Origin of the sequence: Curtobacterium aurantiacum, from assembly GCF_018598555.1 — a bacterium.
In the GTDB taxonomy this organism is placed as follows: domain Bacteria; phylum Actinomycetota; class Actinomycetes; order Actinomycetales; family Microbacteriaceae; genus Curtobacterium; species Curtobacterium aurantiacum.
On record NZ_JAHEWN010000023.1, the window covers coordinates 1 to 41,581 of the forward strand.

General features: G+C 72.2%; 39 protein-coding genes and 1 pseudogene. 25 read left to right on the forward strand and 15 right to left on the reverse strand.

Going from position 1 to position 41,581, the window contains the following annotated elements; genetic code table 11:
* Positions 1-128: 128 nt before the first annotated feature.
* The 5 genes from KK087_RS15595 to KK087_RS15615 all read left to right on the forward strand — a co-directional run bounded on the left by KK087_RS15595 (position 129) and on the right by KK087_RS15615 (position 4,618).
* Positions 129-644, forward strand: a complete 516-nt coding sequence (locus KK087_RS15595; protein ID WP_214531294.1) for a GNAT family N-acetyltransferase — start codon at positions 129-131, stop codon at positions 642-644.
* 32 nt (positions 645-676) lie between these two features.
* A complete protein-coding gene (locus tag KK087_RS15600) occupies positions 677-1,303 on the forward strand; it encodes an HAD family hydrolase (protein ID WP_307860105.1) in 627 nt (208 codons plus the stop codon).
* Complete coding sequence (locus KK087_RS15605) at positions 1,300-1,950, forward strand: HAD family hydrolase (RefSeq protein WP_214544567.1); 651 nt, start codon at positions 1,300-1,302, stop codon at positions 1,948-1,950. The genes KK087_RS15600 and KK087_RS15605 overlap by 4 nt, the downstream gene beginning before the upstream one ends.
* 51 nt (positions 1,951-2,001) lie before the next feature.
* Positions 2,002-3,753, forward strand: a complete 1,752-nt coding sequence (locus KK087_RS15610; RefSeq protein WP_214566519.1) for an AMP-binding protein — start codon at positions 2,002-2,004, stop codon at positions 3,751-3,753.
* Between the two features lie 676 nt (positions 3,754-4,429).
* Positions 4,430-4,618, forward strand: coding sequence for a hypothetical protein (locus tag KK087_RS15615; RefSeq protein WP_214566520.1), 189 nt, complete (start codon positions 4,430-4,432; stop codon positions 4,616-4,618).
* On the opposite strand, the gene KK087_RS15620 is transcribed toward KK087_RS15615, so the two are convergent.
* Together KK087_RS15620 and KK087_RS15625 are read right to left on the reverse strand one after the other, a co-directional pair.
* Entirely contained in the window at positions 4,619-5,848 is a 1,230-nt protein-coding gene (locus tag KK087_RS15620) for an MFS transporter (protein ID WP_214566522.1), read from the reverse strand. It abuts the gene before it with no gap.
* Positions 5,845-6,393, reverse strand: a complete 549-nt coding sequence (locus KK087_RS15625; RefSeq protein WP_214531288.1) for an ArsR/SmtB family transcription factor — start codon at positions 6,391-6,393, stop codon at positions 5,845-5,847. The genes KK087_RS15620 and KK087_RS15625 overlap by 4 nt, the downstream gene beginning before the upstream one ends.
* Before the next feature lie 265 nt (positions 6,394-6,658).
* Between KK087_RS15625 and KK087_RS15630 the strand changes: the two genes are divergently transcribed.
* The 3 genes from KK087_RS15630 (at position 6,659) to KK087_RS15640 (ending at position 9,035) form a co-directional block, all read left to right on the forward strand.
* On the forward strand, positions 6,659-7,591 hold the full coding sequence (locus tag KK087_RS15630; RefSeq protein WP_128781766.1) for an ABC transporter ATP-binding protein: 933 nt from the start codon (positions 6,659-6,661) through the stop codon (positions 7,589-7,591).
* Entirely contained in the window at positions 7,588-8,451 is an 864-nt protein-coding gene (locus KK087_RS15635) for an ABC transporter permease (RefSeq protein WP_214566524.1), read from the forward strand. Before KK087_RS15630 ends, KK087_RS15635 begins: the two co-directional genes overlap by 4 nt.
* Before the next feature lie 95 nt (positions 8,452-8,546).
* Positions 8,547-9,035 carry a hypothetical protein gene (locus KK087_RS15640; protein WP_214566526.1) on the forward strand — a complete coding sequence of 163 codons (489 nt, stop codon included), beginning with the start codon at positions 8,547-8,549 and terminating at the stop codon, positions 9,033-9,035.
* A 12-nt stretch (positions 9,036-9,047) separates the two neighbouring features.
* Here KK087_RS15640 and KK087_RS15645 read toward each other — a convergent pair whose 3' ends face one another.
* Positions 9,048-9,653 (reverse strand): dihydrofolate reductase family protein, encoded by a 606-nt coding sequence (locus KK087_RS15645; protein WP_214566528.1) that lies wholly within the window; start codon positions 9,651-9,653, stop codon positions 9,048-9,050.
* A gap of 138 nt (positions 9,654-9,791) precedes the next feature.
* On the opposite strand from KK087_RS15645, the gene KK087_RS15650 reads away from it, so the two are divergent.
* Positions 9,792-11,711, forward strand: a complete 1,920-nt coding sequence (locus KK087_RS15650; protein WP_214566530.1) for a glycoside hydrolase family 43 protein — start codon at positions 9,792-9,794, stop codon at positions 11,709-11,711.
* Positions 11,712-11,820: 109 nt separating this feature from the next.
* Here the strand turns inward: KK087_RS15650 and KK087_RS15655 are convergent, their stop codons facing one another.
* Positions 11,821-12,240 (reverse strand): CBS domain-containing protein, encoded by a 420-nt coding sequence (locus tag KK087_RS15655; RefSeq protein WP_214566532.1) that lies wholly within the window; start codon positions 12,238-12,240, stop codon positions 11,821-11,823.
* A 199-nt stretch (positions 12,241-12,439) separates the two neighbouring features.
* Between KK087_RS15655 and KK087_RS15660 the strand changes: the two genes are divergently transcribed.
* Positions 12,440-13,852 carry a protein kinase domain-containing protein gene (locus tag KK087_RS15660; RefSeq protein WP_214531282.1) on the forward strand — a complete coding sequence of 471 codons (1,413 nt, stop codon included), beginning with the start codon at positions 12,440-12,442 and terminating at the stop codon, positions 13,850-13,852.
* A 265-nt stretch (positions 13,853-14,117) separates the two neighbouring features.
* On the opposite strand, the gene KK087_RS15665 is transcribed toward KK087_RS15660, so the two are convergent.
* The gene (locus KK087_RS15665; RefSeq protein ID WP_214566534.1) at positions 14,118-14,915 is read right to left on the reverse strand and encodes an SDR family NAD(P)-dependent oxidoreductase; all 798 of its coding nucleotides are present in this window, start codon (positions 14,913-14,915) and stop codon (positions 14,118-14,120) included.
* A 110-nt stretch (positions 14,916-15,025) separates the two neighbouring features.
* Between KK087_RS15665 and KK087_RS15670 the strand changes: the two genes are divergently transcribed.
* On the forward strand, positions 15,026-15,931 hold the full coding sequence (locus KK087_RS15670) for an AraC family transcriptional regulator (protein ID WP_214566536.1): 906 nt from the start codon (positions 15,026-15,028) through the stop codon (positions 15,929-15,931).
* Positions 15,932-15,937: 6 nt separating this feature from the next.
* On the opposite strand, the pseudogene KK087_RS15675 reads toward KK087_RS15670, so the two are convergent.
* The 7 genes and pseudogenes from KK087_RS15675 to KK087_RS15705 all read right to left on the reverse strand — a co-directional run.
* Positions 15,938-16,219, reverse strand: a pseudogene (locus KK087_RS15675) (tetratricopeptide repeat protein); the annotation flags it as partial.
* An 18-nt stretch (positions 16,220-16,237) separates the two neighbouring features.
* Positions 16,238-16,423, reverse strand: a complete 186-nt coding sequence (locus tag KK087_RS15680) for a hypothetical protein (RefSeq protein ID WP_214566538.1) — start codon at positions 16,421-16,423, stop codon at positions 16,238-16,240.
* Positions 16,420-18,303 carry a DUF6807 family protein gene (locus tag KK087_RS15685; RefSeq protein WP_307860108.1) on the reverse strand — a complete coding sequence of 628 codons (1,884 nt, stop codon included), beginning with the start codon at positions 18,301-18,303 and terminating at the stop codon, positions 16,420-16,422. Before KK087_RS15685 ends, KK087_RS15680 begins: the two co-directional genes overlap by 4 nt.
* Positions 18,304-18,314: 11 nt before the next feature.
* Positions 18,315-19,994 (reverse strand): hypothetical protein, encoded by a 1,680-nt coding sequence (locus KK087_RS15690; protein WP_214566542.1) that lies wholly within the window; start codon positions 19,992-19,994, stop codon positions 18,315-18,317.
* Complete coding sequence (locus KK087_RS15695; protein ID WP_250896832.1) at positions 19,994-20,878, reverse strand: carbohydrate ABC transporter permease; 885 nt, start codon at positions 20,876-20,878, stop codon at positions 19,994-19,996. The genes KK087_RS15690 and KK087_RS15695 overlap by 1 nt, the downstream gene beginning before the upstream one ends.
* Positions 20,875-21,849, reverse strand: coding sequence for a carbohydrate ABC transporter permease (locus KK087_RS15700; RefSeq protein ID WP_214545428.1), 975 nt, complete (start codon positions 21,847-21,849; stop codon positions 20,875-20,877). The genes KK087_RS15695 and KK087_RS15700 overlap by 4 nt, the downstream gene beginning before the upstream one ends.
* Positions 21,850-21,986: 137 nt before the next feature.
* Complete coding sequence (locus KK087_RS15705) at positions 21,987-23,267, reverse strand: extracellular solute-binding protein (protein ID WP_250901190.1); 1,281 nt, start codon at positions 23,265-23,267, stop codon at positions 21,987-21,989.
* Between the two features lie 246 nt (positions 23,268-23,513).
* On the opposite strand from KK087_RS15705, the gene KK087_RS15710 reads away from it, so the two are divergent.
* The 4 genes from KK087_RS15710 to KK087_RS15725 all read left to right on the forward strand — a co-directional run bounded on the left by KK087_RS15710 (position 23,514) and on the right by KK087_RS15725 (position 28,023).
* Positions 23,514-24,581, forward strand: coding sequence for a LacI family DNA-binding transcriptional regulator (locus KK087_RS15710; RefSeq protein WP_214566544.1), 1,068 nt, complete (start codon positions 23,514-23,516; stop codon positions 24,579-24,581).
* Positions 24,582-24,710: 129 nt separating this feature from the next.
* Positions 24,711-25,913 (forward strand): Gfo/Idh/MocA family protein, encoded by a 1,203-nt coding sequence (locus KK087_RS15715; RefSeq protein WP_214566571.1) that lies wholly within the window; start codon positions 24,711-24,713, stop codon positions 25,911-25,913.
* The gene (locus KK087_RS15720; RefSeq protein WP_214566546.1) at positions 25,910-27,121 is read left to right on the forward strand and encodes a DUF993 family protein; all 1,212 of its coding nucleotides are present in this window, start codon (positions 25,910-25,912) and stop codon (positions 27,119-27,121) included. Before KK087_RS15715 ends, KK087_RS15720 begins: the two co-directional genes overlap by 4 nt.
* Entirely contained in the window at positions 27,118-28,023 is a 906-nt protein-coding gene (locus KK087_RS15725; protein ID WP_214566548.1) for a sugar phosphate isomerase/epimerase family protein, read from the forward strand. The genes KK087_RS15720 and KK087_RS15725 overlap by 4 nt, the downstream gene beginning before the upstream one ends.
* A gap of 32 nt (positions 28,024-28,055) precedes the next feature.
* On the opposite strand, the gene KK087_RS15730 is transcribed toward KK087_RS15725, so the two are convergent.
* Together KK087_RS15730 and KK087_RS15735 are read right to left on the reverse strand one after the other, a co-directional pair.
* Complete coding sequence (locus KK087_RS15730) at positions 28,056-28,727, reverse strand: class I SAM-dependent methyltransferase (RefSeq protein ID WP_214566550.1); 672 nt, start codon at positions 28,725-28,727, stop codon at positions 28,056-28,058.
* Between the two features lie 176 nt (positions 28,728-28,903).
* Entirely contained in the window at positions 28,904-29,653 is a 750-nt protein-coding gene (locus KK087_RS15735) for a FadR/GntR family transcriptional regulator (protein ID WP_214545432.1), read from the reverse strand.
* A gap of 225 nt (positions 29,654-29,878) precedes the next feature.
* Here KK087_RS15735 and KK087_RS15740 point away from each other — a divergent pair, with 225 nt between their 5' ends.
* The 7 genes from KK087_RS15740 to KK087_RS15770 all read left to right on the forward strand — a co-directional run bounded on the left by KK087_RS15740 (position 29,879) and on the right by KK087_RS15770 (position 36,452).
* The gene (locus KK087_RS15740) at positions 29,879-31,297 is read left to right on the forward strand and encodes an MFS transporter (RefSeq protein WP_214545433.1); all 1,419 of its coding nucleotides are present in this window, start codon (positions 29,879-29,881) and stop codon (positions 31,295-31,297) included.
* Complete coding sequence (locus KK087_RS15745) at positions 31,294-33,024, forward strand: dihydroxyacetone kinase family protein (protein ID WP_214566552.1); 1,731 nt, start codon at positions 31,294-31,296, stop codon at positions 33,022-33,024. The genes KK087_RS15740 and KK087_RS15745 overlap by 4 nt, the downstream gene beginning before the upstream one ends.
* Positions 33,025-33,048: 24 nt before the next feature.
* Positions 33,049-33,534, forward strand: a complete 486-nt coding sequence (locus KK087_RS15750; RefSeq protein WP_214566555.1) for a ribose-5-phosphate isomerase — start codon at positions 33,049-33,051, stop codon at positions 33,532-33,534.
* Complete coding sequence (locus KK087_RS15755) at positions 33,534-34,340, forward strand: triose-phosphate isomerase family protein (RefSeq protein ID WP_214566557.1); 807 nt, start codon at positions 33,534-33,536, stop codon at positions 34,338-34,340. The genes KK087_RS15750 and KK087_RS15755 overlap by 1 nt, the downstream gene beginning before the upstream one ends.
* Positions 34,337-35,182: a sugar phosphate isomerase/epimerase family protein gene (locus KK087_RS15760; RefSeq protein WP_214566559.1), complete on the forward strand. Its 846-nt coding sequence runs from the start codon at positions 34,337-34,339 to the stop codon at positions 35,180-35,182. The genes KK087_RS15755 and KK087_RS15760 overlap by 4 nt, the downstream gene beginning before the upstream one ends.
* Positions 35,179-36,096 (forward strand): phosphogluconate dehydrogenase C-terminal domain-containing protein, encoded by a 918-nt coding sequence (locus KK087_RS15765; protein ID WP_214566561.1) that lies wholly within the window; start codon positions 35,179-35,181, stop codon positions 36,094-36,096. Before KK087_RS15760 ends, KK087_RS15765 begins: the two co-directional genes overlap by 4 nt.
* Before the next feature lie 161 nt (positions 36,097-36,257).
* Complete coding sequence (locus KK087_RS15770; RefSeq protein WP_214566563.1) at positions 36,258-36,452, forward strand: hypothetical protein; 195 nt, start codon at positions 36,258-36,260, stop codon at positions 36,450-36,452.
* Between the two features lie 22 nt (positions 36,453-36,474).
* On the opposite strand, the gene pdxR is transcribed toward KK087_RS15770, so the two are convergent.
* Positions 36,475-37,953, reverse strand: coding sequence for a MocR-like pyridoxine biosynthesis transcription factor PdxR (gene pdxR / locus KK087_RS15775; protein WP_214566565.1), 1,479 nt, complete (start codon positions 37,951-37,953; stop codon positions 36,475-36,477).
* 21 nt (positions 37,954-37,974) lie between these two features.
* On the opposite strand from pdxR, the gene KK087_RS15780 reads away from it, so the two are divergent.
* From KK087_RS15780 to rlmN, 3 genes are all read left to right on the forward strand, one after another.
* Complete coding sequence (locus tag KK087_RS15780; protein ID WP_214566567.1) at positions 37,975-38,733, forward strand: pyridoxamine 5'-phosphate oxidase family protein; 759 nt, start codon at positions 37,975-37,977, stop codon at positions 38,731-38,733.
* A 182-nt stretch (positions 38,734-38,915) separates the two neighbouring features.
* A complete protein-coding gene (locus KK087_RS15785) occupies positions 38,916-39,869 on the forward strand; it encodes a C40 family peptidase (protein ID WP_214545442.1) in 954 nt (317 codons plus the stop codon).
* 92 nt (positions 39,870-39,961) lie between these two features.
* Positions 39,962-41,194, forward strand: a complete 1,233-nt coding sequence (rlmN, locus tag KK087_RS15790; RefSeq protein ID WP_110862858.1) for a dual-specificity RNA methyltransferase RlmN — start codon at positions 39,962-39,964, stop codon at positions 41,192-41,194.
* Positions 41,195-41,581 lie beyond the last annotated feature (387 nt).

The following is a 41,581-nucleotide window of genomic DNA, read 5'->3' on the forward strand; positions in this document are numbered from 1 at the left end:
GGTGGAGAACCAGCGGTGTGCGGCTGGTGAGCGCTCCGGGTGGTTCCCGGTCGTTGCAGGTGATTCGGCACCCTCCGCGAGTCGGATTGGGAGGAGTTCTCCGACCCCGTCGCCTCTAGGCTCGGGCCATGCGGGGAACGACGATCCGACCGACCACCGAGGACGACTGGGAGTCTGTCCGGGCACTGCGGCTCGAGATGCTCCGGGACACCCCGAAGGCGTACGGCGAGCGGCTCGCCGACGCGGAGCGGATGCAGGAGCGTGAGTGGCGTCGACGCGGCCGCCGAGAGCACGACGTCGGCGGGACGACCCTCGCCGCGATCGACGCCGACGGCCGGTGGCTCGGGACGATGGGCGTGTTCGTACCCGGTCCCCGGGTCGGGCCACTCCTGGTCGGCGTCTACGTCACGCCCTCGCACCGGGGTCGTCGTGCCGGCGTCACCGATGCGCTGCTCGACGAGATCGAGGAGTGGGCGGCCGCGCACGGGTCGGCCCTGCGGCTGCACGTGCACGAGGGGAACGCCCGTGCGCAGGCCTTCTACGCCCGGCGTGGCTACGAGCCGACGGGGGCGACCGAGGCGTACGTGCTCGACCCGAGCGAACGGGAGATCGAGATGATCCGGCAGCTGCGGGGATCGCTGTGACCGGCGGGACGCCCGGGGCTGCAGGGCCCGCCGTGCGGTGGCTGCTGTCCGACGTGGGCGGAGTCCTCGAACTCGTCGACGACGCCGCCTGGCCCGGACACTTCCGGGCGCGGTGGGCCGAGCGTCTCGGGATGACGACGGACGACTTCTCCGCACGCCTCGTCGCGGCCGACCTGCCCGACACCTCGCGTCGGACGGGCGTCGTCGACCGGTACTGGGCCGGGATCGACGCGGCACTCGGGCTGACGGCCGACCAGCTCGCCGTCATGCGTGCCGACTTCTGGGATGCGTACTGCGGAACGCTGAACCAGCCGTTGTACGACTTCCTCGCCGGACTCCGCGGCACGATCGGCCTCGCGATCCTGTCGAACTCGGGCGATGGTGCCCGAGAAGAAGAGGAGCGACGCTTCGGGTTCTCGGCGGTGTTCGACCCGATCTGTTACTCCCACGAGATCGGTGTGAACAAGCCCGATGCCGAGGCGTTCCGCATCACGCTCGAGCGCTTGGGGGCGGACCCGGACGAGGTGTTCTTCGTGGACGACGTGCCCGAGAACATCGAGGCCGCACGTACGCTCGGCATCGGGGCACACCTGCACGTCGATACTGACGAGACGATCCGGGTGCTCGGTGCGGTCGTGCGGGGGAGCGCGCGGGAATGACCGTCGGCATCGTGTTCTTCGACGTCGACGGAACCATCGTCACCCCCGGTTCCAGCAGCAGTTTCCTGGCCGCCCGGTTCGGGCACCAGGACGCGCTCGACGACGCAGAAGCCAGCTACGCCGACGGTGCGCTCACCAATCAGCAGGTGAGCGAGATCGACGCCCTCGCGTGGCGAGGCACGACCACCGCGGCGATCGACCGGTGGCTCGACGATCTGCCGGTTCTGCCCGGAACCGAGACCGTCGTCGAGTGGTGTCGCGCCCACGGCGTCGAACCCGTGCTCGCGTCGCTCGCGTGGCAGCCCGTGACCCGTTCCCTCGCGCGGCGGTTCGGATTCGTCCCGAACGGCGGGCCGCGCGTGGGGGAGCGCAGCGGCGTCCACGACGGCACCGTCGCCGAGCACTTCGACGAGTTCGACAAACGGGACCGGGCGCTCGCGCTCGCTCGCGACATCCGTGTGCCGATCGAACACTGCTGCGCCATCGGCGACAGCCGATCGGACATCCCGCTCTTCCAGGCGCTCCCCAGTTCGCTGGCGCTCAACGCGAGTCCGGCGGCACGTGCCGCCGCGAGTGACTCGGTCGACGCGGACGATCTCGCACTCGTGATCCCGTGGCTCGAGCACTGGATCCAAGAACTCATCTGATCGAGCTGCGCCGCGAGCAGGACAGCTGCTCCCGCGCCGGCTCCGAGCCGGATGCGGCATGATCGATCCGTGTCTTCTGCTGTGAACCCGACCGACGCGTACCGTGCAGCCCGCGACCAGCTCCTCGCCGCGGACTCTCCCGAAGCGGCACGTGCCGGATTCCGGTGGCCGGACGTCGGCGAGACGTTCAACTGGGCGACCGACTGGTTCGACGTGATCGCCCGCGACAACAGCCGGACCGCGCTGTGGATCGTCGAGGAGGACGGTCAGGAGCAGCGACTGAGCTACGCCGAGATGGCCGCACGGTCGGATCGGCTCGCCGCGCGCCTGGACGGCTTCGGTGTGCAACAGGGCGACCACGTCCTCGTCATGCTCGGCAACCAGGTCGAGCTGTGGGAGACCATGCTCGCCGTGATCAAGCTCGGTGCGGTCATCCTGCCGACGTCGACGATGCTGGACACCGCCGACCTGCAGGACCGCGTCGACCGGGGCTCGGTGGCGCACGTCGTCACGAACAAGAGCGAGACGCACAAGTACGACGACGTCCACGGTGCCTTCACACGCATCGTGATCGGCGGTCCCGCCGAGGGGTGGACTGAGTACCCGGGTGACCTGGGCGAGCCCGCACCCGCCGACGAGGTCCGTCCCCACGTCGTCACCCGCACGACCGACCCGTGCCTGGTGTACTTCACGTCCGGCACGACGTCGAAGCCGAAGATGGTCGTGCACACCCAGACGTCGTACCCGGTCGGACACCTCAGCACCATGTACTGGCTCGGCGTCCGCCCCGGTGACGTGCACCTGACGATCAGCTCGCCCGGGTGGGGCAAGCACGCCTGGAGCTGCTTCTTCGCCCCGTGGATCGCCGAGGCCACCGTGTTCATCCACAACACCGCGCGGTTCGACCCCGTCGCGCTCCTCGCGCAGCTCGAACGAGCCGAGGTCAACACGTTCTGCGCGCCGCCCACCGCGTGGCGGATGATGCTGCAGTCCGACCTCGGCGCCAAGCCCCGGGCGCTCCGCGAAGTCATCTCGGCCGGGGAACCGCTCAATCCCGAGGTCATCGGCCGCGTCGAGGCGGCGTGGGGCCTCACCATCCGCGACGGCTACGGGCAGACCGAGACCACCGCGATCATCGGCAACGCCCCGGGCGCCCCCGTGACGCCCGGTGCGATGGGCAAGCCGCTCCCCGGCGTCACCGTCACGCTGATCGACCCGCTCACCGGCGAACCGGGCGACGAGGGCGAGGTCTGCCTGGACCTCACCGAACGGCCCGTCAACCTGATGGCCGAGTACCTCGGCGACCCCGACCGCACGGCGTCGTCGATGCGTGACGGCTTCTTCCACACCGGCGACATCGCCGTCCGCGACGCCGACGGCGAGCTGACGTTCATCGGCCGCACCGACGACGTGTTCAAGTCCTCCGACTACAAGGTGTCACCGTTCGAGGTGGAGAGCGCCCTGCTGCAGCACCCGGCCGTGGCCGAGAGCGCGGTCGTCCCGGCTCCCGACGACGCCCGTCTCAACGTCGTCAAGGCGTACGTCACGCTGGCCACCGGATGGGAGGCGTCGGCCGACACCGCCAGGCAGGTCCTGGAGTACGCGCGCACGGCCCTCCCCGCCTACGCGCGCGTCCGTCGGGTCGAGTTCGCGGCACTCCCGAAGACCATCTCGGGCAAGATCCGCCGCGTGGAGCTGCGGGAGCGCGAGGAGCAGTCGGTGACGAACGGCACGCGCGCCGAGGGAGAGTGGCGCGACGACGAGTTCCCCGGCCTCCGCGCACCCCGCCCACAGGCGAGCTGAACCGCACGGGCACCCAGGGCTCGACACATGGAACTGATCGGGGACGTCTCGCGCGGCGACTGGTTGCTGGCCCGGGCCGGCGTGTTCGCCACGTTCGGCGGCGTCGCGGGCACCGGCTTCGAGGCGTACGTCCGGATCCTGCATCCGCTCCGAGCGGATCGCGAAGACCGTACGAGCACGACGAGCACGACGAGCACCCGGTCCTCGAGTCGGCCGAGTGGCGCTGGGCCGACGTCGCCGCGCGCACCCGTCGGGCGATCGACCCGCTCGTGTCGTGGCAGACGCTCAGCGGTCGGGACGACGAGTCGGACCTGCCCTTCGAGGACGGCTGGGTCGTCCATCCACCCGAAGCGGGCTGGTACGAGCCGAAGCAACTCGCCGCGCTCACCGGGCTCCTCGCCGACGCGACGTCGACGCCGGACGACCTGATCGGGGCGATCTGGGACGGGTGGGGCGACCTGAACGGGACGTCGACCCTGGCGTTCGGGTGGCAGGGGAGCGGCGAGCCGACCGCAACCGAGCGCGCGGAGATGCAGGCGCACATTGCCCGGAGGCAGGCGCAGCACCGGCGGGAGCAGGCTGCCCTCCGGCAGTCGCTCGCGGGTCCGCGGTTCGCCCGGCCCGACCGGGAGTGCATCCTCTTCTCGACGTCCCTGCCGGAGCTCAGCGATCAGTCGTGGACGGAGGACGCCCGCGTCGGGACACCCCGCAGATGCTCTGGCCCGAGGGGCACGAGTGGGTGCTCGCCACCGAGATCGACTGGGACTCGACGATCGTCGCCGGCCCTCGGTCGCTCGTCGACGCGATCCTCGGCGACGACCGGTTCGAAGCGTTCGAGGTCGACGCGGAAGCGTCCCCGGGCTGATCACGCCGGCACGGTCGCCTCCGTGGTCACCCGGCGGACACTCCGGGTCGACGCGGCGGCCACGGTGGCGACGACGATGACGACGGCACACCCGATCAGGGTCGTGGTCGTCCCGGCGGCGTGCGCCAACGGTCCCACCAGGGCCTCGCCGAGCGGGACGGCGACGAACGACCCGACCATGTCGTACGAGTAGACCCGCGACAGCACAGCCCGGGGCACGTTCGACTGCAGCGCGTGGTCCCAGGCGATCGCGAACAGTTCGATGGCCACCCCGCCCAGGGCGAACGCGACGAGCAGGGTCGGCAGGGCCGGTGCGATGCCGAGCGCCAGGACGGGGATCGCGGTCACGGCCATCAGGGCGACGCCGATGCCGAGGGCGTGCCGTGGCCGCCACCGCAGCGCGATCAGCGCTCCGAGCGCCAGACCGACGGTCTGCGCGGCGACGACGAGCCCCCAACCCGCCCTGCCGAACGAACCGTCCGCGACCACCGGACCCAGCACGGTCGTCGCACCGACGAAGGCGGCGTTGAGCACCGCGAACTGGGCGACCACGGTCCAGACCCAGCGTCGTCCCGAGAACTCAGCCCATCCCTCCCGGATGTCCGCGATCACCGACGGACGGTCAGCCGGCGCGACGGACGGGCGACGTGGCAGTCGGATCCTCGCGTACAGGGCTGCAGCGACGGCGAAGCCGGCGGCGTCCGCCGCCAACCCCCACCCGGCGCCGACGAGTGCGACCATGCCGGCGCCGGCGGAGGCCCCGACGATGGTGCCGGCGTTGATGCTCAACCGGATCACGGCGTTCGCCGGGCGGAGCAGCGCCTCGGGCACGGTCTCGGGGACCATGGCAGCGGTCGTCGGCAGGCTCACCGCGGCGACCGCACCGTTCAGGACGCTCAGGACGACGAGGAGCGGGACGGTCGCGGTGCCCGTCAGGACCAGCCCGGCGACGGCGCCCTGCGTCAGGGCAGCTCCGAGTGACGTGGCGACGAGCACGACGTCACGGGGGAGGCGGTCCGCGATGACCCCGCCGAACAGCAGGACGGCGACGTTCGCGACCGATCGCGCGGCGACCACCAGCCCGAGGTCGACGGGGGACCCGGTGAGGTCGAGGACGGCGAACGCCAGGGCGATCGGGGCGACTGCGTTCCCGACGATGCTCACCGTCCGGGCGGCGAGCAGCCAGCGGAACGGTGCGTGGCCGAGTGCGCCTCGTGTCGACGCGCTCACGGTCGCCGCATCGGGAACATCGAGACGGTCATCGACACCGGAACCGTGCCCGGGGTGCGGGGCCGCTGCGCCGCGGCGTGGAGCAGAGCGGACGTCTGGCCGACGTGGTGCACCACGCGGCGCCACGTCTCCGGGCTGACCCACAGTTCGGCATCGGTGGAGACGCCGGGCCCCGTGGTCCGCTGCTGCACCCGTCGCCGGAGCTCGTCGACCTGCGCCTCGATGTACACGAGCTGGTCCTCGACCGAGACGTCGTCCGCGCCACCGTCGTCGCCACCGCCGCCGGATCGGCCGTCGGGGTCGAACGGCTGGGCCGACGACTCGTGCCGGTAACGCTTCGCCTCGCCGCCACGGAGCCGGACGACCTCGACGACGGTGACCAGTCCCGCCCGCTCAAGCACGCGCAGGTGGTAGCTCGCTGTGGCCTGCGAGAGCCCGAGCTCCCGGGCGGCCTCGGCGGCGCTCATCGCGGTGCTCGTCACGAGCGAGAGCAGGCGGAGCCGGATCGGGTGGGCGGTCGCCCGGAGGGACTGGAGGCTCGACATGCGGCAATGCTCTCCTGACTCGGAGACACCGTCAAACGGCCCTTTGGGGGTTGTCGGGAGCCGGCTGCGCACCGATCTTTCGCGTCCAGCGACAGTTCACGGCCCGCCGCACGCGTGAGCTGTCGCCCAGCGCGAAAACCCGCGCGACCCGCGCGACCCGCGCGACCGCCCGCGCCCGCCCGCGAGCCACCTCACCCTGTGGGTGCCCACATCTCCCCCCAACGGCGGACGCGGCGCCGACGCCGCCTCCCGTAGCGTCGAGGCCGTGATCGAAGTCAGCCACCTCACCAAACAGTACGGTCCGAAGACCGCCGTGGACGACGTCTCGTTCGTCGTGCGTCCCGGCAGCGTGACGGGCTTCCTCGGGCCCAACGGCGCCGGGAAGTCCACCACGATGCGCATGATCATGGGGCTGGACCGGCCCACGTCGGGCACGGCCACCGTGAACGGTCAGCCCTACACGAGCTTCCGCGACCCGCTCCGGCAGGTCGGCGCCCTGCTCGAGGCGAAGGCGGTGCACTCCGGCCGGAGCGCCTACAACCACCTGCTCTCCCTCGCGGCGACCCACGGCATCCCGAAGTCCCGCGTGCACGAGGTCATCGACATGACCGGCCTCGACTCGGTCGCGAAGAAGCGCGTCGGCGGGTTCTCGCTCGGCATGGGGCAGCGCCTGGGAATCGCTGCCGCACTGCTCGGTGACCCGAAGACCCTGATCCTCGACGAGCCGGTCAACGGCCTCGACCCCGACGGTGTCGTGTGGGTCCGTCAGCTCGCCCGCCGGATGGCCGCAGACGGTCGCACGGTGTTCCTGTCGAGCCACCTGATGAGCGAGATGGCGCAGACCGCCGACCGCGTGGTCGTCCTCGGCCGGGGCAAGGTCCTCGCCGACGCCCCGATCGCCGAGTTCGTCGCCGGTGGTGGAGCCGCTGCCGGCACCGAGGCCGCCGTCAGCCGCGTCATCGTCCGCACCCCGGACCCGAACGGCCTGTTCACCGCGATCGGCCCGAACGCCGCGGTCACCCAGCGTGAGGACGGCTCGTTCCTCGTCGTCGGGCCCGACGCGCCGACGGTCGGCAACATCGCCGCGCAGGCCGGCGTCCCCCTGCATGAACTCACCCCGACCGGCGCGAGCCTGGAGGAGGCCTACATGGCCCTCACCCGCGACGACGTCGAGTACCGATCGGAGGGCACCCGATGAGCGCCACCACCTCGCCCACCACGCCGTCGACCCGGATGTCCGGCTCGACCCGCCTGTCGTTCCCGCACCTGGTGCGGAGCGAGTGGATCAAGCTGCGGAGCATCCGTTCGACCTTCTGGTGCTACGCGATCCTGGTCGTCCTCACGATCGGCATGGCAGCGCTGGTCGGTGCGGTCGCGAGCGACAACGGGCAGGACGTCACCACGGACGTCGCCAACGGCACCTTCGTGAGCCTCAACGCCGTGGGCGTCCTGCTCTCGGCCCTCGTCATCGGGGTGCTCGGCGTCCTCATCATCACCGGTGAGTACGGCACGGGCCAGGTCCGCTCGACCTTCACCGCCGACCCGCGACGCACCGGCGTGATCCTGGCGAAGGCCACCGTCCTCGCCGTCACGACCTTCGTGGTCAGCGCCGTCGCCACCTGGATCGGCGTCCTCGTCTCGCTGCCGCTGCTGGCCGGCAACGGCATCGAGCCGGAGATCGGCGACCCGTCGGTGTTCCTGCCGATCCTCGGTTCGTCGGTCTTCCTGACCATGCTGGCGCTCCTCGCCTTCGGCATCGGTCTGCTCGTCCGGTCGAGCGCCGGTGGCATTGCGATCACGCTCGGCCTCCTGCTGGTCGTCCCGGGGGTGCTCGCACTCATGAGTGGACTGATGAAGGTCGACTGGCCGATGGACATCGCGGCGTTCCTGCCCGACTCGGCCGGCGGCCAGCTCTACGCCTACTCGTACGACGGCGCGAGCACGGTCGACAACAGTGGAGTCGTGCTGAACGGCTGGGGCGGCTTCGGCGTCCTCGCCGCCGAGGTGCTCGTCGTCGGTGGCATCGCCCTGACGCTCGCGCGCCGTCGCGACGTCTGACGCGACCACCCCCACGGACGGGAGGCGCGGTGCCAGCTGGCACCGCGCCTCCCGTCGTCCGCGGTGCGGGTCCAGAGCCTCGCTAGGCTCACAGGGTGCGCTCCGTCCCCGCCCTGCTCCTGCCCGCGATCGCGGGCGTGCTGCTGCTCGCCGGCTGCTCCGGGCCGCCGCCAGTCGACGAGGCGGCGCTGCATGCCTGGGAGAAGCGGCAGATGGCCACCGAGTCAGACCGAGATCGCGGTGCGATGTTCGCCCAGGCGTCCGCCGGACAGGGGGCGACGGGGGACGACGACGAAGCCGACCGGGGCATCACGATCAGCTTCGCGCACCCGGAGACGCTCGACCACCTCGAGTTCTCGTGCTTCGGGGACGGACACATGAGCGGTTCCCTCAGGGTCGTGTCCGGGTCCATGTCGCGGGTGCGCTTCGTCGACGAGCTGTCGTGCAGCGACGGGGAGCAGCACATCGACCTGCAGCGGAGTGAGCGCGCCGACGTGGACAGCATCTCCTTCAACGGGTTCGACAGCGACCGGGACAGCGCCTGGTACGTCCGGGTCATCGGCTCCGAGCCGGCGCAGGACTGACCCGCCGAGCGCTCAGGACCGCCGGACGTCGTAGCGGTGCAGGGTGACGCCGTTGTCGTAGCGCTGCTGCTCGAGCAGGTCGAGCTGCACGAGCGGACGGTGCCCCGACACCGGCGCATCGAACAGCGGCCGACCGGCACGGAGCACCGACGGGTGTGTGAAGAGCATGACCTCGTCGAGCAGCCCGGCGTCGAGCAGCTGACTCGCGATGCTCGGCCCACCCACGCCGATGTCGCCGTCGCCGGAGGCACGGATCGCGGCCAGCTCGGCGATCGCTTCGCCGCCGCCACCGATGACACGGGTGTCGTGGTCGGCGGTGGTCCGGGTACGGGACACGAGGATCTTCGGCTGTGCGGTCCAGATCTCGCCGTACTCGCGCAGGTACTGCGGCATCGACTCGTCGTGCCGGGCGTCCGGCCAGAACGGGTCCATCATGTCGCGCACGATCCGGCCCTCGACGGACAGGGTCATCGCGGCGGCACGGGCGTTGAACTCGCGGTGCAGCGGCTCGTCGATCCGGATCCAGTCGGGTCCGTCCAGGCCGTCGTGCTCGCCGGGGGCCCGTTCGACGAACCCGTCGACGGAGACGTTGATCCAGTAGACGAACCTCGCGGGCATGGCATGACTCCTTCGTCGCACCGATCGGGGCGGAACCGTGGCGGTCGCCCGCGGCCGAGCGTACGCTCGCGGACGTCGCCCGTCGACACCCGCAGTCCCTCCAGCAGCACCTCCCTCAACGACGAGAGCAGGTCCGGCATGCGCCGATCGTCCACCGCACTCCTCGCCGTCGTGACGTTCCTCGGCGTCGCGGCCACGGGCCTCCAGGCCGGACCAGCGGATGCGTCCGCGGTCACCGGCCGCACGGCCGAGGCGACGACCACCACGACCGTGGCGTCCGACGCTGCGAGCCGGCACGGCCGCGCAGCACCCAGCCACCGGAACCCGATGGCGCTCAGCCTGCCGGACGGACAGACCGCCGCGAGCTGCGCGGACCCGACCGTGATCCACGGTGCCGGACGCGACCGGAACTGGTACCTGTACTGCACGACCGACGCACTCACCGCGACGGAGCAGAACCCGGACGGGTCCCTCGTGCAGCACGCGGTGCCGACGTACCGGTCGACGGACCTGACGAACTGGACCTACGTCAACGACGCGTTCCCGACGAAGCCCGCCTGGGTGGGCGACGCGAACGGGGTCTGGGCGCCGGACATCGTGTACCGCGCGGGCGAACGCGGCCGGGCCGGCACCTGGTACCTGTACTACGCCGCCTCGGACACCCCGTCGGCGACGGGTCCGACCGGTGGCGGTTCCGCGGTGGGCGTGGCGACGAGCTCGAGCCCGACCGGCCCGTGGAAGGACTCCGGTGGCCCGGTCGTGGCACCGCAGACCGCACCGAACGGCGACGGCGCGCGGTGGGCGTTCGACCCCGAGGTCATCACGGACAAGGGCAGGACCTACCTGTACTTCGGCAGCTACTTCGGCGGGGTGAACGTCCGTCGGCTCAGCGCCGACGGGCTGCGCTCCGACCCGTCGTCCGAGCGGCAGATCGCGATCGACAACCGCTACGAGGGCGCGTACCTGATGCGGCACGGCGGCTGGTGGTACTTCATGGGCTCCGCCACGAACTGCTGCAACGGTGCCCTGACCGGCTACGGCGTCTTCGTCGCCCGCTCGCGCAGCCCGCTCGGACCGTTCACGGACCGTGACGGGGTGGCGATCACGAGCACCCGGGTCGGCGGCACGCCCCTGCTCGCGCAGAACGGCAACCGCTGGGTGGGGACGGGGCACAACACGGTCATCACCGACTTCGCCGGGCAGGACTGGATCATCTACCACGCGGCGGACCGGAACGACCCGTACTACGCGGGCCAGCCGACCTACACGAAGCGTCCGGCGCTGATCGACCCGCTCGACTGGCGGCGCGGCTGGCCGGTCGTCCGCGGTGGGGCCGGCCCCTCGGACTCGGTGCAGCCGGGGCCGGTCGCCCAGCCGGGGCAACGGCCGACGTACCGGGCGTCCAGCGCGCCCGTCGACGTGCCGGGCCGGACGATCCGGGCGCTGTCGGCCTCGTTCGACGGCACCACGTTGCCGCCCGCTCTCACCTGGACGCGTGAGCCCGACCCGTCGACGTGGACCGTCGCCGACGGCACGTTCCGCTGGCAGACGCAGGACGCCGACATCCACCCGCCGCAGACGCCGCTGGCCTCGGTGCTGTCCGAACCGGCACCCCGTGGCGACTACGTGCTCCAGACCACGGTCGGGGTGGACACCCCGGCCACCGGCGACGGGCTGAACTACGTGCAAGGCGGCCTGATCGTGTGGGGTGACGACGGGAACTACGTCCGGCTGACGTCGAACTCGATCTTCAACACCCGCCAGACCGAGTTCGGTAAGCAGGTGTCCGGGCAACCGGCCGGCGCGCCGAGCTACGGCAACATGGTCGTCGGTCCGGTGGGGGACACCACCACGCTCCGGATCGTGCACCGCGAGGTCCGGGGTGAGCACCGGTACACGGCGTACACGAGCCTCGACGGCCGGCACTTCGTCCGGGGCGGGACGTGGACGGCGGACCTCGGCAGCACGCCGCGGGTCGGACTCATCTCGCTCGGCGGCTCCGGGTTCACCAGCACCTTCGAGGACCTCCGCGTCAGCACGGTCGCCACGAACCGCTGACCGCGGCGGGGCGTGGAAGCCGCAAGACACCGGTGTTCGCAGGCTGAACCGCGGTCTGCGCGTGTTCGACCCGCGAACACCGGTGTCTTGCGTCACCGCCCCGTCGCTGTCAGGACTCCTCGGAGATCGCCCCGACGGTCTCGCCGGTCTGCCCGGCCTCGAGCTTCCGGGCGACGTCGGCCTGGCTGATCATCCCGACCAGTCGTTGGCCGTCGATCACGGGGAGACGCCGGACCTGGTGCTGCTCCATCGTGGTCAGCGCGTCACGGATGTCGTCGTCGGCACCGATCGTGACGACCTCGCTGAAGCCCAGGTCCTTCGCCGTGTAGTCGCCGGGGGTCCCGCCCTTGGCGACGCACTTCACGACGATGTCGCGGTCCGTCAACACGCCCTTGAGCTTGTCGTCCTCGCCGCAGATCGGCAGGGCACCCACGTCCAGGTCTGCCATCTTCTTCGCCGCGTCGACCAGCGTGTCGTTCTCGCCGACACACTCGGCGCCCTCGGTCATGATCTCGCGTGCAGTGGTCATGGTGCGTCCTTCCATCGGTTCTGGGAGTCCCCGTGTACGCGTGGCCGCATCCCCGTCGACGCAGATCGCCGTGCGGCCCGCGTCGACCGGACAGGCAGCGGACCACTGCGCGTTCAGCCGCAGAACGTCGTCGGTGAACCGGATACCCGTCGGGATGCGAAGATGCATCGTTGGTGCCGGAGCCGAGAACGAGGGTTGGATGATCCCGACGCAGGAACACGACGCGAGCGCGCCGCTGCTCGACGGTCGGTACCGCTTGGAGCAAGCGATCGGTCAGGGCGGCATGTCCGTCGTCTACCGGGGTGTGGACGAGAGTCTGCACCGCCCGGTCGCGATCAAGCTGTTCCACGCGGGCATCGTCGACATCGCCCGCCAGGAGGCCGAACTCGGCGTCCTGGCATCGCTCGAGCACCACAACCTCGTCAGCCTGCTCGACGCCGGGGTCCTCACTGGCCAGGACGGCACGCAGCAGCGCTACATCGTGATGTCGCTCGTCGTCGGGCAGGACCTCGAGGAGCGCCTCGCCGTCGGCCCGCTCGCGTCGCGCCACATCGCCGAGATCGGCTACGACATGGCCGAGGCCCTCGACTACATCCACGCCCACGGTGTCGTGCACCGCGACATCAAGCCGTCGAACATCCTGCTCGTCGACTACGGCAACGGCTCCGACCGCGCCCGCGCACGCCTGACCGACTTCGGCATCGCGCTCGCCGCCGGGGTCGAACGCCTGACCGCCGACGGCGTCACCACCGGCACCGCCGCCTACCTCAGCCCGGAGCAGGCCCGCGGTGGCGAGGTCGGCCCGCCGAGCGACGTCTACTCGCTCGGACTCGTGCTGCTGCAGTGCTTCACCCGCCGCCGCGAGTTCCCCGGCTCGCTCGTCGAGTCCGCCGTCGCACGGCTGTCCCGCGACCCCGTGGTCCCCGAGCCCCTGCCCGAGCACTGGAAGCACCTGCTCCGCGCCATGACCGCGCAGGACCCCGCGGCCCGTCCGCTCGGGGCCGAGCTGGTCACCATGCTCCGCGACGTCGTGATCGCCGAGACCGCCGCACCGGACCACGTGGTCGAACCGGCGGACGAGACGGCGCCGGTGCCGACGCGCGCCGACACGGATCGCCCCGCGACCCTCGACACCCTGCCCGACGAGTCGCTGCAGCGCACGACGGCGATGGCCGCCCGGCTGTTCGACGCGCCGATCGCCCTGGTCGAGGTGCTCGACGAGGACCGCGAGTGGTCCCAGTCCTACATCGCCGAGGGCGTCGACGAGGCGGCGCGGAGCATCAGCTTCCGCAACGGCTTCGCGCCGGTCCCCGTCCCCGTCGTGATCCCGGACGGCTCCGCGCACCCCGAGATGCGCAACAGCCCCCTGGTGACCGGCCCGCTCGGCATCCGCTTCTACGTCAGCGTCCCCCTCGTCAAGCACGACGGTGCGACCATCGGCACGCTCGCGGTGCTCGACACCCGCCCGCGTCAGGCCACCGAGGACGACCTCGCGAACCTCCGCGACCTGGCGGCGCTCGCCGTCACCCAGCTCGAGATCCGCCAGGAGTCCCTGCGGACGACCAGCGACTCGCTGCCGGTCCCGCGGGTGGTCGGCGACCAGACCGCCTGACGGGAGGCCCGGTGCCAGCCGGCACCGCGCCTCCCGCCCGTGTCGAGGTCGCGACCACCGCCGCGCTGACGCCGTCCGCCGAGCGCTCACGATCCATCGCCTGACGCGCTCCCGCGCGACGGTCCGTGGCCGCTCGACCACCGGGCGGTGGTGTGTCCTGACCGCTCACGGACCCGGTACCCGGCTGACCCCTGCCGAGCGGGCGGAATGCCGGGGTGCCTCCGCGTGCCGACCCGGGTGTTCCGCCCGCTCGTGCGGGGCCCGCTCAGCCGAGGCGGGTCGCGGAGAGGCCGCCGTCCACGTCGATGGTGGCGCCGTGCACGAAGGTCGCCTCGTCGGAGGCCAGCCAGCGCACGGCGAACGCGACGTCTGCCGGTCGGACGGGTGCGCCGGCCGGGGTGCCCGCCGTCATCTGCGCGAGGACGTCGTGCGAGTCCGCGTTGCCCGGCGTCGCGGTGGCACCGGGCGACACCGTCGACACCCGCACGCCGTGCGGCCCGAACTCAGCTGCCCAGGCTCGGGTCAGCTGCTCGACGGCGGCCTTCGTCGCCGGGTAGAGCGCCGTGAACGGGACGCCGACGCGGGACATCCACGAGCCGATGTTCACGATGACGCCCGAGCCACGTTCGACCATGGCGGGGGCCAGCGCTCCGACCAGCACGTGGGGTGCGCGGACGTTCGTGGCCCAGAGCGCCTCGGCGTCGTCGTCGGCGAGCAGCGCGGTGGGCCCGACCGGGTAGACGCCGGCGTTGTTCACGAGGACGTCGACCCGGCCACCGAGGGCTTGGGCAGCGCTGGCAGCGAGGTCGCGGACCGCGTCGGGGTGCGTGTTCAGGTCGCCGATCACGGCGACGGCGGTGCCTCCGGAGGCGGTGATGGTGTCCACCACGGCCCGCGTACGCTCCGGGTCGCGGCCCGCCACCGCGACGGTGGCGCCGGAGGCGGCGAGGACACGGGCGACGGCTTCGCCGATGCCGCTCGATGCGCCGGTCACCAGCGCGGTGCGGCCGGCCAGTCGGTCGTCGAGGGTCAGGGAGTCGAGGAGTGCTTCGTTGGTGTGCATGCTCCGATGCTCGGTCCGATGAGCCGGTCGGCGGTTGCCCAGGACTCCGGAGTGCTTGCCGGATCCTGCACGGGCAGGGCAAGCGTCGGATGCCTCGACAGAATGGGCACATGGACGACGTCACCTCGGACCGGCTGGACCGTGCGCTGCAGAGCGTCCTCGCCCACCTCGACGACACGGAGCGCGCCGCACGGCTCGGCCTCCGCCTGGCCCGGGTCGACCGTCCGACCGACCTCGGGTACCAGCGCTACACGCCGTCGGTGTCGGTGGTGCTCGCCGGACGGAAACGCTCCGTCGTCGGGGACGACGACCAGCTCTGGGGTCGCGAGCGCTACATCATCACGCCCGTCGACCTGCCCGTGATCGCCGGGGTGGTCGAGGTCGAAGCACCCGCAGGGTTCGTCGCGGTCGTCTGGCAGCTCGACCCCGCGGTGGTGGCCGAGGTCGCGACGGCGATGTCCCGTCCGCACCAGGACGAGGCGCCGCCGACACGACTCGGCAGCTGGACCCCGGCCCTGGCGGACGCGTTCGCCCGGCTCGTCGGACTGCTCGATGCTCCGGAGGACATGGCCGTCCTCGCCCCGCTCGTCACCCGCGAGGTCGTGCTCCGTCTGCTGCAGACCGACCAGGCGCCGCGCATCCTGGCAGCGATCGGCAACCGGGACGGAGACGTCGTCGCTGCGGCCACGGCGCTGCTCACCGACCGGTTGGCGGACCCGTGGTCGGTGGCCGGCCTGGCCGCGGCGGTCCGGACGAGTGAGTCGACCCTGTTCGCGCGCTTCCGGCAGGTCACCGGGATGAGTCCCGTGCAGTACCTGCGGCGGTTGCGGCTCGGCGAGGCCCGGCGGCGGATGATCGTGCTCGGTGACACCGCCGCGCAGGCTGCGGTGGCGGTGGGGTACCGGAGCGCTTCACACTTCTCGCGCGACTACCGCGCCCTGCACGGCCGGCCACCGGCTGCCGACGCCGGTCGGGCCCGTGAACTGCTCGCACGGGGTGAGGTCGCGATCGCCTGACGCGCGTCAGTCCTCGGTGAGGGCCGCCGCGTAGGCGCGGACGGAGCGGTGGTACCGGGGCAGCGTCGGCTCGACGGCCTCGATCGCGACGCGCAGCGCCTCGGCGGAGCGTCCCGCGCTGTGCAGGGCGAGCGCGAGGAACACCGGGGGCGCCGCTCCGGTGGCGGGGTGCTCCGGAGCGTCGCGGAGCATCGCGATGGCAGCGTCGATCCGGCCGAGGTTCCGCAAGGTCGAGGCGTGCTGGACGACCATCCGCGCGGCGCGGACCGGGTCGACGCTGTCCAGACCGGCCGCGGTCGCGGCGGCCTACTGCACGTCGGCGTCGGCCTCGCGTCCGCCCGAGTCGAAGGCGCCGCCCAGCTCGAACGCGCCGAGTGCGGGATGCGGGGCGTCGGCGGCGAGGTCACGCATCCGCTCGATCCGCTGCTGATCGTCGATCGTCTCGTCGTCCCACAGTGCCGCGACGCGCGACTCCCAGTCCCCGGTGCTCATCCGGCGAGCGTACCGCCGTCGGTGATCGTCGCGCGGAACGAGCGGACCAGCGGCGCACCGGGCTGCACGACGGCGGGGGTGTCCCACGCCAGTGCCGACCCGATCGCGGGGTACTCCTCGGCGCGGACGAACCAGGGGTCGTGGTGGTCGACGGCCTCGATCCGGATCGTCGCCGGGCCGCCGTCGAACACAGCGGACCACGTGATCCAGGGCGCCACCGAGCCGTGCACTGCGGCCTCGCCCTCGGCGTCGGCTGTCCGGACGATGATCCCGGTGCACTCGGGGAACCGCCAGAAGAAGCCGCCGTAGCCCGCCCCGACCCGACCGTTGCTGCCCGGACCCCCGAGGCGCACCGGGGCGTCGCCGGGGGTGCGGAACGACGACGACCAGGACAGCTCCCACCCGCTGGTGACCGCGCGCCACCGCAGGGTGCGGTCCTCGCGCAGGGCCACCGTGCGGTCCGGGCCCCGCCAGACGAGCGCCTCGGTGGACGTCGTGTCGTGCTGCTCGGCGTGCTCGACCTCGACCGAGCCGTGGTCGTCGCGCCAGACGTAGCCGGCGCCGCGCACGGAGGTCCGTCCGCCCCAGCAGTTCACGCCGTCGACGTCGGGGATCGCGACACCGACACCGCAGTGCCAGTCGTGGTCGCCGGGGTGGTGCGCGCTGACCACGGTGCCGCCGAGGGTCCGGACCGGGTGCAGGTACGGCCGAGGGGACGACGTGGCGATCGTGCCGGCCCCGTCGCGTTCAAGGGCGACCGTGACGTCGTCCACGCTGAGCACCTGCAGTGTCTCGTCCCGGGCCGCGTGCGCCCACGGTGCCCCCACCTCCGAGAACAGTGCGCGGGCGTCGGCGGCACGGTCGATCGTGGCCTCGACGTCGGTCAGGACGGGGCGACGAGTCGATCCCTCGCCCTGCCACGTCACCCAGGGGTGGTCGAGCTGCACGGGTTCGGTGGCACGGACCGCCTCGAGCACCTCGACGAACGCGCCGGTGGAGACCAGCGGTACCAGGAGCGCGTCGCCGCGTGACCGGTGCGCGAGCAGGTTCTCGAGCAGGTCGGTGCGCTCCAGGTGCGTGGTCGTGCCGTCGATCGTGACGTCGTCCGTCGTGTACCGCAGCACGCCGCGCCCGGTCGTGCCCCGCACCCGTACGGACGGCGGGACCTCGGTGGTGGCGCAGAGTGTGAGGGCCGCAGTGGCCTCGAGACCGGTGGTCGTGGTGACCCGGACGGCCGAGGTGTCGTCGCCCTCGATCGCGTTCGCACGGTACAGCTCGACCTCGACCCGGGCGACGTCGTCGGCTCGGCGGCACCCGACGAGCGCCAGGGCGGTCGCCACGGCGTGCGCGAGCGGGTTGGTGACCACGCCGTCGAGCACGTCGACCCCGTCGACCCGGCGCCGTCCAGCCCAGGGGGAGCGGTCCCAGTACGCCTGGTCACGGGTCCAGGTGCCGACCGCTGCCGCTGACCGGACGGCACCGACGAGCGACCCGTCACGGAACGCCGGAAGGGCGGCGGAACCGAGGCTCTGGAAGCCCACCTGGACGACCCGGCCGGTCCGACGTTCGGCCTCGAGCAGCAGGCCGAGGGCCTCGCGTGTGGCGACCGGCGGCTTCTCGAGCAGCACGTCCGCACCGGCTTCGAGCGCGTCGAGGGTGAGCGGCAGGTGCGCCGGGATCGGAGCCGCCACGACGACCACGTCCACCCGACCGAGCCGCCGGGCAGCGGCCACGTCGGGCACCACGGGAGCACCCGCGTCGGTCATCGTGCCGAGCGCGGGATCGACGACGGCGGTCAGCGTGCAGTCGCGGGCGGCCACGAGTCGGTCGATGTTCGCACGGTGGTGCAAGCCGTAGCCCCGGGCCCCGACGAGCACCACGCCCGGCAGGGTCACCGCCCGGTCCCGATGACGATGCGTGTGGCGCCGGGGGCTCGGCCGGTGACGTGGACGTGCTCGCCCCGCGGTCGGTCGGTCCCGCCGAGGAACGCGTAGTCCTGCCCGGGCGCGTAGAACGCCGGCTGACCCGGGCCGCTGCCGTTGCCCGGGCCGAACGTCACGACGTCGGTGCCGACGCGGTAGCTGCCGGTTCCCTCGGCGAGGACGCGCTCCCCGGTGACGGTGTCGGTCTGCGTGCCCACGACGGTGCCCCCGGGGCGGAACGTGAGCTGCAGTGACCACGGCACGTCGGCCCCCGCGGTCGTGACGTCGAGCACGACGGCATCCGAGGTGACCGCCACGTCGACGGTCGTCGTCATGGTCACCGCGTCGACGGGGCGCTCGCCGAAGGCCATCGCGGCGGAGAACCGCCCTTCGTCGGCGAGCGGGTAGCGGCCGTCCGACCGGCGCCGGACGCCGGGCAACGGCTGGTGGTAGCCGGCGGACACGGTCTCGACGAGCCGGAACCGCCCGTCGCCGAGCGACTCGAGCGCGGTGGGTCGGAACGGACCGAGGCCGAAGAACTCCCGGGAGAGCCGCACGTCGGACAGCACGACCGACCCGGTGACGACCCGCAGGAAGGTGGGGCTGTTCGCCAGCCCCGAGCGCACGTGACCCTGGGCGGGGACGTCCGACCCGGCGAAGAGCACGACACTGCGGTCGGGCTCACGCACGTGCACGAGCCGCGCGTCGGCGAAGGAGTGCACGGCGGGGGCGAGCGGGACGGGTTCCGGAAGTGGCTGCCCGAGCAGGGGATCGGTCATCGCCCGTGCCGCGACGGTGGCCGGCTGCCACATCTCGGCCACGGCCGCGCGTGCTGCGACCGCGGCGAGGTCGCCCCGGCCGTCGCGCACCGCGACGTGCCAGAGCAGCGGCGCGAACGCCCCGATCCCGAACGGCTGTGACTGGTCCTGCCGGCGGGACTGGACGGTCTCGACGGTGTCGTCGGGCAGCAGGAGTGCGAGCGTGGCATCGAGCGAGCTGCGCACCGGGTCGAGCAGAGCGGGGCGGTCGAGCACGGAAGCGAGCACCAGGAACGACGGCCCGGACACGGCGGACGCGTAGTTCGGGCTCCGCTCCGACCACAGGCCGTCGGCGTCGATGTCCGGGGCCTCGGCCAACCACTCGTCGATGCGGTCGACGAGCGCCGCCGACGGGTGCAGCCGGTGGACCCGGGCGAGGGCGGCGGCGATCTCCCACCGGTGGTTCGGGGTGTGCACCCCACCGGTGAGCAGCGCGGGAGTCGCCCGGACGACGATCGCGTCGAGGTCGTCGGCCAGCGCAGCCGCTGCCGGCACCGCCGCCCGGTGCGGTGCGAGCAGTTCGAGTGCGTCGCAGACGTCGTTGACCGTGAACGCGGAGTCCGGTGGGGAGAGCACGTTGTCGCCGCCGACGAACGTGCCACCGGGGGACTGCCGGGCCGCGAGGTGCCGGACCCAGCGGTGCGCGGTGGCGAGGTCGTCGTGCGCGGCGTGGGCCGGGCCTCCAGGCCGTTGCCGGACCCACGCACCGACCAGCGCGAGCGCACGCGCCATCAGTTCCCGGTGCTGCAGCGCGGCCGGGTCGTCGTCAGCGAGCCGCAGGCGGGCGACCTCGGCGTCGGCGGCCGGGCCGGCCAGGTCGAGGAACCCCATCAGTCCTTCAGACCCGCGTTGAGGTCGGCGCCGTTCACGTACTTCTGGAACACCAGGTAGAGCAGCACGAGCGGGATGATCGAGATGACCGAGGCGCCGAGCAGGACCGTCCAGTTCACGTTCTCGGCACCGACGATGCTCTGCAGGGCGATCTGGATCGTGAACTGCTTCGGGTCGTTGAGCACCAGGAGTGGCCAGATGTAGTCGTTCCACCGCCACTGGAACGAGAAGATCGCGAGCGTCAGCATGATCGGGCGGGAGATCGGCAACATGATCCGCCAGAAGATCCCGAACTCGCTCGCCCCGTCGATCCGGGCGGCCTCGACCAGGTCGTCCGGCACGGTGATGAAGAACTGCCGGAACATGAAGATGCCGGTCGCGGTGATCACCGACGGCACGATGATGCCGGCGAGCGAGTCGTACATGCCGAGGTCGCGGATGACGATGAACGTCGGGGCGAGGATCACCTCGGTGGGGAGCATCGTCGTGGCGAGGATGCAGACGAAGAACACCTTGAGCCACCTGTTGTCGTACTTCGCCAGCGCGTACCCGGTGGCCGCGCTCGCCAGCACCGTCAGCACCGTCGTGACCAGGGCGACGATGACGGTGTTGCCGAAGTACCGGGCGAAGTCGTAGCTCGACCAGGCCTCGGCGAAGCCGTCGACCGACCAGTTCTGCGGCAGCAGGGTGAGCGGGTACGAGAACAGTTCGCCGCCCGGCTTGAACGCACTGAGCACGAACCACAGCACCGGGAACCCGAAGGCGATGATGAACACCCAGAGCAGGGCCGTTGCCGCGATCGCCTTGGGACGGGGCGGGCCGTCCGTGCGCTTCTTGCTCGTGCTCGTGCTGGGAGCGGGCACCGTGGGCAGGGTGGCGGTCATCGACGGGTCTCCGTCCGACGGTTCACGGCCAGCTGGATCAACGCGATGGCCATGAGGATGAGCATGAGGACCATCGACGCCGCGCTCGCGTAGCCGATGTGGGCGTTCTGGAACCCGTTCGTGTAGATGTACTGCACCAGCAGGTTGTTGTCGGTGCCCGGACCACCGCCGTTGAGCGCCTGGACGGTGGCGAACTCCTTGAACGCCCCGAGCGACGACAGCAGGACCACGATGAACGACGTCGGCGCGATGCTCGGCAGGGTGATGTAGCGGAACTGGTGCCAGGCGCCCGCGCCGTCGAGCGACGCCGCCTCGTAGTACGACTGCGGGACGTTCCGGATCGCAGCGACGAACAACAGCATGTTGAACGCGGCTCCGGCCCACGCGGTGGCGAAGACGACGACCAGGAGCGACAGGTCGGCGTTCGACTGCCAGGGGACGGCCTTGCCGCCCAGGGACTCGATGACGAAGTTCGCCAGGCCGAAGTTCTCGCCGAACATCCACCGCCAGATCACACCGGTGACGATGGGGGAGATCAGCCACGGCACGAAGAACACGATGCGGGCGACGCTCCGGCCCTTCGCCGCGGGGCTCGTGAGCATGAGCGCCATCGACAGCGCCAGGACGAAGCCGAGCGGAACGGCGACGATCGCGTACAGGAAGGTGCGGCCGAGGGCTGCGTAGAAGGTGTCGTCGGCGAAGAGCTCGAAGTAGTTCGCCAGGCCGACGAACTGCGGGTCGACGACACCGTTGTAGTCGGTGAACGAGTAGCCCAGGCCGATCACTGCGGGCCACACGAAGAACACCACGAACAGGACGGCGTTCACACTGACGAACAGGATCGGGGCGAGGACGGGCTTGCTGACGCCGGAGCGTCGGCGCTTCGTCCCGCCGGGTGCGCCGGGCCGTCGGGGCGGCACCGGGGTGGGCACGACGGTCTGCACGTCGCCGGCTGCGGTGGGGATGCTCACGATGATCCTCTTCGTTCGTCGCGCTTACGGAATCGGCACATGGCCGGGCGGGCCCGGACCCGGGGTGACAGCGACCTGGCCGGGTGTGCCCGGGGTGGCATGTGGGGCCGGGTGCCTCATGCGCCCGGCCCCGACCGTCACCCCACGTGCTCCTCGTAGTACTTCGTGATCGTGTCGAGCGTCTCCTTGGCCGACTGCTGCCCGTTGATGAGCTTGCCGACCTCGGCCGTCGTCGGGTCGGTGCCGAGCTCCTTGCCCTCGACCGCCCACTCCGAGGCCGCCTTGGCGTAGGAGCTCGAGATCGGGTCAGCCGCGTCGATCTCCTTCTGGTACAGCGCGAAGGAGTCCTTCGCGGCCTGCGACTCGAACGGGTACCGGATGTCCAGCCCGGACTCGACGGGCAGGAACCCGTTGGTGGTCACGAGCTTCGCGTAGTTCGTCGGGTCGTACATGGCCTCGATGAACTTCTTCGCCGCGGCACCGCGGGCGTCGGAGTTCTCGAACCCGACGATGTTGCCGCCGTAGTTGATCTCGGTGGCGTGGGTCGGGTCGGCCGGCGTCGCGGCGCTGGCCCAGTCGAAGTCGGTGATGTTCGACGCGAAGTCCGACGACTGCCAGACGCCGGAGAAGTAGGCGACGACCTGCCCGCTCTTGAACAGGGCGTTCGGGTCCTGGCCACTCGTCCAGACCGACTTCGGCATGACCGAGTCGTCGTTCATGTCGGCGAAGTCCTGCAGGGCGTCGACCGTCTTCGCGTCGGTGGGGAAGGAGCCGTCCTTCTCCTGCTGCATGAAGTCGGTGCCCTTGGTGAACATGTAGGCCCGCAGCCGCGACGGCGACGAGTCGAACACCAGGTCGTACTTGGCACCGGTGTCGGCCTTCACCTTGTCGGCGGCGTCGAGGAACTCGTCCCACGTCCACGCCTTCGCGGGGTCGGTCGGGTAGGCGATGCCGGCCTTGTCGAACAGTGACTTGTTCACGAACAGGCCGGCCGCGGTGACGTCGGACGGGATCGAGGTGACCTTGCCGTCCTTGTCCTTCGCGATGAGGTCCTGGTCGATCCCGTTCGCCTCGTCGTCCACGATCGAGGCGAGGTCGACGGTCTTGCCGCTCCAGATCGGGTCGATGCCCGCGGCGCGCACCACGTCGGGCAGCGAGTTCGCCTGCGCCGACTCGCGGAGCTTGGTCTGCAGACCGTCGTAGGGCAGGTTGACGATCTTCACCGCGACGCCGGTCTGCTTCTCGTACGCGGTCGCGAGGTCCTGGTAGCCCTTCTCCTGCGCGGACGAGGTGGAGAGCCAGAAGGTCAGCTCGTCCACCTTGCCGCTGTCCCCGGACCCGCCGGAGGCACAGCCGCTCAGGAGCGCGAGCGCGGCGATCCCGCCGGCGAGTGCGAGCATTCTCTTGGATGACTTCATCGTCACTGCTTTCGTTCGGGACCACGTGCTTCTGCCGTGGGCGAGCGTTCGGGGTGTCTCGGCCGAGGACCCCAGGTCTACACGACGCCCGCCGTTCTGGCAAGCGCTTTCCTGAGTGATGTTCTGACAATGTGACCTGCGTGTCCACACGGCGGGAACGGCGCGGCTGACGCCCACCGTGCCTCCCGGGAAATCGCTATCCTCGCCACAGACCGCGCACGGCGCGGACCTGACTGGAGGCACGACATGCCCGAGCGCGGCACCGTCACCCTGGCCGACGTGGCCGAGCGGGCAGGGGTGTCGCTCGCGACCGCCTCACGGGCGCTCAACGGCAGTACCCGGAAGGTCCGGCAGGAGTCGGTGGACCGGGTGCGCGCCGCCGCCCGCGCGCTCCGCTACACCGCGAACGTGCAGGCGCAGGCCGTCGCGCGCGGGACCACCACGACCCTGGCGCTCGTCGTCGGAGACATCGCCGACCCGTACTTCGCGGCGATCGCGGCGGGGGCCATCCGGGCAGCCGACGAGGCCGGGCTCGTCGTCACGATCACGTCCACCGGCGGGGATCCCTCGCGGGAGGTCGCCGTGCTCGGCGTCGTCGCGGGGCTCCGTCCGCGCGCCGTGGTCCTCGCCGTCAGCCGTCGGCTCGGCGTCGGCTCCGGATCCGCGACGGGGTCCGGACCCTCCGAGGTCGCGGCGGCCGTCGGCGGGCTCGTCGCGGCGGGGGCCGGAGTGTCCGCGCTCGTGTCCGACCTGGACGGGGCCGCAGCCGGCGTCCCCGGCGTGCACGGCGTGGTGATCCGCAACCTCAGCGGGGCCGCCGCACTCGCGGGTGCGCTGGTCGAACAGGGTCACGACTCCTTCGCCGTGCTCGCCGGCGACCCGGACCTCGTCACGGCGCACGCCCGGGTCGAGGGCTTCGTCGCCGGCCTCGCGGCGCACGGTCTGCGGGTGCCCGACGAGGACGTGGTGCCGTCCGAGTTCACGCGCGACGGCGGGTACCGGGCGATGGTGTCGCTGCTGGACCGCGCGGCCGAGGGCGGTGCGCCGGTGCCGCGGTGCGTCTTCGCCGTCACCGACCTGATGGCCGTCGGGGCGGTCGCGGCGATCCGTGAGCGCGGGCTCGTGCCCGGGGTCGACGTCGGCGTCGCCGGGTTCGACGACGTGCGGATGCTCGCCGACGTCGTGCCGGCGCTCAGCACGGTGCGGCTGCCGCTCGAGGAGATCGGGGAGCGAGCCGTCCGCCGCGCGCTCGGGCTCGAGGCCGACGGTGCCGTCGACGGCGAGGTCGTCCTGCGCGCCAGCACCGCCCGCTGACCTCGTCACCGAGCACGCCACGCACACCGTGGTGTACGGTTCCGGCAAGCGCTTTCCAACACGACGGACAGCGGGCCACGGCGAGCAAGGGAGCACGCGTTGACCACCACGCGCACCATCGGCATCATCATGAACGGCGTCACCGGGCGCATGGGCTACCGACAGCACCTCGTGCGGTCGATCCTGGCGATCCGGGACGACGGCGGCCTGCTGTTGCCCGACGGCACGCGCGTGCAGCTCGAGCCGATCCTGGTCGGCCGGAACGCCGCGAAGCTCGAGGAGATCGCGACCCGCCACGGCCTCGAACACTGGACCACCGACCTCGACGCCGCCCTCGCCGACCCCCGCTGGCAGGTCTTCGCCGACTTCGCCGTCACGAGCGCCCGCGCGGACGCCCTGCGCAGGGCCATCGCGGCCGGCAAGGCCGTCTACACCGAGAAGCCGACGGCCGAGACCTCCGACGAGGCCCTCGAACTCGCGCAGCTCGCCGCCGAGGCCGGCGTCCCGAACGGCGTCGTGCACGACAAGCTCTACCTGCCCGGCCTCCGGAAGCTCCGTCGACTGCTCGACTCCGGGTTCTTCGGCCGGGTGCTGTCCGTCCGCGGCGAGTTCGGCTACTGGGTGTTCGAGGGGGACTGGCAGTCGGCGCAGCGACCGAGCTGGAACTACCGCCAGCAGGACGGCGGCGGCATCGTCGTCGACATGTTCCCGCACTGGAACTACGTGCTCGAGCAGTTGTTCGGTCGCGTCGAGTCCGTCTACGCCCGCGCCGTCACGCACATCGAGCAGCGCACCGACGAGCAGGGCGTGCCGTACCCGGCCACCGCCGACGACGCCGCCTACGGGGTCTTCGACCTGGCGGGCGGCATCACGGCGCAGATCAACTCGAGCTGGGCGGTGCGCGTCGACCGAGACGAGCTCGTCGAGTTCCAGGTCGACGGAACCGACGGCAGTGCCGTGGTGGGGCTCTTCGGCTGCCGGATCCAACCCCGCACGGCGACCCCGAAGCCGGTCTGGAACCCCGATCTGAAGGACGACCGCGACTACCGGGGCCAGTGGCTCGAGGTCCCCGACAACGAGGTGTTCGGCAACGGCTTCCGCGCGCAGTGGGAGGACTTCCTGCACGACCTGGTCGCCGGCCGTCCGCACCCCTACGACCTGCTGTCCGGTGCCCGCGGCGTGGCGCTGGCCGAGGCGGGCCTGCGCTCCAGCGCGGAGGGTCGGCGTGTGGACCTGCCGGAGCTGACACTGCCCGCCGGGGTCGAGCCGCGCCTCCCGGTCGAGACGCCGGAGGTCGCCCAGCGCACGGAGACCGTCGGGGCGACCGCATGACGGACCTGACCCTGCTGGCGGCCGACGGCACCACGAGCCGTGCACCGCTGGGCGAGCCCGCGGTCGACGACACGGCCAAGCCCACGGCGCCCCTCACCGAGCGGGTGGTCTACGCCGCGGCCCACGTCGTCCCGCGGACCGCCGCCGACAACACTCCCGGCACCCCGGCCGACCTCGACTGGGACGCCACCCTCGCCTTCCGCCACCACCTGTGGTCCTGGGGACTGGGCGTCGCCGACGCGATGGACACGGCGCAGCGGAACATGGGCCTCGACCCCGCCGCAACCCGCGAGCTCGTCACCCGCAGCGCACGCGAGGCGCAGTCTGTCGGCGGCCGGATCGTCGTCGGGGTGAACACCGACGACCTGCCCGACGAACCCGTCACCGAGCAGCAGATCGTCGACGCGTACGTCCGGCAGCTGCACCACGCAGAAGACGCCGGCGTCGGGGTGGTGCTCATGGCGAGCCGGCACCTGGCACGACTCGCGCTGGACGATCCAGCCACCTACCGCCGCGTCCACGGAAGGGTCCTCGAGCGGGCGGGTGCCCCCGTCGTGCTGCACTGGCTGGGGGAGGCGTTCGACCCCGCCCTCGCCGGGTACTTCGGCGGGCACCAGGGCCCGGACACGGTGCTCGACATCATGCGCGACGCCGGGCCGAAGGTCTCCGGCATCAAGATGAGCCTGCTCGACGCGTCGGCCGAGGTAGCACTCCGCGCCCGGCTCCCCGAGACCGCCCGGATGTTCACGGGCGACGACTTCCACTACGTGGACCTGATCGCGGGCCAGGACGGCGTGCACTCCGACGCCCTGCTCGGGGCGTTCGCCGCCATCGCACCGCTCGCCTCGGCCGCCGTGCGGGCGCTGCCGGACGCGTCGGCCTACCGCGCCCTGCTCGGACCGACCGAAGCCCTGTCCCGACACCTCTTCAGTGCCCCCACCTGGCACTACAAGACCGGCATCGCGTTCCTCGCCTGGCTGAACGGGCACCAGCCGGCCTTCGCCATGGTGGGCGGCCAGCACGCCGGCCGTTCGCTGCCGCACCTGTCCGAGACGGTCCGGCTCGCGAACGCCTGCGGCGCCCTGCAGGACCCGGACCTCGCCGCCGAGCGGTGGCACGCCGTGCTCGCGGTCAACGGGGTGGAGACGACCGCCGGGAGGCCCGCCCCACCCGCCGCCGACCGCACCGTCGCCGGGGTGGTCGCGTGAGTGCGCCGACCGGCACGGCCGCGCCGGTCCGGCCGGGTGCAACCGCGCCGCACCCGCGGCTGTCGGTCAACCAGGCGACGATCAAGTACGCGACCCTGCCCGAGGCGCTCGACACCGTCCGCCGGGCCGGGGTCGGGGCGATCGGCACCTGGCGCGAGCCCGTCGCCGAACTCGGGCTCGCCGACGCCGTTCGCCGGGTGGCCGACTCCGGGCTCCGGGTGTCGTCGCACTGCCGTGGCGGGTTCTTCACCCTGCCCGAGGGGACCGCACGCCAGCGGGCGCTCGACGACAACCGTCGGGCGATCGACGAGACCGCCGCCCTGTCCGCCGCGGGGGCTGCGGGTTCGGCGCCCGTGCTCGTGCTCGTCGCGGGTGGCCTGCCTGCGGGTTCGCGCGACCTCACCGGTGCGCGCTCCCGGGTCGCTGACGCCCTCGCCGCCCTCGTGCCGCACGCGCTCGACACCGGCGTGCAGCTCGCCGTCGAACCCCTCCATCCGATGTACGCCGCCGACCGTGCCGTGGTGTCGACGCTCGCGCAGGCCCTCGACCTGGCGGCCCCGTTCCCTGCCGCTGCCGTGGGGGTCGTCGTCGACACCTTCCACGTGTGGTGGGACCCGGCGCTCGCGGCCTCGATCGCCCGGGCCGGTGCCGCCCGGCGCATCGCGTCGTACCAGGTGTGCGACTGGACGACCCCGATCGCGGCCGACCCGCTGCTCTCGCGCGGCTACCCGGGTGACGGGCACGTCGACTTCGGACCAGTGACCGACGCCGTGGTCGACGCCGGCTACTCCGGTGACGTCGAGGTCGAACTCTTCAACCAGGCGATCTGGGACACTCCGCCCGCCGATGTCGTCGCCCGCGTCGTGGCGTCCTTCGCCGAAGTGGTGCCGCTCCCGCGTTGAGGTGGGCGCAGCCCTCGCACCGTTCGGTGGCCTCAGCGCGTTCGTCGGGCGAGCACGACGCTGTCGAGCACCTCGTGCGCATCGCCCTCCGGCGTCGCCGCGGTGCGCGGCCGGACCTCGGCGACCAGGACGTCCCACCGGTCGTCGAGCTGCAGGGCGGCCAGGTCGTCGTCCGGCGAGGGGAACCGGTACCCACGCAGCTCGGGCGGCAGGTCGTCGTGCGGGGGAGCGGCGTGCGCGGTGACGAGCAGGTGTCCGCCGGAGGCGACGAAGCCGGCGGCCCGGCGCAGGATCTCGGCGCGCGGGATCTCCACCGGCCACGACTGCAGGAAGGACGCCGTCACCAGGTCGAACCGTTCGGCGGTGTCCCAGCGGGCGAGGTCCGCGGCCACGAACGCGGTCCGATCCTCCACCCCGGTGGCGACGGCGGCCCGCGAACCACGCTGGAGCGCCGTCACGGACAGGTCGATGCCCGTCACGTCCCACCCCTGTCCGGCGAGCCAGACCACGTCGCCGCCCTCGCCGCAGCCGAGGTCGAGCGCCCGCCCGACCGGCAGCCCCCACGTCACCGAGGCGAGCACGGCGTTCACCCGACCGGACCAGATGCCGTCGCGCTCGGCGTAGCGGGCCTCCCACCACTCGCGGGCTGACGGGGCGGCATCGGTGGCAGCGGCAGCGGCGGCGGCGCGGTCGTGGGTGTGCATCCGCTCACTCCAGCGTACCTGCCGGACCGCACCCAAGCGGTGTTGCCGAGCCGGCAACCTCGCACCGTGCGGGGCGGGCGCGAACCGGGCCTCCCGACCGCTCGATGGTGAGCAGACGATGTCGGGTCGGCTCGACGAACCCGACCGTTCCTGCTCACGAAGCGAGCAAGCCCCCGCTACTCATCGGCGGGCAGCGGCTCCGCGTTCTCGATGCGGGCGCTCGCCGTGGCCATGTGCTCGTCCATCGCACGCTGCACGGCGAGCACGTCGCGGGCGCGCAGCCCCTCGAAGATCGCACGGTGCTCGTGGAACGCGGCCTCGGTCGCCTGCCGGGTCTGCACGCGCCGTGCCACCCAGACGCTCAGCATGGAACGCAGGCTCTGCAGCAGGTCGGCGAGCACGTCGTTGCCCGATGCCCGGGCCAGCAGGACGTGGAAGCGGACGTCGGCGTCGATGAAGGCCTGCGGGTCGTCGAGCGTCTCCTCCTGCCGGACCAGGTACTCGCCGAGCTCGGTGATCTGCTCGTCGGTGGCGCGCTGCGCGGCGAGGATCGCGGCCGTGCGCTCGAGCGACGACCGGATCTCGAGCAGCTCCCGGGTCCGGTTCGACGCGAGCATGAGCCCCCACGACAGGGTCGTCGGGAGCAGGTCCGAGGTGCCACCACGCAGGTACGTGCCCGATCCGGGCCGGATCTGCACGATGCCGAGGATCTCGAGGGCGGCGAGGGCCTCGCGGACCGCTGAGCGCCCGACGCCGAGCCGTTCGGAGAGGATCCGCTCCGAGGGCAGTCGCGAACCGGGGGCCAGCTCGCCCGCGGTGAGCAGCGAGACGAGCTGTCGAGCGACCACCGATGCGGGCGACCCGACGGGCACGGACTCGAGCTCGAGTCGGATGTTGAGGGGGTCGTCCGGGCTGAACGCGGGCATGGAGTGAGCGTACCGGTCGGTCAACCGGTTGCGACCGGAGCAGCGCTGCGAGCCCAGTGGCCGGCGCGAGCGCGCGGAATGGTCAACCGGTTGACAAGTTGACGGAACGCGTCGCACACTGGACCAGGCGCACCGATGCGCCCGCTCCCGATCCGTGCAGCAGCCGGACCATCCCGGCGCAGCTGCCAGGCGGAGTCGTACCACCCCCACCGAGCAGGAGTCATCGTGGACATCCCCGCCACGCGAGGCATCCCCACCTCGGTCGTCGAGAAGACGGCCATCCGCAAGATCGCGATCCGCATCGTGCCGTTCGTGGCACTGATGTTCTTCATCAACTTCCTCGACCGCACCGCGATCTCCTTCGCCGCCCCGAACGGCATGGAGGCCGACCTCGGTCTGACCGCGGCCCAGTTCGGCTTCGCGTCCGGGGTGTTCTTCATCGGCTACCTCGTGCTCGAGGTGCCGTCCAACCTCGCCCTGCACAAGTTCGGCGCCCGGATCTGGCTCGCCCGCATCATGATCACGTGGGGCATCGTCTCGCTGCTCTTCACGTGGGTGCAGAACTACCCGCAGCTCGTCGGCCTGCGCTTCCTGCTCGGCATCGCCGAGGCCGGGTTCTTCCCCGGCGCGATCCTCTTCCTGTCGACCTGGGTCCCGGCCCGCCACCGCGGCAAGATGCTCGCGCTGTTCTACCTGGCCCAGCCGCTCACGAGCGTCATCGGTTCCCCGCTCGCCGGGTGGCTGATGACCCACGAGGGCATCCTCGGCGGCCTCGCCGGCTGGCGCTTCATGTTCCTCTGCGTCTCGATCCCGGCGATCATCGTCGGCGTCCTGTGCCTCTTCGTGCTCAAGGACAAGCCGTCGCAGGCGAAGTGGCTCGACGAGGACGAGAAGGTCTGGTTGGAGACGACGCTTGCCGCCGAGAGCGCGGCGAAGGGCGGCGGCGACGGCCACGGCAAGGGCGGCCTGCGTGCGGCCTTCGGCTCCGGCCGCGTCTGGATGCTCGCCGCGGTGTACTTCGGCTTCATCTACGGCCTCTACGCGCTCAGCTTCTTCCTGCCGACGATCATCGACGGCTTCCAGGAGCAGTTCGGCACCACGTTCGACCTGTTCCAGAAGGGCCTCATCACGGCCATCCCGTACGTGCCGGCCGCGGTCGTCCTGTACTTCTGGTCGCGTGACGCCTTCCGCCGCGGCGTCCGGGTCTGGCACATCGCCGTCCCGGCCCTGGTCGGTGGCCTGAGCATCCCGGTCGCGCTCTACATGAACAGCCCGGCAGCCACGGTCGCCGTCATCGCGATCACGGCGTGCGCCATCTTCGCCGCACTGCCGAACTTCTGGACGGTGCCGACGCAGTTCCTGACCGGAGCCGCCGCGGCAGCCGGCGTCGCCCTCATCAACACCGTCGGCAACCTCGGTGGGTTCGCCGCCCCGTACATCACGGGTGCGGTCAGCGAGTGGACCGGCGGGTACCAGATCCCGATGTTCATCGTCGGGTTCTTCATGGTGCTGTCGAGCGTGCTGATGTTCGTGCTCGGCCGGAACACGAAGCGCAACGAAGCGGCCGCCGCGGCGTCCGGAGCCGACACGGCGGTCGCCGCCACGGACGGACCGACCGCGATCGCGAAGGAGGCCGGCGCATGACCCGCCTGTTCAACGACCCCGCCGACTTCGCGGACGAGATGGTGGACGGCTTCGTCGCAGCCAACCGGTCCCGCGTCCGGAAGGTGCACGGCGGCGTCGCCCGCTCCACCACCAGCCCCGAGGGCACCGTCGCGCTCGTCGTCGGCGGTGGCTCCGGGCACTACCCGGCCTTCGGCGGACTCGTCGGGCACGGCCTGGCGGCCGGTGCCGCGATGGGCAACCTGTTCGCCAGCCCGAGCGCCCAGCAGGTCACCGCGGTCGCGAAGGCGTCCGAGCACGGCGGCGGCGTGCTGCTCAGCTACGGCAACTACGCCGGCGACGTCCTCAACTTCGACGCAGCGGCACGAGCACTCGAGGCACAGGGCATCGAGGTCCGCACGGTCCGCGTGACCGACGACGTCGCCTCGGCGCCCGCAGACCGGACGCACGAGCGCCGCGGCATCGCGGGGGACCTCTGCGTGTTCAAGGTCGCCGGCGCCGCCGCCGAACGCGGCGACGACCTCGACGTGGTCACCGCGATCGCGACCCGGGCCAACGACCGCACCCGCAGCTTCGGCGTCGCGTTCTCCGGGTGCTCCCTGCCCGGCGCCGAGGAGCCGCTCTTCACCGTTCCCGAGGGCCGCATGGCCATCGGCATGGGCATCCACGGTGAACGCGGCATCGCCGAGGCCGACGTGCCCACCGCCGACGGCCTGGCCGACCTGCTCGTCGACAAGCTCCTGACCGAGGTGCCGTCCGACCTCGCAGCTGCGGGAACCAGCAGCCCCCGCGTCGTCCCGATCCTCAACGGCCTCGGCTCGGTGAAGTACGAGGAGCTCTTCGTCGTCTTCAGCGCAGTCCAGCGGAAGCTCACCGAGGCCGGCATCGTCGTCGTCGAGCCCGAGGTCGGCGAACTCGTCACGAGCTTCGACATGGCGGGCGTCTCGCTCACCCTGTTCTGGCTCGACGACGAACTCGAGCAGCTCTGGGCCGCTCCCGCCGATGCCCCCGCGTTCCGCAAGGGCGGCGCCGTCCCGCAGCAGCCGGTGCCGGTCGAGGTGCTCGAAGCCGGCGTGGTCGTGCCGGTGACGCCCGGCACCGTGGAGTCCCAGGCCTCCGCCGCCCGCGTCGCGAGCGCCATCAGCGCCGTCCGCGCCACGATCGACGACCACGCCGACGAGCTCGGCCGCATCGACGCCGTCGCCGGAGACGGTGACCACGGCATCGGCATGCAGCGCGGCTCCACCGCCGCCGACCGCGCCGCGCAGGACGCCGCCGCCCGCGGTGCCGGTGCTGGCAGCGTCCTGGCGATCGCCGGCGACGCCTGGTCCGACAAGGCCGGCGGCACGTCCGGTGCCATCTGGGGTGCCGCCCTGGAGGCCCTGGGTCGCGTCATCGGGGACGAGTCCCGTCCGACGGCCGCCACCGTCCAGAGCGCGGTGCACGCCGCCGTCGAGGCCGTGCTGGCCTTCGGGGCGGTCCCCGGCGACAAGACGATGGTCGACGCGCTCGTCCCGTTCGACGAGGTCCTCACCGCACGCGTCGCCGTCGGCGACGAGCTCGTCGACGCCTGGTCCGCCGCCTCGGCCGCAGCGCAGGCCGCGGCCGACGCCACGGCCGACCTGCTGCCGCGGATGGGTCGTGCCCGAACCCACGGCGAGGACGCCGTCGGCACCCCGGACGCGGGCGCGGTCTCGTTCGCGCTCATCACCGCCGCGGTCCTGTCGACCATGGCCGTCCACGCCTGATCCCCACCACGAAAGGTACACCGCATGAGTGAGCAGCAGTTCCGCATCGTCGTCGGCTCGGACGACGCCGGCTTCGACTACAAGGAGGTCATCAAGGCCGACCTCGCGAAGGACCCCCGGGTGGTCTCCGTCGTCGACGTGGGCGTGGACGCCGACGGGCACACCGCCTACCCGCACGTCGCCGTCGACGCCGCACGCCTGGTCGCGAACGGTGAGGCCGACCGCGCCATCCTGATCTGCGGCACCGGCCTCGGCGTCGCCATCGCGGCGAACAAGGTCCCCGGCATCCGCGCGGTCACCGCGCACGACTCGTTCTCCGTCGAGCGCTCGATCCTGTCGAACGACGCCCAGGTCCTCTGCATGGGCCAGCGCGTCGTCGGGGTCGAGGTCGCGCGCCGGATGGCGAAGGAGTGGCTCGGCTACACCTTCGACCAGACGAGCGCCAGCGCCGAGAAGGTCAACGCGATCTGCGCCTACGACGGCTCCGCCCCGGTCGGGACCGACGCCTGATGCCCGCGACCACGGCGGCCGCCCCGGTGACGATCGGGGTGTCGCTCAAGATGTACTTCAGCCACGCCCGGACGCTCGAGTGGGCGGCCGCCGTGGCCGAGATCGCCCGGACCCACCCGGCGGTTCGGTCCGGCGCGGTCGAGCTGTTCGTGGTGCCGACGTTCCCGTCGCTCGTCCCCGTCCGGGCGATCCTGACCGCGTCCGGTGCCCCGGTGCTCCTCGGCGCGCAGGACCTGGCGTGGGCCGACGAGGGCGCCTTCACCGGCGAGGTCTCCGGCCGCGAGCTCCGCGAGATCGGTGTCGACCTGGTCGAGATCGCCCACGCCGAGCGCCGCTCCCTGTTCCACGAGTCCGACCAGGACATCGCCGGCAAGGTGCACGCGGCCTTCCGGAACGGACTCCGTCCGCTGGTCTGCATCGGCGAGACCGAGCGCGCCGCCGACGGCGACCCCGCGGCCGCGATCGCCGAGGTCACCGCGCAGCTCGACCGCTTCACCGCCACGGCGACCGCCGACGGCCTCGCCGGACCGCTCATCGCCGCGTACGAGCCGGTGTGGGCGATCGGTGCCCCGCAGCCCGCGCCCGACGAGCACATCGTCGCGGTGCTGGCCGGCATCGAGCAGCACCTGGCGACCCGACCGGAGCTCGCCGGCTCCGTCGCGATCTACGGCGGCAGTGCCGGTCCGGGCCTGCTGACCCGCGGTGCCGGACGCATCGGCGGCCTGTTCCTCGGCCGCTTCGCCCACGACCCCGAGGCGATCCGCACGATCCTCGACGAAGCGCACGCCCTGGCGGTGACCCCGTGACCTCCCTGCTCGGCCTCTCCACCTACGCCTACTTCTGGCGCATGTCCGACCGCGTCCCGTCGCCGATGTCCCTCGACGACGCCCTGCGGGACGCCGCGAGCCACGACGGCGTCGAGCTGTTCCAGATCTGCGACCACCTGCCGCTCGACACCGCGACCGACGAGCGTCTGGCCTCGATCCGCACCCTCGCCGACGACCTCGGTCTCACGCTCGAGGTCGGTACCCGCGGCACCCGGCCGGAGCACCTCGCCCGGTACCTGCACGTCGCGCAGCAGCTCGGCGCGACGCTCGTGCGGAGCATGTGGACGAGCGGTGACGACCAGCCCGACGCAGCCGAGACCGAACGACGCCTGCGGCAGGCGCTCCCCGCCTACGAGCGCGCGGGCGTGACCCTCGCGCTGGAGACCTACGAGGTCGTCGCCACCACGGACCTCGTCGACGTCGTCGAACGCATCGACAGCCCCGCGCTCGGGATCTGCCTCGACCCGGCGAACACCGTCGCGAACCTCGAGCACCCCGCCGACGTCGTCGCCCGGTGCGCCCCGCTCACCCGGAACTGGCACGTCAAGGACTCCGCCTTCACCCGCTCACCGGGCTGGGTCGGGTTCCAGTACACCGGCGTCGTGATCGGCACCGGGGTCCTCGACTACGACGCCGTCCGCGCCGCGGTCGAGCCCGAGGCCCGTGGGGTCAACCGCGTCGTCGAGTTCTGGCTGCCGTGGCAGGACGAGCACGCCGGCGGCGAACCCCTGCCGGGGGAGACCCCCGCACAGACCACCACCCGCACCGAGGCGGCGTGGACCGAACAGACCATCGAGTACATCAGGAGCAAGGAATCATGACCGACACCGTCACCACCACCCACACCGTCGCTGCCGGATCCGGCACGGCCGACGTCACCGTCGCCGTGATCGGTGCCGGCGGCAAGATGGGCACCCGCGTCTCGAACAACTTCGCGAAGAGCGACTACACCACCCTCTACAGCGAGGCCTCGCCCGCCGGTCAGGAGCGCATCCAGGCCCTCGGCCGCGAGATCACCGACAGCCTCGACGCCGCGAAGGCCGCCGACGTCGTCATCCTCGCCGTCCCCGACGTCCTGCTCGGCACCATCTCGGAGCAGCTCGTCCCCGTCATGAAGCCCGGCGCGTCGATCCTGACGCTCGACCCCGCGGCCGCCTACGCCGGTCTGCTGGCGAAGCGCGAGGACATCCACTACGCCGTGGCGCACCCGTGCCACCCGTCGGTGTTCCTCGAGCGCACCACCAAGGCCGAGTGGGACGACACCTTCGGTGGCATCGCCGCCCCGCAGGAGGTCATCGCGGCCTTCGACGCGTCCGAGTCGCTCGGCGACGAGGGCGACCGCGCGAAGGCCGTCGCCGAGGCCGTCATCACCACGATGTACGCCCCGGTCATCCAGGTGCACTGGGTCACGGTGAAGCAGCTCGCCGTGCTCGAGCCGACCCTGGTCGAGACGATCGCCTGCATGATCGGCGACTTCCTCAACGACGCCCTCGAGGAGACCGTCACCGGCGTCGGCGTGCCGCGCGAAGCCGCCCGCGCCATGCTCTACGGCCACACCTGGATCGCGCTGACCAACGGCCTGCGCGGCTCGAACCCGTTCTCCGACGCCTGCCACATCGCGATGGGCTACGGCCGCGAGAAGCTCATCAAGGAGGACTGGAAGCAGGTCTTCGACGACAGTGAACTCGACTCGGTCATCGCCAAGATGCTCAAGATCGACGCCGTCCGCCGCTGATCACGAAGGACCCCACGGACCGGAACGCCCCGCCGACCCCCTTCCGGCGGGGCGTTCCCCGTGCCGTCCGCGGGTCCGTGATGCGTCGCGGTCGCCCGCGGTTTGGCCGCGGAACGCAGCACGTGGTTCCACGGCTCCCGGCACGCGTACCGTCCGTCGCGATGACCGATTCGCCCACCACCAGCGCCCCGTCGAACTACGAGTCCGCCGCCGATGTGGACCCCCTGCACGTCACCACCTACCGCCAGGTCCGCAAGGCCGCCCGTCGTGGGCACGCGCTGCCCGGCGAGGTCGGCGAACCGTCCCTCGCCGACCTGGTCAACGCCCGGGGGAACGGCACCGCCGAGTGCCGCTGACGCACATCGGTCAGGCGAGCGCTCAGCTGCCCGTGACCGCAGTCACCAGCGCGTCGAGCGCGCGGTCGAGCTCGGGCATCGTCACGGCGCCGTAGCCGAACACGATGCCCGGCGGCGTGCTGCCCGGCGCGAGCCCGTACTCCTCGAGCGTCGCGACGAGCACCCCGGCGTCCGCAAGCCGACGCGCGATCTGCGCCCCGGTGGTCGGACCCGACCACGTGACCACCGCGTGCAGTCCGCCGTTCAGGGCACGGGCCTCCAGGCCGGCGACGTCGCCGAGCCGAGCCGCGATCCGGGCCCGGCGGTGCATGTAGTCGCGACGCACCCGACCGAGGTGCCGCCGAAGCGCACCCGTCCGCAGCAGGTGCACGAGCGCGGCCTGCACCGGTTCGGCGACGACCGCGCCACGCGCCCGACGGGCGGCGAACACCGCCTCCGTCACCGGGGAACCCGTCGCTGCACCCGTCGGCAGCACGACGTACGCGCACCGCAGCCGGGGGTCGAGCGTCTTCGAGAACCCTCCGACGTGCAGCACCACGCCCTCGACGTCGAGTGCGGCCAGTGCGGGCACGGGAGCGCCGCGGTGCCGGAACTCGGAGTCGTAGTCGTCCTCCACCACCACGGTGCCGGTGGTGGAGGCCCAAGCGAGCAGCCGCCGGCGCCGCCCTACCGGCATCACCGACCCGAGCGGGTACTGGTGCGTCGGGCTGACCAGCACGGCGTCGACCGGTCCGGAGGCCTCGAGCGCATCGAGGTCGAGGCCGTCCTCCCCGACCGGGATGCCCACCAGGGACCCGCCCGCGCTCGTGATCGCACGGTGGCCGGTGCGGTAGCCGGGGTCCTCGACGGCGACGACGGGAGCGCGACCCAGCAGCCCTCGCAGCGCCTCGGTGACGAGCGACAGCGCCTCCGAGGTCCCCGCGGTCACGAGCACCCGGTCGACCGTCGCCGTGAACCCGCGGGTCAGGCCGAGCTGGGCGACGACCTGTGCCCGCAGGTCGGGGGAGCCGAGCGGCTCCGCGATCGCGTTCCGGAGCGGAGCCGACGCCGCTGCGCGCCAGGCTGCCCGCCAGTCCCGCTGCGGGATGGCGGTGACGGCGGGGATGCCCGGACGGCAGTCGACGAGGGGAACGGCCAGGGAGCCTGACACGACAGCGGCCGCGAGGGCGCCCGTCGGCCCGGTGCTGGCGCGGACCACATCGGTGCCCCCACCCGTCTCCGCCGATGCCCTCGCCGCCGGCCCGCGCACCCCCGCTGCGACCCGCGCGAGGGCACCGTGCCGCGTCCGCAGGTACCCCTCGCCGTCGAGCTGCTCGTACGCCGCGACGACGGTGCCCCGGGCCACCCCGAGCTCGACCGCCAGCGCCCGCGTCGAGGGCAGCGGATCGCCCTCGCGCAGGGTGCCGTCGTGCACCATCCGGCGTACCCGTGCCACCACACCGGCCACCTTGCTCGACTGGTCCACCGCGATCGCCCCGATCTGGTCCAGATGCCGGACCACTGGTGACCCTAGCGTGAGCCCATGCCCACCCCGAACGCCCAGCTGAGCCCATCCGACCCGCCCACCGACGGCCCCTCCCTCCACGTCCGCCGCCTGCGCGACCGTCAGTCCGACGACCCCGCCGTCCTGCACGCGATCCTCGCCGAGGCCCACATCGCCCACGTCGGCATCGTCCGCGGCGGCCACCCCGTCGTCCTCCCGTTCCTCTGCGCCGTCGGCGACCTCGGCGACGGCCCCGTCCTGCTGCTGCACGGCTCGACCGGTGGTGGCCTGTTCCTCGACGCCGGGGCAGAGGGCGTCCCCGTCGCCGCCACCGTCACCCACCTGGACGGCCTCGTCTTCGCACGCTCGACCCACGACAGCTCGGCGAACTACCGCAGCGCGATGATCGCCGGCCGCGCCACCGTGGTGCCGACCGACCTCCGCGCCGAAGCCCTCTGGCAGGTGGCCGACCACCTGATGCCGGGCCGCCGAACCGAGGTGCGCGAGATGACCGCGAAGGAGGTCCGCGCCACCCAGGTCCTCCAGCTGCCCCTCGAGCGCGCGAGCGTCAAGGTCCGAGCCCACGGCGTCGGCGAGGACCCGGCAGACGGTGAGGACCACACCGTCTGGGCGGGCGTGCTGCCACTCGCGGTCCGCGCGGGGGTCCCGATCCCGGGGGACATCTCGGGGGACAGCCCGGTCGACGCGTCCGTCGTCGCACTGTCGGCTCGCCTCGAGCGCCTGGCGGCCGACCGGGAGGCCCGGATCGCCGCCGTCATGCGGGTCACGTCGGTCTGAGCCCCGGTCCACGGCCGCGCTCCGGCTCCGGAACAGCCGTGCGCGCCGTCGGAGGGGCCTGCGAGCGGTGCCCCTTCCTGTGACCAGCTGCAGGAAGACTCCGGCGCTGCCCAGCCGCGAGGACCGCCGTGACCAATACGTTACTTTCCGGACCGCCGAGTGGTCCCGACCCGGAAGGACCCATGGGACGCCACGCACTGCCCGCAGCAGCCGACGACCGCCAGCCCGCGCCGATGCGCACGCACCACGCGGTCGACCCCGCGCCGCTGACGCCGGACACGCAGCCGTCCCGTTCCCGTGGTCGCCGCTCGGCCCTCGGCCCCGCAGCCGCCCGCTCCACCTTCGTCGAACACCCGAAGCCGGCCCGGACCGTGCGGATGCAGCCGCGTCCGGCCCCCGTGGCGTCGTCCGCCGGCCACGCGGTGCTGAGCCGCACGGCCACCCTCCGTGCCGAGCGTGCCGTCGACCCGCGGCACGTCCGCCGTTCCGCGAACGCGAAGCGCGCCGCGATCCTGCTCGCCCCCGCGATCGCGGTGACCTCGAGCCTGACGCTGGCCCTCCCCGCGAACGCCGACACCCTGCCCACGGACACCCGTTCCGGCACGACCACGGCGCAGGACGCCCAGACCTTCACGGTGGCGCACGACGTCCAGGTCCCCGTCGTCTCCACCGACGGCATGACCACCACGACGACGATCGTGTCCTACCCGACGCTCGACCTCCGCTTCGGGGTGACGACCGCGCAGGCACAGTCCGCGTTGTCCGCCGCCCTCTCGGCCGGGGGCGACCGGGCCACGATCGTGCAGACCGCCCTGCAGTACATGGGGGACCCGTACGTCGAGGGCGGCGCGAGCCACGAGGGCATCGACTGCTCCGGGCTCACGATGGTCGCGTACCAGGCGGTGGGGATCCAGCTCGTGCACTACGTGCCGACGCAGGACGCCGTCGCCACCACGATCCCGGAGTCCGAGGCGCTGCCGGGCGACCTGGTCGTGTACGACGACGAGGACCACGTCGGCCTGTACCTCGGGCAGGGCCTCGTCCTGCAGGCGCCGCACCCGGGTGAGGTCGTCGACATCGTCCCGATGTACTCGGCGGCACACCACTTCGCCCGCGTCCTGCCCGCGGGAAGCTGACCCGACCAGCGATCGCGGGCCCTGGTGGTGACCGGCGGGGCCACCCGAACGGGCCGTACCCGCGTGTCACGGGCCTCCCGTATCCTGGAGTGATGGCTTCCGACACCCGCACCCCGTTCGAACAGCAGCAGTCTGCTCGTCCGCAGGTGCGCCCGCGCACCGAGGGCTGGAAGCAGGCCACCGACACCGACGGTCGCCCGCTCCTGCAGTTCGCCTCCCCGAAGCGTGGCAAGCCGCCCGTGCACCTGGCCGACCTGACGGCCGAGGAGCGCGAGGCCCGCGTCAAGGAACTCGGGCTGCCCGGCTTCCGCGCCAAGCAGCTCGCGACCCACTACTTCCAGCACTACACGTCCGACCCGGCCAAGATGACCGACCTGCCCGCCGCCCAGCGGGAACAGCTGGTCGCCGGGATGCTGCCGCCGCTCCTCACCGAGACCCGGCGGCTGGCGACGGACAACGGCGACACGATCAAGTTCCTCTGGAAGCTGCACGACGGCGCCCTGGTCGAGTCGGTGCTCATGCGCTACCCGGGCCGCATCACGCTCTGCGTCTCGTCCCAGGCCGGGTGTGGCATGAACTGCCCGTTCTGCGCCACCGGCCAGGCGGGGCTGACGCGCAACATGTCGACCGCCGAGATCATCGAGCAGATCGTCCGGGCCAACGCCGCGATCGCCGCCGGTGAGCTCGGGGGCGACCCCCGCAAGGGCGGGCAGGACCGCGTCGACGCGGAGCGCGTGACGAACATCGTGTTCATGGGCATGGGGGAGCCGCTCGCGAACTACAAGCGGGTGATGGACGCCGTGCGGTTGATGGTCGCGCCGCAGCCGAACGGGCTCGGCATGAGCGCCCGCGGCATCACCGTGTCGACAGTGGGTCTGGTGCCGGCGATGATCAAGCTCGCCGACGAGGGGATCCCGCTCACCTTCGCGCTGTCCCTGCACGCACCCGACGACGAACTCCGCGACGAGCTCATCCCGGTGAACTCCCGCTGGAAGGCCGACGAGGCGATCGACGCCGCCCACAACTACTACGTCAAGACGGGCCGACGTGTCTCGATCGAGTACGCGCTCATCAAGGACATGAACGACCACGCCTGGCGTGCCGACCTGCTCGCCGAGAAGCTCAACAAGCGCGGCAAGGGCTGGGTGCACGTCAACCCGATCCCGCTCAACCCGACCCCGGGTTCCGTGTGGACCTCGTCCGAGGTGCACGTGCAGGACGAGTTCGTCCGCCGACTCAACGCCGCCGGCATCCCGACGACCCTGCGCGACACCCGTGGCAAGGAGATCGACGGGGCCTGCGGTCAGTTGGCCGCAGCCGAGTAGGTCGGCTGGGTCCGGTCCGCCCCGTCAGCGGGTTCGGTTCGTTCGGGAGGCACGGTGCGGGTTCGCACCGTGCCTTCCGCCGTTCCCGGGGTCGCGCCCACCCCGTCGATCCCCGGAAACCCGGGGGACACGTGCCGTTCACCCGAGTGCGACACGCCCGGGAGGGACGACGGTTGGCAGGGCCCCAGGGGCGTGTGTAAAGTAATCACTCGTTGCCGCTGAGGCGGAGAACGGAACGGCCGAGACGGTCACAGGGTGCAAGCCCTGGATGCGCAGTCCGGACGGGGTCCCGCTCAGGCAACATCCCCCCGAAGAAGTCGAAGTGATTCGACGTGTCCGAGGGTGGAACAAGACGAATGCCTCTCTGGCGGAGCCCCTTGTGGGTCG

Coding starts and splice junctions, on each gene's coding strand:
- KK087_RS15595 (WP_214531294.1), top strand. CDS start 129: ATGCGGGGAACGACGATCCGACCGACCACCGAGGACGACTGGGAGTCT.
- KK087_RS15605 (WP_214544567.1), top strand. CDS start 1,300: ATGACCGTCGGCATCGTGTTCTTCGACGTCGACGGAACCATCGTCACC.
- KK087_RS15610 (WP_214566519.1), top strand. CDS start 2,002: ATGCGGCATGATCGATCCGTGTCTTCTGCTGTGAACCCGACCGACGCG.
- KK087_RS15625 (WP_214531288.1), bottom strand. CDS start 6,393: ATGTCGAGCCTCCAGTCCCTCCGGGCGACCGCCCACCCGATCCGGCTC.
- KK087_RS15635 (WP_214566524.1), top strand. CDS start 7,588: ATGAGCGCCACCACCTCGCCCACCACGCCGTCGACCCGGATGTCCGGC.
- KK087_RS15645 (WP_214566528.1), bottom strand. CDS start 9,653: ATGCCCGCGAGGTTCGTCTACTGGATCAACGTCTCCGTCGACGGGTTC.
- KK087_RS15650 (WP_214566530.1), top strand. CDS start 9,792: ATGCGCCGATCGTCCACCGCACTCCTCGCCGTCGTGACGTTCCTCGGC.
- KK087_RS15655 (WP_214566532.1), bottom strand. CDS start 12,240: ATGACCACTGCACGCGAGATCATGACCGAGGGCGCCGAGTGTGTCGGC.
- KK087_RS15660 (WP_214531282.1), top strand. CDS start 12,440: ATGATCCCGACGCAGGAACACGACGCGAGCGCGCCGCTGCTCGACGGT.
- KK087_RS15665 (WP_214566534.1), bottom strand. CDS start 14,915: ATGCACACCAACGAAGCACTCCTCGACTCCCTGACCCTCGACGACCGA.
- KK087_RS15670 (WP_214566536.1), top strand. CDS start 15,026: ATGGACGACGTCACCTCGGACCGGCTGGACCGTGCGCTGCAGAGCGTC.
- KK087_RS15680 (WP_214566538.1), bottom strand. CDS start 16,423: ATGAGCACCGGGGACTGGGAGTCGCGCGTCGCGGCACTGTGGGACGAC.
- KK087_RS15690 (WP_214566542.1), bottom strand. CDS start 19,994: ATGGGGTTCCTCGACCTGGCCGGCCCGGCCGCCGACGCCGAGGTCGCC.
- KK087_RS15695 (WP_250896832.1), bottom strand. CDS start 20,878: ATGACCGCCACCCTGCCCACGGTGCCCGCTCCCAGCACGAGCACGAGC.
- KK087_RS15705 (WP_250901190.1), bottom strand. CDS start 23,267: ATGAAGTCATCCAAGAGAATGCTCGCACTCGCCGGCGGGATCGCCGCG.
- KK087_RS15710 (WP_214566544.1), top strand. CDS start 23,514: ATGCCCGAGCGCGGCACCGTCACCCTGGCCGACGTGGCCGAGCGGGCA.
- KK087_RS15715 (WP_214566571.1), top strand. CDS start 24,711: ATGAACGGCGTCACCGGGCGCATGGGCTACCGACAGCACCTCGTGCGG.
- KK087_RS15720 (WP_214566546.1), top strand. CDS start 25,910: ATGACGGACCTGACCCTGCTGGCGGCCGACGGCACCACGAGCCGTGCA.
- KK087_RS15730 (WP_214566550.1), bottom strand. CDS start 28,727: ATGCACACCCACGACCGCGCCGCCGCCGCTGCCGCTGCCACCGATGCC.
- KK087_RS15735 (WP_214545432.1), bottom strand. CDS start 29,653: ATGCCCGCGTTCAGCCCGGACGACCCCCTCAACATCCGACTCGAGCTC.
- KK087_RS15745 (WP_214566552.1), top strand. CDS start 31,294: ATGACCCGCCTGTTCAACGACCCCGCCGACTTCGCGGACGAGATGGTG.
- KK087_RS15750 (WP_214566555.1), top strand. CDS start 33,049: ATGAGTGAGCAGCAGTTCCGCATCGTCGTCGGCTCGGACGACGCCGGC.
- KK087_RS15755 (WP_214566557.1), top strand. CDS start 33,534: ATGCCCGCGACCACGGCGGCCGCCCCGGTGACGATCGGGGTGTCGCTC.
- KK087_RS15765 (WP_214566561.1), top strand. CDS start 35,179: ATGACCGACACCGTCACCACCACCCACACCGTCGCTGCCGGATCCGGC.
- KK087_RS15770 (WP_214566563.1), top strand. CDS start 36,258: ATGACCGATTCGCCCACCACCAGCGCCCCGTCGAACTACGAGTCCGCC.
- KK087_RS15780 (WP_214566567.1), top strand. CDS start 37,975: ATGCCCACCCCGAACGCCCAGCTGAGCCCATCCGACCCGCCCACCGAC.
- KK087_RS15785 (WP_214545442.1), top strand. CDS start 38,916: ATGGGACGCCACGCACTGCCCGCAGCAGCCGACGACCGCCAGCCCGCG.
- rlmN (WP_110862858.1), top strand. CDS start 39,962: ATGGCTTCCGACACCCGCACCCCGTTCGAACAGCAGCAGTCTGCTCGT.